The organism is Acetobacter zythi (genome assembly GCF_963921165.1).
In the GTDB taxonomy this organism is placed as follows: domain Bacteria; phylum Pseudomonadota; class Alphaproteobacteria; order Acetobacterales; family Acetobacteraceae; genus Acetobacter.
Genome location: NZ_CAWUEO010000001.1, coordinates 221288 through 278598, shown reverse-complemented (window position 1 = coordinate 278598; position 57311 = coordinate 221288). Strand labels below are relative to the sequence as shown.

Sequence of the window (57311 nt, the reverse complement as noted above, 5' to 3'; positions counted from 1 at the left end):
CCGCCACGGATGCAACGCACAGAGTTGCCGCAAGGGCAATTTTTTTCAAACACCTGTGCGAAGTGGGCACACTGCAGCAGACAGATATGTCAGCTCCCATTTCAGGATGTGACATCAGTGGGTTCCTTGTCCTTCTGACCGACCATCGAGGCCGCTTTAGCCAGATCAACAGAAAGAACGCGGCTTACTCCGCGCTCCTGCATGGTTACACCAAAGAGCTGGTCCATATGGGCCATGGTGAGCTGGTGGTGTGTCACAACCAGAAAACGCGTACCGGCCTCTACAACCATGTCGCCGAGCAGGGCGCTAAAGCGGCCTACATTGGCGTCATCCAGTGGAGCATCCACTTCATCCAATACGCATATCGGAGCAGGGTTACAGCGGAAAACCGCAAAAATCAAGGAAAGCGCGGTTAAAGCTTGTTCACCTCCGGAGAGGAGGGACAATGTGGCCAGTTTTTTGCCCGGTGGCTGGGCATAAATTTCCAACCCGGCTTCAAGCGGGTCATCGCTCCCCACAAGGCCCAGATGGGCGCGCCCACCACCAAACATGCGCGTAAACAGAGACTGGAAATGCTGGTCCACCTGCGTGAACACAGCCATAAGCCGCTCGCGCCCTTCCTTGTTGAGCGAACCGATGGAGCCGCGCAACCGGTTTATGGCTTCCTCCAGGTCGCTCATTTCCGCCCCTAGCGTCTGGGCCTGGGTGGAGGCTTCCTCCGCTTCAAGTTCAGCGCGCAGGTTGACCGGCCCCATATCGTCCCGCTCACGGGTCAGGCGGGCAATCTTGCGGCGCAGGGAGGTTTCGGCCCCTTCTGTCAGGTCGGAAACGGGTTGTCTGGGCGGGTTGGGTGTCTCGACCAGCAACTGGTCCAGAATGGCCTGAGCCTGTTCACTCTTGCCTTCCGCCTTAAGCAGATTTTCACGCGCTGTGGCCAGTTCGCCTTCGGTTTTACGGCGCTGCTCATGGGCGGCGCTCAGTGCGGCTTCGGCCTCGGCCCGCAAACGGTCGGTCTGGGTAAAATGGTCTTCCGCGTCTTCCAGAGCTGCCAGAGTGCTGGCTTTTTGTTGTTGCGCGGCAGTGGGGAGTTCGGCCACCCTGCTATGGTTGGCGCGCGCACTTTCCAGCCGTTGCAGGGCGTTGGTGTTGTCCGTACGGGCAAGGCTTTCGCGCGTTGCCCATTCCGCCTGTGCGGTCTCCAGTGCGGCCAGTCGGTCTGCCAGTGTGGAGGACTCGGCCTGTAACGCGGCCCGCAGTTCCCGCGCGCTGTCCAGTCTGGTCAGGAGGTCGGCCCGCTGGGTGTTGAGCTGCTCCAGTCTGGCTTCGGCATCTTCAGGTATGGCGGCTAGGGCTGCTTCCAGCGTGGCTTGTGCTGTGTGCAGGAGTTGTGCGGCATCCGTGTGTTCGGTTTGCAGTTCCGCCTGCCGTGGGGTCAGCCCCGCCAGACGGCTGCGCAGGGTCAGGGCCTGTTCTTGTAAGTGGCGGTTGGTCTGCGCGGTTGCGGCGGCCAGCTCATCGGCGCGCAAAGTGGCCTGTGTTGCCTCCTGTAGGGCGGCGTTGGCTGTATTCAGCTTGTCCTGTGCATCGCGCAGGGCCGCCTGTGCGTGCTGCACGGACTGGGCCGAGGCCAGTCTGGCTTCCAGTTCCGTTACGGTCGTGGCTTCTGTTGCCAGATTGTGGCGCAGGCGCTCAAGCTCGGGGGTGAGTGTTTCCAACCGGGTGGTGGCGGATGCGTGCTGCTGCTCGGTTTGTGCAAGTTTGTCCCGTGCGGCCTGCAAAGTCGCCTGTGCCTGCTTGAAAGCCGTATGGGCCTGCTGCTCGGCTGCCTGTGCTGCTGTGTTTGTGTTGCGCGTTGTGGCGAGCGCGGACTGAATATCCTGCAACGAGGGCAGGCTTTCATGGGTGCTCTGGGCTTGGGTCAGAGTGGTTTCCGCTTCCTCCAGTGCGGCCTGTGCGCGCTCATGCTGGGGGAGCATGGCGTCCAGCCGGGCGCGGTAGGAGGCGTGGCGGCGTTCTGTTTCGGTCTCATGCGCACGGGCTTTTTGCAGGGATTGCTCCTGCACGTGCCGCCTGTTCCTGAGGTCTTTAAGCGTGTCCTCGCTGGTTCGTACGGCTGTGGCGCAGGTGGCCACGCTGGCCTGTATGGCGGGCAGGTCAGCCTGTAATGTGGCAAGGCGCAGTTGCGTTTCGCGCAGAATGCGGCGTTGGGCCAACCTGCGGGCGGCGGTGCTGGTCCCGCCTGCACGGGCGTAAAACCCATCCCATCGCCACAAATCCCCGGTGGTGGACACAAGGCATTGCCCCGGCGCCAGAGCCTGCTGGAGTACATGCCCATCCGCGCCATGGGGGAGCAGACCGGTGGAGAGTAGAACGCGGTCCAGCTCAGGTGGGGCCGATATGCAGGCTTTGAGTGGCTGCGCGCCGCCGGGCAGGGCAGGCAGACTTTCGGGCGGGAGCTGCCGCCAGCCCTGTGGCGCATCGCCCGCTGTTGGTGCGTCCAGCCCTTCCGCCAGAGCGGCGGCCAGAGCGTTTTCGTATTCCTCAGGAACAGTGATCTGGGTGGAAACGGGGTTTTCCGCTACCGCGCTATCCTGCCCAAGCGCCTGATCCAACCCTTCGGCCTGTGCTTGCAGGCGGGTCAGTTCGGTTTGGAGAGAGGCCTGCTGTTCGCAAGCTGTGGTGTGTTGGGCCTTTTGCTCACTCAGGGTGTGCTCGGCCTGCTCCATATCCGCGCCGGTTTGGGCCAGAGCGTTTTCGTGTTGGGTGCGGGCCTGTCGGGCCTCGGCCAGAACTGTGTCGGCAATGGCTTCGGCCCGGATTTTGTCCAGCTCGCGCGCAAGGGTTTGTGCTTCATGCTGCGCGCGCTGCTGTGTGGTGCGGGCTGTACGCAGGGCCTCGGCCGCGCTGCGCTGGTGTGCCTCGGCCTCCTGCGCAGCGCGGCTGGCCTCGGTAAAGGCGGTGCTGGCCGCGCGGCGTTCGGCCTCGGCCTGTTCCTGCGCCTGAGTAGCAAGGTCGAGTGCTGTTGTGGCGTGCTGGCTGTTGGTTTGCAGGGTGTTCAGCACGTCGGGGCTGACCAGCGCCTCCAGTGCTTCGGCATGGCGCTTTTCTGCGGCATGGAGTTCGGTTTGCAGGGATGTCAGGCGCTGGCGGGCCTGTTGCAGGGCTTTTTGTTGTTCTGTTTGGGCTGCTTGTGCGGCCTGCGCGTTGTTTTTGGCAATGGAGAGGTCAACATTGCACTGGGCGCAAAGGCGCTCGGCCTCATCCTGCGCGGCTTTGGCCGCCAGTTGAGCAAGATTTGCCTGCTCTGCCCGTTCCTGCGCTGTGCTTAGAGCCTGCTCGGAAGGAAGCTGGCTCTCCAGTTCCGCCAGTTCGGCTTGAAGGGTGCTGAGTGCCAAACAGACCCGGTCATGCCGTGCGCGGGCACTGGTCAGGCCATCTTCGGCCCGTTCCTTACCTGCGCGGGCTGCGTTCAGGTCGGCGGTCAGGCTGACAAGGGCCTGTTCGGTTTCGCTTTGCTGCGCACTCAGGTGCTGGAGCTGCTGCTCGGCATCGGCTGTGCGGGTGGGGAGCGATGTTTGCGCAGCCTGCGCCTCGGCTTTTTCTGTCTGGAGCCGTTCCAGTGTGTCCAGAACATCCTGCAGGCGAGTCTGGGCGGCCTGGGCATCAGCCTCGTGCTGCAACAACAACTCGGCGGCGGCCTGTGCCTGTGCTGCGGCACGCTCTTCTTCCCGGACCACACCTTCGGCCAGCACACGGCACCGTTCGAGTGCGGTACGGGCGGCGTCTGCTTTTTCACGCAGGGCGGGCAGGGCCTTTGTGGCTTCAAATTCAGCCAGAACGGCTGTTTCGGCGGTTTCTTCGTGCGTGCTCAGGTTTTTGCGCGCCTGTGCGGCCATGGTGGCCGCGCGTTCCACGGCCAGTCTGGCCCGGGCGTGCAGGACTGCCAGCAGTTCGGTTTCCGCCTCGCGCAGGGCGGCGGAAATTTCGCGGTAGCGTGTGGCCTCGCGCGATTGTTCGGCAAGCCCGCTCAACCGCTCGGTCAGTTGTACGCGGCGGTCTTCCGCGCGGGTCAGGTTGCCCTCGGTCGCGCGGAGTTTAATCTCGGCTTCGTGCCTGCGGGCGTGCAGGCCGGTAATGCCTGCCGCTTCCTCCAGAATACTACGCCGCTCTTCTGGCCGTGCCCCAACCAGCATGGCCACCCGGCCCTGACTGACCATGGCGGAAGAGCGCGCACCAGACGCCAGATCGGCAAACAGGGTTTGCACATCTCGCGCACGGACGGTGCGGCCATTAATCCGGTATTCGCTGCCTGCTCCGCGTTCGGCCCTGCGGGTAATCTGGAGTTCGTCCAGATCGGCAAAGGCTGCGGGGCCAAAGCCCCTGGTCCCTTCCAGCGTTACGGTGACTTCCGCCAGAGAGCGGGCGGGGCGACCGGTTGTGCCTGCAAAAATAAGGTCGTCCATTTCGCCCCCACGCAGGGAGCGGGCGGAGGATTCGCCCATAACCCAACGTAGCGCTTCCACCACGTTGGATTTGCCGCAACCATTAGGGCCAACAACGCCGGTCAGTCCGGGGAGCAGCTCCACGGTTATGGGGTCGGCAAAGCTTTTGAACCCCACAATGCGGAGGCGAACAAAACGAACCGTCATGCAGATCTGTGTTTTTCTGGTCGGGAGGGCTGACTGTTAAAAAAACAGTCAGCTTGCCTTCGTCAGATATTTGACAAAGTCATCGTAGGAGAGGGCGCTGGACACCTGCTCCTTATTGTTGAAGCGGAATGTGGGCGTGGACTCAATGTTGTATTTGTCCTGTGCTTCGCTCTGTTCGGTCATGATGAACTGGAGCAGCTTCTGGTCCGTGACCGCTTTTTCAAATGTTTCGGCGGGCATGCCGGCAAAGGCGGCCATTTTTTGCAACTCGGCCTTGTGGTCGACTTCGTTGTTATAAGCCCAGCGGTCCAGACTGGACAGCACAGCCGAGCAGAAGGGTTCGTACCGTTCTACCGGCAGGGTGCGGGCAACCATGGCGGCAAGGGTTGCGAGCTGGTCGGTGGGGAAGTCATGAAAAACGTAACGGATTTTGCCCGTATCGATCAGGTTTTTCTTAACCTGCGGAAAGGTTTCTTCCGCAAAATGCGCGCAGTGGATGCACGTCAGGGAGAACCATTCCTCCACCACAACCTTGGCGTTGGGGTTGCCCAGCACGCGGGGGGTAAAGAGCGCATCGGCCGCAAAGGCCGCACTCTGGAATGAGCCAGCAGTGAGTGCGGCACCCGTGGCGACAAGAAAAGAACGACGTGTAAAGGACATGAGAACCAAGCCTTCCCGATCAATGGACCATAATTCTGGGAACAGGGATGGCGGCAGAAAGAACTGCCGTCAACCTGTTGTTGAGGGCTGACCAGCCACAGAGGGGGTGGTGGCGGCATTTTCCCCCTCGTTGAGCAACCTGCGAACCCTAACGCGGCGGATGTGCCGTGCATCGGCATCCAGCACGCGGAACAGATAGCCGTTTTCGTGCGTCAGCACCTCGCCGCGCGTGGGAACATGCCCGGCCATGCGGAAGACAAGACCACCAATGGTCTCGATTTCGGCTTCTTTTTCGCTCTCAGTCAGAATCGGGCCAATTTTTTGCTCGAACTCTTCCACCGGGCAGCGGGCGTCCACATCAAACGACCCATCGGGGCGCGGGGTAATCAGCACCGCCTCGGGTTCGTCATGTTCGTCGGAAATATCGCCCACAATGGTTTCGATCAGGTCTTCAATGGTCACCAGACCGTCAATGCCGCCATATTCGTCAATCACGAGCGCCAGATGCATATGGCGCTGGCGCATTTGCAAAAGCAGGTCCAGCACGGGAATTTGCGGGGCAATAAACAGCGGCTGGCGGAGCAGGGGTTCCAGATTAAACGCCTCGCTGGTGCCAACATAGGCGATCAGATCCTTAACGTGGATCATGCCCACAATATCATCCAGCTGATCGCGATAGACCGGCATGCGCGAGTGGTTTTCGCGCCGCATCATGGCCAGTGCTTCGTCCAGACTGATGGACACCGGCATGGCCACAATATCGGCCCGGGGCACCATCACATCGTCGGCTGAGATATTGCGCAGGCGCAAAATATTGGCGATGAGCGCGCGTTCCTGCCGGTCCAGCTCGGGTTTTTCACCGTCTGGGGCGGTTTCATCCCCTGCTTCGGCGGCCTGTTGCACAAGGGCTGCAATGGAACTGCGCAACCCGCCCGTGGGCTTTTTGCGCTGAAAAAACGAAAACAGGCCACGCCCGGAAGGGTCCGCCCGTTCGGTTGAAGTCTCGTGTTCGCTCATGACCGGGTCTTCCACGGGTTAGGCACTTTCATGCGGGAAAGCAGGCGGGATTCCAGCATTTCCATTTCCCGTGCTTCGCCTGGGTGGTGGTGGTCGTAGCCTGCCAGATGCAGACTGCCATGCACAACCAGATGCGCCAGATGGTGGCTGACCGGGCGACCAGCCTTGCGGGCTTCGCGCACGACTGTTTCCAGCGCCAGAATAATATCCCCTCCGCCATAGCCCGGTGGGGGTTCAAAGGTCAGCACGTTGGTTGGCTTGTGCTTGCCCCGGTGTCTGCCATTGAGCAGTCGCACCTCCCGGTCTGTCGCCAGCACAACAGTGCCGGGTTCCAGACCGTATTGCGCGCATGCCGCCAGAGCACGGCGCACGGTTTTTTCGGGTGTGGGGGCGTAGGAGCGCCAGCGGGCGTCCCGGACCAGCACGTCCGGGCCGTCCTGTGTCAACTCATCATGAAACCCTGCCGGATACGGGTCCGTATCCACCGGGTCGGCCACGTCTTGGGTCAAGACAGGGCCAAGGCTACTTCGCGGTTCCATTGTTCTCCTGACGGCCCTTGTGGCGGGAGTGCCCTTTTTTATCAGCCGTCGTCGTTTTGGCATCATAGGCTTCAATAATGCGCGCGACCAGCTTGTGTCGCACAACATCGGCCGCTTCAAAACGGGAAATGGTAATTCCCTTGACGTTTTCAAGCGTATCCACCGCATCCTGCAAGCCCGAGGGTGTGTCGTGCGGCAGGTCGATCTGGGTCAGATCCCCAGTTACAACCATGCGTGAGCCTGGCCCCAGACGGGTCAGGAACATTTTCATCTGCGCTATGGTGGTATTCTGGGCTTCGTCCAGAATAACAAATGCGTGCGAGAGTGTGCGCCCACGCATGAAGGCAAGGGGGGCGACCTCAATTTCGCCAGCACTCATGCGGCGCATGACCTGATCGCCGGGGAGCATGTCGTGCAGGGCATCGTAGAGCGGGCGCAGGTAGGGGTCGATCTTGTCCTTCATATCACCGGGCAAAAAGCCAAGCCGCTCGCCAGCTTCCACCGCAGGGCGGGAGAGGATGATCCGGTCAATGGAGCCTGCAAGCAGGAGGGAGACCGCCTGCGCCACAGCAAGGTAGGTTTTGCCCGTACCTGCGGGGCCAATGCCAAAGACAAGCTCCTTGCTGGCAAGGGCGCGCATGTAGGTGGCCTGTCCGGGGGAGCGGGGTTCTATATTACCCTGCCGTAGCCGGATAATGGGCCATGTGGGGTCCTGGTTGGCAATGGGGGTTGCCGGAGCAACAGACAGGGGGAGGGAGGGTCTGCTTTCATGCACTCTGGACATGCGTATGGCCGCCTCTACTGCGCTGATGTCTATGGTCTCGCCCGCTGCCAGTTTTTGGTACAGCAGGCTAAGGGTCGTGCGGGCAAGGGACGTGGTCTCTGGCAGACCACGGATGGAAATGCGGTTGCCGCGTCGCGCAACGTCCACTTCCAGCCCTTCTTCCAGGCAGCGCAGATGCCGGTCGTGGTCTCCGACCAGTCGGGCAAGGAGCGCGTTGTTTTCAAACTGCAGTGTTACGGGCTGAGCCAGCTCCGCAACCGCGACGGAAGGAGGGGGGGACGTGCGCGTGGTATTCAAGCGTAAACATTCTCCTCTTCCAGAATGCCGCCCAGCGAATTTGTCAGGCGTTCTGTTATGCGGACTGGCAGGGTCTGACCGATCAGGTGGTCAGGGCCGATCACATGGACCGGCTGGAGCCAGGGTGAACGTCCTGTTATTTGCCCGGGCTTACGCCCTTTGCCAGTAAACAGGACGGGCACACTCTTGCCAACCATGGAGGCGTTGAACGCATCTTGCTGTTCGCGCAGGAGTTTTTGCAGGGCTTGCAGGCGGGCATCCTTGACGTCCTCCGGCACCTGTAGGGGCGCACCCGCAGCCGGTGTGCCGGGGCGGGGGGAGTATTTGAAGGAATAGGCCAGTGCAAAACCCACATCACGCACAAGCTGCATGGTGGCTTCAAAGTCCTCGTCCGTCTCTCCGGGGTGGCCGATAATAAAGTCGGAGGACAGGGCGAGGTCCGGCCTTGCCGCACGCAGGCGCAGGACAAGGTCGCGGTATTCGTCTGCCGTGTGCCCACGGTTCATGGCGCGCAGGATGCGGTCCGAGCCGGATTGAACGGGCAGATGCAGGAACGGCATAAGGGCGGGCAGGTCGCGGTGCGCTGCGATCAGCGCTTCATCCATATCCCGTGGGTGGGATGTGGTGTAGCGGATGCGCGACAGGCCGGGAATTTCGGCCAGCGCATAGGCAAGGCGGGTCAGGTCCCACACCGTGCCGTCCGGGCCAATCCCGTGATAGGCGTTGACGTTCTGGCCCAGCAGGCTGATCTCGCGCACGCCACTTTGGGCCATGCGGCGGGCTTCGGCCAGAACGGACTGCGCGCTACGGCTGCTTTCCGCGCCACGGGTGTAGGGCACCACGCAGAACGAGCAGAATTTGTCGCACCCTTCCTGAATGGTCAGGAAGGCTGTGTAATTGCCCGGCGTCTGCGGTGCTTCTGCTTCGGGCAGGAAGTCAAACTTCTGCTCCGCTGGGAAATCGGTTTCAATCACCGCTTTGCCTGCACGGGCTGCACGGGCCACCATTTCGGGCAGGCGGTGGTAGGTCTGGGGGCCAAGCACAAGATCCACATACGGGGCGCGGGCCAGAATTTCCTGCCCTTCGGCCTGTGCCACACAACCGGCTACGGCAATAATGGTCTGCTGGCCTTCCGCTTTACGGGCCTCCTTGATCAGACGGAGGCGGCCCAGTTCGGAAAAAACCTTTTCCGCTGCACGGTCACGGATATGGCAGGTGTTCAGGATGATCATGTCCGCCGTGTCGGGCGTATCCACCGGCTGGTAGCCCAGTGGGCGCAGCACATCCCCCATGCGTGCACTGTCGTACACGTTCATTTGGCAGCCCCATGTAATCACATGCAGGGCGCGTGATGGTGCTGTCTGGTCGGGGGTTCGGGTCATAATGGCTGCCACTCCGCTCTGCCGCTGGCCCATTCCATGCGGCGGAAAGAGGACATCAGGCGTGAGGCGGCGCAGGTCAAGCCTCTTTTCTCACGGCTTGCTGGTGAGCGGTGGGGATTGGCGTGTAATAAGGTCCATGCCGTGCCTGACAGAGTGGTCTCCTGCCCTGAACAATACGGAAGCGCAGGAATGCGACCCCGCTGGATTATGTCCTCTTTTTGAATGAAGCAAAAAATGAGGTGGTTCTGTCAAGCAGCAGTTTTGTTTTCTTGATATGCGCGGGCAAAAAATTGGCAGGCAGGGTCGCCGGGTTGAACCGGCCGGGCTGAATCCGTGGCTCGCGGTTTTGCCGCAGGTCAGCGCAGCCATCGGCTACCGCCTTCCATGCGGCCTGCGCCAGCGCCTTGCGGCTGGGGAACAGGTCCGGGTCCAGTGGTTCGTGCAGAACAACGGTCACGCGCGAGCGTTTCCATTGCAAAAGCTGCCAGACATGCGGCCCCAGATCCATATCCCCGTACCATGAAAAAACCGGGCGGCGGAAACGGCTGATCGGCAGGCCCTCCAGCCGGTCATAAACAAGGGAGACTGGCTGGATAAGGGGGGCCATGCCCGGCGCGTAGGTGACTGGCAGCAGGCTTTTGTCCATGCCGTCCTTGAGTTTGGGCAGTTTGGCGATGGCAAAAAAAGCGGACATAAACGGCAGAACGCGCGATCCGTCGGAGGATGTTCCTTCGGGGAAGAGAATCAGATTGTCTCCTTCCACCATGCGCTGGATCATCAGGTCCCGTTCGCGGCCGGTGGTGCTGCGCTGGCGGCTGACAAAAATGGTGCGCCCGATATGGGAGACCAACCCCATGACCGGCCATTTTTCAATATCCCCCTTGGCCACAAAAACAGAGGGTAGCAGTGTGCCCAGCACAGGCACGTCCAGCCAGGACATATGGTTGGAAATATAAATAACAGGCCGCTCACCCCGTTTGCGGGCTTTTATGCCCCCAACCGTGCCAGCCCGTTTGCCCTTTACGGTAATGCGCAGGCCAATAATACGGCACAGCACACCCCAGATAACCCGCGTCCAGCGGATTTTGGCCGTGCCGGGTACAGGCAGCAGGCAGGCTTCAAACCCAACGGAAAGTGGCACCCACACCAGCAATCCGGCCAGACGTATGGCCGAACGCGCTTCTCCCGCACGGCGGAACAGCACATCTACCCATGAGGGAAGGGGAGAGATCGGGGCGGTGGCGGCAGGCGTGCCCAAGGGCAGGGGCTGCGTAGGTTGGTCAGGCTTGGTGCGCATGGTCCTGCTTCTGCCAGAGACTGGCCGGGCAGGCCAAGGAGCGGGCAGCAATGTGGAAGAAACACATAAACATGCGTTCTCATACCGCGAAGATGGGTAAAGGGACAATCCACCGTGTATGAAGGTTTTTTTGGCGGACGTACCTAAATTTTGTCATGGTGTGGTTATAGGCAGGGTAGACGTGCAAAAATAAGGCCGCATAACAGGTCGTATGAACGTTATTGAGCAACAGGCAGACGGGGTAGAGTGGCCGTTTACAACCGCAATATATTTGGCAGGTATACAGGCACCGCGAATCGCCTTCTGGCTGGGGCGGCGCTGTGGGGCGCGTTATCGTGCGGCGCCCGCGCGGCAGACCCACAACCGTATGTAACAAGTCTGGCCCCCACAGGGCAGAGCGATCTGGACACCGCGCTCAAAACCTCTTCGGATCTGTTAAGCCTGCAATCCACGCGCGCTGTTGGTCCGTTTGCGTTGGCCGGGCGGGTTCGGAACGAATATGACCGCCTGCGCAGTGCGCTGGAAAGTTGCGGATATTACGATGGTACGGTGCATATCATGCTCCGTAGTGGCAAGCAGGGTCTTGCCATGGATGGCATGTCCACCGCTCTGGCCACATGGATTGGCGCCGTGCCAGCGAACGAAAAAGTGGATATTACCGTCAAGGTTGATAAAGGTCCGCTTTTCCATGTGGGGTCGGTCAAGCTGGTGGAAAGTGCAACCGGCGTGGCGCCACAACTCACCCCGGATCAGCAAAAGGCGTTTGGCCTGCACACAGGCCAACCCGCCATAGCGGCGGACGTACTGGCAGCCGGTGGCCGCCTGCTGGATGCACTGCGCGAAAGCGGGCATGCGCTGGCGCAGGTGGACAAACCCATGGCCTACCTGCGCCCTGCCACCAAAACATTGGATATTGTGTACCCCGTTGTGCCCGGCCCCGTACTGGATATTGGCAAGATCAATCTGGACGGGCTTAAACGGGTGCATGAATCGTTCGTGCGCAGGCGGTTGACTGTGCATGAAGGCCAGCTTTACCAGCCATCCCGCATAGAAGCCGCCCGGCAGGACCTGACCACGCTGGGTGTATTTTCCAATGTTACGGTCAAGGATGCCTCCAATAAGGCGGTTAACGGCACCATGCCGCTGGATTTTTTGTTCCAGGAGGGCAAGCGCCACTCCATTGGGGCGGAACTTGGGTATTCCACGGACCTTGGCGCACGTGTGGGGGCCATGTGGACCCACAACAACCTGCTGGGCAATGCCGAGCGCCTACGCCTGACCGCCCTGATTACCGGCCTTGGGGGGTCCGCCCAGCAGGGGCTTGGGTATGACGTGTATGCAGATTTTTTTAAGCCCGACTTTTTGGAATCCAGACAAAACCTGAATGCCCGCATAGAGGGGCTGCGCCAGTTGTTCTGGTCGTACCGGCAGACAGCCCTGCTGCTGCGTGGGGGCATAACCCGCCCGCTGGCCAAAAACTGGAATGGGAATTTTGGCCTTGCCGCCGAGCAGGAAAGCATTGAGCAGTTTGGCACAACCCGCAGTTACACCATTCTTTCGGCCCCGCTTTCGGGCATGTATGACAATACGGGGGTGGGTAACCCCATAGAGCCTGCAACACATGGTGTGCGCGCGAACATCAATGTCACCCCCTCGGTCTCTTTGGGGAATAAGGGGGCGGGCACATCGTTCTTTACCATTATGAACGCAACGGCCTCCACCTATGTGGACCTGCATAAGCTGGGTATCAGCCGTCCGGGGCGCAGTATTCTGGCTTTTCGTGGGACTATTGGCAGTATTCAGGGGGCTGGTACGTGGGATATTCCGCCTGATCAGCGCATGTATGCAGGGGGGAGCGCCACAGTGCGTGGCTACCGCTGGCAGGGGGTCGGGCCGCAATATGGCCACACCAAATACGCCATTGGCGGCACCTCGCTGGATGCGGGAACGGTAGAATACAGGCAGCGGCTGTTCAAAAGTTTTGGCATGGCCGCCTTTGCGGATGCGGGGCAGGTGGGGAGCAGCAGTATGCCCTTTACCGGCACCCTGCGTGTGGGTGCGGGGGGCGGTGTGCGGTATTACACCCCCATTGGTCCGGTCCGGCTGGATGTGGCCGTGCCACTGAACCGCGCACCACGAGGCGATACGTGGGACCTGTATATTGGGCTGGGGGAAACATTTTAATGCCAGATGCTACGTCCTCCCCCCCTCGCAGCCTGTGGCGGCGTGCAGGCCGTATTGCACTTATTGCTGTGGGTTCGCTGCTGGGCATTGGTGTGCTGGCAATAACGGTTCTGCTTGTGGGGGCCAATACGGGGCCGGGGCGGCGGATGCTGGTCCGCCAGACCGAATCCCTGACCGGGGGCATGGTCAGGCTTGCGGGGCTGTCCGGGCGTTTTCCAGATAATCTGCATGTTGCAACCCTTGCCATCCACGACCGGCAGGGGGCGTGGCTGACACTGCACGATGTGCGGCTGGACTGGTCGCCTCTGGCCATGGTGTGGCGGCAGGCAAAGATTTATGCCTTTACCGCAGGGGAACTGGATATTCCACGCCTGCCCGTGTCCGATGCCACACCGCAGCCGACTCCGGTGGCTCCTTCCGCTCCATCCGCATTGCGATTGGGGGTGGATATTCGCAGGCTGGAGGTCGGGCGGATTAACGTGGGCGCGCCCCTTGCCGGGCAGGCCGCCAGCTTTCGGGTGAGTGGCCACGGCAAGCTGGCCAATATTGACCCGGTGATTAACGGGTTGAGCCTGCCCAAACTCCCGCAGTCAGATATTGCCTTGCAGGTTACGCGGCTGGATCAGGCGGGGCAGATCGGCCTTGCCACGGCAACAGGGAAGGGCAGGCTGGCCCTGCACCTGAGTGCAAGCGAAGGTGCAGGCGGGTTTGCCGCAACCGGGCTGGGTATGCCGCAACTGGCCCCCGTGGCCCTCAAGCTGGACATGCAAGGCTCGCCTGCCGCCACCACTTTGGCGTTTGATGCCTCCGCCGGGGCTATCAGTGCGCGTGCCCGGGGCACGCTGGATCTGCTTGGGCAACAGATGAGCAGTCTGGAACTGTCCGCGCAATCTCCGCAGCTTAGCCTTACGCCGGATATGGGCTGGCAGGCTGTGCGCCTTGCTGCCCGCCTGAATGGCAAAATGGCCGCCCCCCACGGCACAGCACAACTGGATGTGGACCAACTGGCCGCATCGGGTGTGCAGGTTGGCACGCTGAGTGTTCGTTTTGCAGGGGAGGGCGGGAGTGCCAGCGCTCTGGCTGAGCAGCTCCACCTCACGCTCACAGCCGATGGAGTGCGCCTGCCCGGTAAAGCCCCCACCATGCTGGCGGCGGCCCCGCTTAAGCTGGACGCCCTGCTCAAACCCGCCGAGCCGGGCATGCCTGTTGTGTTTACACTCGATCACCCCGTTCTTGCCCTGTCGGGCAAAGTGCGGGCGCAGGCTCCGCAGAACGGCACACTCAGTTTGAATGTGCCAGACCTGCTACCTGTGGGTGAGGCGGCGGGGGTGCCCCTGCGCGGCCATGCGGACCTGAATGCACAGTTCGACCGCCCCCTTAACCCGCAGGACGCCACACATCTTGTGGCCAATGGCATACTGGCCATAACGGGTGGGCAGGCGCAGGCTGCGGGTCTGCTTGGACCAGATGGGCATTTTGCGCTGGCTGCGGCCATGCACCCGTTGCCCGCGCAGGGCAGCACGCCTGCGGGGCAACAGATTGACCTGTCATCCCTCACTCTTGCCGGGCAGGCGTTGGACGTTGCGGTACAGGGCCATGTGCAGACCGGACGCACTGTGGACATGACTGCCAATGTCAGCCTGCCGACGTTGGAAAAACTGGCCCCTACCCTGCGGGGGGATACAACACTCACGCTGGCTCTTAAGGGGCCATTGCAGGATTTTGTGGCAACGCTGGGGGCCAAGGCCAATCTGGGCACAGCCACCATGCCCAAGGGAGCACTGGCGCTGGATGCAACGGTTGCCCACCTGCCATCCGCCCCGCAAGGCACGCTAGCGCTTGAGGGCACGCTGGACCGGGCACCTGCACAACTGGATATGGCCTTTGGGCAGGCGGCTGACGGCACACGCCATCTCGACCTGCAAAAACTGGCATGGAACACCACAAAAGGGCAGGGCGCACTCACCCTTGCTCCCAAGGAAGTGGTGCCACAGGGCAGTCTGGACCTGACCATTGGCAGGCTGGCAGATTACAGCCCCCTTGTTGGCCAAAAAATCGCGGGTTCCATGGCGGCGTCTGTGACAACCACAACTGTAGCGGACAAGCCTGTTGTGGCCCTCAAGTTCAAAGGCAATGTGGTTACACCTGCCATTCGGGTTGGTTCTATTGCGCTGGCGGGGTCTGTTACGGACCCGGTTGCCCACCCCACGCCGGATATGACCCTGCGCCTTGGAGGTCTTTCGGTCGCCGGAGTAAGCGGGCAGGCCCTTGTGAGCGCCAAGGGGCCGGATACGGCCATGCTCCTTTCAGCACAGGTGGGGCCTGCAAGCTGGTCGGGTAGTCCGCTTGCGCTGAACACGCAGGCCCTGCTCGACCTGCCGGACAAGAATCTTAAACTCCAGAAGCTGACCGCCACCGCAAAGCAGGAAACCCTGCGCCTACAGGCCCCCGTGCTGGTATCCTTTGGAGAGACACTGGGCATAGACCGCCTGCGCGCGGTGCTGGGTACACCGGGCAGCCAGCCCGCCACACTGGATGTGGCAGGGCGGATAAAACCCACGCTGTCGGTTACGGCGGATATTCGCAACGTAACCCCGGCTCTTGCGCACCCGTTTATGCCCGACCTCCATGCCACGGGGGTTGTCTCGCTGAATGCCAGACTGTCTGGCGCGCTGGATAAGCCTGAAGGCAAGGTGCAGATCAGGGGCAGTAACCTGCGTATGGCCGATAGTTCGGCCGCGGCGTCCGTTCCTGCCATGGAGGTGGATGCTACGGCCAACCTTGCGCGCACACTGGCGCAGGTACAGGTCAATGCCTCGGCTGGCAGCAAGCTGGGTTTTCAGGTCCGGGGCAGCGCCCCCCTATCCAAAACAGGCCAGATGGATTTGCGCGCAGATGGACATCTGGATCTGAGCATTGCCAACGGCATACTGGGCGCGCAGGCGCGGCAGGCGCAGGGGCAGGTGCAAATGGCCCTGCAGGTCCGGGGTAGCCCTGCGGCCCCGGCTGTTACGGGGGCTATTGACCTGATCAATGCGGATTTTCAGGACTTTGCTCAGGGCTTTCACCTCAGTGCGATCAATGGCCGTGTGGTTGGGGCGCGTGACCGTATTGTTATCCAGAGCCTGAGCGCAAAAGCAGGAGACGGCACTCTGGGGGGGAGCGGGTTTGTAGGCGTTGCCATGCCGGGTATGCCCATAGACCTGCGCCTGTTCGCCAAAAAGGCCCGCCCGGTGAGCAGCGACCTGCTGACTGCCGTGCTTAATGCGGACATAACAATACGTGGGCAGGTCCGCACCCGCATGGATGTTGTGGGGGGGGTGGATTTGCAGCGTGTGGAAATCAACATCCCCAATTCGCTTCCTGCCTCCATTGCCCGGCTGGATGTTATTCGCCCCGGAGAGGAAAAACAGCGCGCGGAGGAAGCCAAAGTCGCCAGCACGCATCAATCCGTTATTGGGCTGGACCTCAAGCTGACATCTCCGGGCAAGTTTTTTGTGCGAGGGCATGGTCTGGATGCGGAAATGGCAGGCCGCCTGATGGTCACAGGCACCGCGCAGGCCCCTGTTGTAACCGGTGGGTTTGACCTCAAACGCGGGAACTTTGATCTGGCGGGTATTTCGCTCAACTTCACCAAAGGGCGGGTTGGCTTTAACGGGTCCGGCGTTGGGCACCAGCTTGATCCAACACTCGATTTTCAGGCCGACCGTGCCGTGGAAGGGCAGACAGCCATGCTCAAGGTCGGGGGATATGCCAGCGCGCCAAAAATCAGCTTTGATTCCATGCCCGCCCTCCCGCAGGATCAGGTACTGGCCATGCTGCTGTTTGGCACCGATGCCCGTTCCCTATCCTCTACCCAGATGATCGAGGTGGGTACGGCGCTGGCAACCCTGACCGGCCTGACAACCTTTGACCCCATGGGCACCTTACGCAAAACCCTGCATCTGGACAGGTTGACCGTGGGGGGCGGTTCGGGTGTTGGCAATGGTGGCACCAGCGTGGAAGCCGGCAAATACGTGATGAAAGGGGTTTACGTGGGGGCCAAGCAGGCCACATCGGGTTCGGGCACACAGGCACAGGTGCAGGTGGACCTGACAAACCACCTCAAGCTCAATACCACCGTGGGCACGGGTGGTTCCGTAACCGGATTTACCACACCTGAGAACGATCCGGGCAGCAGTGTGGGGCTGCTCTGGCAGTATCGCTACTAGGGATTATAAAAATCTTGCGGGTTTGAGCCTAAGGCTCCCCAAGCCGTTGCAGCCTTGGTGGATATGCCACCAGCAGCGGGGGTGCTCAGGGGGATGCGTGAATGTCCATAACCACGGGCACGTGGTCGGAGGGAGAGGGCCAGTCTCTGGCATCCTCCAGCACGCTCATGCTGGCAAGCTGGGGCACAAGGTCGGGGGTGACCCATATATGGTCCAGTCTGCGGCCCCGGTTGGACTTGCGCCAGTCCTTGTTACGGTAGGACCACCATGTGTAGAGCTTGTCCGTAGGGGGCACAAAATGGCGCATGGCATCCACAAAGCCGGTTTGCTGCCAATGGGTCAGGCGCTCCGTTTCTGGCGGAGTATGGCTGACAATTTTGAGCAGTTGCTTATGGCTCCACACATCATGCTCCAAAGGCGCGATGTTCAGGTCCCCAACAAGCACCGTCCGGGCGGGCTTGTGGTGGGCAAACCACTGGGTCACTTCCTCCACAAAGGCAAGTTTGTGGGCAAATTTGGGGTTGGTCCCGGGGTCTGGCTCATCCCCGCCTGCGGGGACGTAAAAATCATGCAGGGTTACGTCGCCCCCGGGGGCGTGGATGGTGGCCGCAACGTGGCGGCAATCTTCCTTGCCGTACCATGTTGGGGTGTCGGTTGCCGGGCTTAATGGCAGGCGGGAGAGAATGGCTACGCCGTTGTAGCCCTTCATCCCCTTGTAATGCAGGTGCTCAAACCCAAGGGCGCGCACTGCGTCGAGCGGGAAAAGCGCGTCCGGCACCTTGGTTTCTTGCAAACAGACAACGTCCGGCAGCAAGGAGGTGGCCAGCTTTTCCAGCAGCGGCATACGCAGGCGGAGGGAATTGATGTTCCATGTCACAAGTCGCATGGGCAGGGCATGGCGGATTGCATGCCGCAGAGCAAGTAAAAAGAGCAGGGCACACGGTGTTGGCGTGGGGGATGACTCTTGCATTTTTTTGCAGCCACCCCATGATATCAGAAGATGGATACAGTCATGACCCCGCCAGCCCCCCAGCAGGACGCCATAGCCCTGCACCGTGCCCTCCTCACGCTGGATAGCCACATAGACATCCCGTGGCCTGACAGGGCCGATGCGTTTGAGGATACTCCCGCCCGCAAGGTGGACCTGCCCAAAATGCACCGTGGCGGCATGTCGGCTGGCTGTTTTGTGGCCTATACCGCGCAGGGGCCAGTTACGGCGGAGGCGCATGCGCAGGTCCAGCGCGAATGCCTTGCCATGCTGGATGCCATTAACACCATGCAGGGCACACAAAATGGGGTTACAGCGCGGGTCTGCTCCCGCGTGGCCGATATTCGGGCCACCCATGCCAAAGGTGAGATTGCGGTTATTCCCGCAGTGGAAAATGGCTACGGTATGGGGGATAACCCGGCCCTGCTGGGCGCGTTTGCCCAGCGTGGAGCGCGGTATGTAACCCTGACCCATAACGGCCATAACGCTCTGGCGGATGCGGCCATCCACCGGCCAAGTCTGGGGGATACGCCACAAAAACACGGTGGTCTGTCCACCCTTGGGCGCGAGGCCGTGCGGGAGATGAACAGGCTTGGCCTGCTGGTGGATGTCTCCCACGCATCCAAACAGACCATGCTGCAGGCGGTTGAGGCATCTGTCACGCCAGTTGTGGCCAGCCATTCCTGCGTGCGTACATTATGCGACCATCCGCGCAATCTGGATGATGAACAGCTTGATGCGCTTGGAGCCAGCGGTGGGCTGATCCAGATAACCGCCATGCCCGCCTTCCTTAAACCCAAACCGGAGGAGGGCAGGCGTTCAGCCGGTGTTGCGGACCTTGTAGACCATATTGACTACGTGGTGCGCAGGCTTGGCCCCGCTTATGTGGGTATTTCCTCCGATTTTGATGGAGGGGGCGCACTGGCCGACTGGCAGGACGCAACGCAGGGGGCCAACATTACCGCCGAGTTAATGCGCCGTGGGTATGATAGAAGCGAGATTGCGGCCTTCTGGGGCGAAAACTTTTTGCGGCTGTTACAAAAGGCGGAACAGGTCGCAGAACAAAGCGAGATTGCAGCCCGTGGTGCACACTGAAAATTTTGTCCACTATTGCTCTTGACATGCCCTATTTTCAACAAAGAGTTCAAAAAAGCAAAGATGGCTTAAGAGCGCTAAAGACTAAAACCCTTTTGAATCAAGGGTGTGGATTGTTTGATTAAAAAATATGCAATCCGTTGGAAGGGCTGAAAATCTGCGGTTTGCACCCTTTCAGCCCCCCATCGTCCACAGACTTATCCACAAAAACGGTGGATGAAATTGATTGTCCGCCAAAGAGCGCCAGATGACTGCACAAAATTCGTCACAGGATAACACAGCGGCGCAAGCCAGCGCCCTGCCGCAGCCCCCGGCCAAAGGGGTGGAGGTCATTCGTCTTGCCTTGCGGACCATGCCGTTTTCGCCCGGTGTGTACCGTATGCTCGGGAGCAAAGGGGAGGTGCTGTACGTAGGCAAAGCACTCTCGCTCAAAAAGCGCGTTACGTCCTATACGCAGGTCGCCCGTTTGCCCGAACGCCTGCGGCGCATGGTGTCGGAAACGGCGTCCATGGAAATCGTGACAACCCATACCGAGGCCGAGGCCCTGCTGCTGGAGGCCAATTACATCAAGCGGATGAAGCCCCGCTTCAACATTCTGCTCCGTGATGACAAAAGCTACCCGTGGCTGATGCTAACCGACGGGCAGGCATTCCCCCAGATTGCCAAACATCGTGGCAAGGCGATCAAGGGGGCCAGCCTGTGGGGGCCGTTTGCCTCCGCATGGGCAGTGAACCAGACACTTAACCTGATCCAGCGGGTGTTTTTGCTCCGCTCCTGCGCGGATTCCGTTTTTAACAGCCGCAGCCGCCCTTGCCTTTTGTTCCAGATCAAGCGGTGTTCCGCCCCGTGCGTGGAGCGCATAGACCAGCAGGCCTACGGGCAACTGGTTGAGCAGGCGCGGGACTTTCTGTCCGGCAAGGATACAGCCCTGCGGGACACGCTGGGCGCGGACATGAACAAGGCCGCCGAGGAAATGGATTTTGAGCGTGCGGCCGTGCTGCGCGACCGTATTCGCGCGCTGGCGCAAATGCAGGACTCCAACGTGATCAACCCGGCCTCCTTGCAGGATGCGGACGTGTTTGGTCTGTGGCAGGAGGCCGGGCAGACCTGTATTCAGGTCTTTTTTGTCCGTGGTGGGCGCAATAATGGCAGTCGGTCGTTTTTCCCCGCTCATGCGCAGGACGAGGCTGCGGCAGACATTCTCTCCGCCTTCATCACCCAGTTTTATGATGACAAACCTTGCCCGGCACAGATTCTGGTCAACCACGCACTGGCCGAAAGCCCGCTTATGGTCGAGGCATTTACGCTCCGGCGGGGTAAAAAGGTGGAAATTCTCAACCCACAACGGGGCGAGAAAAAACAGGTGGTTGACCACGCCGTAACCAATGCGCGCGATGCGCTCAACCGCAGGCTGGCCGAAACAGCGGGGCAGGCCAAGCTGCTCAAGGGTGTGGCCGAAGTATTTGGGCTGGAGGCTCCGCCCGAACGTATAGAAGTGTACGATAACAGCCACATTCAGGGCGCACATGCCTATGGCGTTATGATTGTGGGCGGCCCGGAGGGCTTTAACCGCAAGGCGTATCGCAAGTTCCGCATCAAAGGTCCCATTACACCGGGGGATGATTTTGCCATGATGCGCGAGGTGCTCGAACGCCGCTTTGGCCGCGCATTGCGCGAGGTGGATGAAGGAGATACCTCCAACTGGCCCGATGTGCTGCTGATAGATGGCGGGGCAGGCCAGTACTCCGCCGTGCGGGCCGTACTGGATGAACTGGGTGTGAGCGGTGTTAAGCTGGTTGGTATTGCCAAAGGGCCGGACAGGGATGCGGGGCGGGAGTGGTTTTATACCGACCACAAGGAGCCGTTTCAGCTCCCTCTGCGCGATCCGGTTTTGTATTACCTGCAAAGGCTGCGTGACGAGGCACACCGTTTTGCCATAACCACCCATCGGTCAGGCCGCTCCAAGGCGTTGGTCACGTCCGAACTGGATGATATTCCCGGCATTGGGCCTGCGCGCAAAAAAATGCTGCTTAACACCTTTGGCTCGGCCCGTGCGGTCAAACAGGCCGGGCTGGAGGCGTTGGAGGCGGCTCCGGGTGTCAGCCGCGAACTGGCGCGGGCGGTGTATGGGCATTTCCACCCCGGTTGGTCACCTGACTGAAGGCGGGCGTCCGGCTTTTTTTGCATGTGGATGGCAGCCTTGCTCCAAATTGTGCATGAGTGACGACTTTGCGATAGGTCAAACCATTCCAGTCTGGTGGGAAATGCGCTAGCATACATCGCAATGTTGACAGACCTGCCCAACGTCCTGACCCTTTCGCGCATTGTGGCCATTCCAATTGTGGTTGGATTTGCCGCATGGGGAACGCCGCAAACAGATGCGCTTGCGTGTTTGCTGTTCATACTGGCAGGTATTACCGATTATTTTGATGGCAAGCTCGCGCGCTCGCGCCACCAGATTTCCGACTTTGGGCGTATGTTTGACTCCATTGCCGACAAGCTGCTGGTCGGGGCCTGCCTTATGGTGCTGGCGGGCTTTTTGCGGCTGCCATACCTTAGCCTGTGGCCTGCCATAGTCATTCTGTGCCGCGAAATTCTGGTGTCTGGCATGCGCGAATATCTGGCCGAGCGCCGCGCAAGCCTGCCCGCAACCCGGCTGGCAAAATGGAAAACCGGTTTTCAGATGACCGCCATAGGCTTTTTGCTGGCGGGAGATGGCACCAGTGCGCTGCTGGGTATTCCATGGCTGCCAGTGACCCTGATCGGCGCCATACTGCTCTGGATTGCCGGGGTGCTGACAATGATTACAGGGTGGGACTACCTGACCAAGGGCTTGCAGCACGTCGATCTGTAGCGGCTCGGCTCCTCCTTGGTGGGGAACTCGCCCGCGCGACTAGCCCACCACTCTGTGCTATAGGGGCGACCCGGTCGGTACAGGGGCCGGATTGTTGGTGCCCGTTGGGGTGAACAGCATTGGCCTCATGGCTGAAAATACTGGCGGAATGCGGAGTCTGGGTATGCGAAAAGCCGCTCTTCTTGGAGTGTGCGTCATGATGAGCGGATGTGCAGGCTTTGAAAAAGTCATGTCTGACACAATCTCTCTCCCCGGCGAAAACCCCAATGCGCCAGCAGGCTCGGACCTGAACATGCGGCGCGTGCAGGGGCAGGCCACCAAGGAAGTGCCCATTCTGCCCCAAGGTGGCAATGTATGGCCCGGCCCCCCCGATCCGCTACCAACGCTGGAAGATGTGGCCAGAGGCCGCGCAGGTCGCCCCGCTGGCGCGGACCTGCCCGCCACAGGCCCGCAACTGCCCGATGGGCAGGAAATCAGCATTGGGGAAAAGGAAAGCATCCACAAAGGTGTTGTGGCCAGCGGCCTGTATGGCGGGCCAGAACTCGGGCACACGGCAGCCCCCGCTACAGGTGGTGTCAAACCCGTTGCCGCACCCATTGAAATTCCTAATGGGGATGGCACAACAACCCTTGTTCATTCCGATGGGTCTATCAGCACCATTGGCACACCCAGCCGCAGGGGGCTGCCCACGCATTAAATATGCGACAGGCCATAGCCCGCATTCTATAATGCATATGGAATGCGGGGCATGTTGAGAGCAAAAGGTTGGTAAGGCGGATTATGGCAGACCGGGTAACAGTCTTGTTTTTTGCAGCACTGCGCGAGCAGATCGGTCAGGACAGTCTGAGCGTGGCCATACCCGCAGGTGGTGTGTCGGTGCAGGTTCTGCGTGAGCAGATTGAAAAAGCAGACCCCGCTATTGCGCAGGCCTTTGCCGAGCAGCCCAGATTGCGCGTGGCCGTTAACCAGACGCTGGTGACCTTTGAGCAAATGGTTAACCCGGGGGATGAAGTGGCTTTTTTCCCTCCCATGACCGGGGGCTGATCGGGGTATGTCTGTTCATGTCCGCGTACAGGCCGAGCCGTTTGATGTGGGGGTGGAAACCGCACGCCTGAGCGTTCTTTCATCCCACACGGGTGGGGTAGGGGTGTTTGTGGGGCAGGTGCGGGGTGGGCATGGGCTTTTGGCCATGACGCTTGAACATTATCCCGGCATGACCGAAGCCGCGCTGAACACTCTGGCGCAGGAAGCTATTGCACGGTTTGAGCTAACGGGCTGTACGCTTATCCACCGCATAGGGCGGTTGCAGGTCGGGGCGGGCATTGTGTTTGTTGGCGCGGCAGCCCCCCACCGAGGCGCTGCGCTCACGGCCACCTCTTTTTTGATCGACCGGCTTAAAACGGGTGCTCCGTTCTGGAAGCGTGAAGAGTATGCAAATGGTCGCACCCAATGGGTGGATGCGCGGGAAACGGATGAAGACGCCGCCCGCGCATGGCTGCTCAAAAACCCGTAAAACCGGCTAGCCAGTCCGAGAGGCCTTGTTGGCGGGGCTTATGCTGAGAGTACGGCATGGATTGTGTGGCACAAAAACCTGAGGTCCTGCTCCGCTATGGTAAAGGCGGGGGTGAGGTAAACAATATTACGGAATGGGCGTATCCACGCGCCATGAGCCACCAGTTGCTGGCGTAGGGCATCGGGGTTGGCAATGGCGTGCAGTTCCACAACGCCAATAGCTCCCAGTGTACGAACATCGCGCACACCGGGGAGTGTGCGGCAGGGTTCAAGTGCTTCGGTCATGAGTGCATTGATTGCGACAACCTGTTCCAGCCGAGGTTCCGTTTCAAACAGATCGAGCGATGCATTGGCGCAGGCACAGGCCAGCGGGTTGGCCATGAATGTTGGTCCATGCATAAGCGCATGCTCGGGGTTGTCGGACAAAAAGACTTCAAAAACATGCCGCCGCGCAATTGTGGCTGCAAGGGCCATGGTGCCCCCCGTCAGTGCTTTGGACAGGGTTATGATGTCTGGCGTAATGCCTGCCTGCTCACAGGCAAACAGGGTGCCGGTGCGGCCAAAGCCTGTAAAAATTTCATCCAGAATCAGGAGCACATCGTAGCGGTCTGCCGCCGCGCGGACAGTCCGCAGGACCTCTGGCGCATGGAAAAGCATGCCGCCCGCACCCTGTACCAGTGGTTCCATAATAATACCGGCCAGTTCGTGCGCATGGCGTGCCAGCAGCGCCATAAAGGTCTGTGTGCTTGCTTCGTCCACAGGCAGGGGGGCAATAACGTGTTCCGCCAGAGCTGAACCATACAGGTGGTGCATGCCTTCCTCGGGGTCACACACCGCCATGGTGGCCAGAGTGTCCCCATGGTAACCGCCCCGGAAGGCAAGCATTTTAGTACGTTGGCGCTCCCCTTTGTTCAGCCGGTACTGGATGGCCATTTTCATGGCGACTTCCACCGCGACCGAGCCGGAATCCGTAAAAAATACCCGCTCAAGGTCACCGGGCAGGAGCGCGCATAGCCTGCTGGCAAGGCGCAGGGCGGGTTCGTGCACCATGCCGCCAAACATAACATGCGGCATAGTGCCCAACTGCTTGGTTACGGCCTGTTGAATATGGGGGTGGTTGTAGCCGTGGCAGGCGGTCCACCATGCGGCAACACCATCCACCAGCACACGCCCATCGGTCAGGGTAATGTGGCTCCCCTGTGTGCTCCGTGCCGCCAGTGGGGTGGGGGCGGTTTTCATCTGACTATAAGGGAGCCAGATATGGGGCAGGCCCTGCTGGTACCAGTCGGGCATGGGGTTGGGTGCGGACATGCGGTAGTGTTCCTGTAGATGATTGACCCGGAGGGCTGGCTCCGGCACCACAGATGTCATGACGCGGTTTGACAATCTTTTCCAGCAGGGGCTGGCCGGTTTTGTAACGCAGGGGCGCATGCGCTCGTGCAAGCAATGGCATGCGGCTGGCCCCGGACTTTTGCGCCAACCAGATACAGGCGCTGTTCTGGTGGACTTTTCGTCCAACGATTATCTGGGGTTACGCACCAACCCTTTGCTGCTTGAGCGGGCCAGCATTTGGGCGCGGGCAGAAGGCAGCGGGAGTGGCGCCTCCCGCCTTGTTACGGGCACACCACCGCAGACCGTGGTTCTGGAGCGGCGGCTGGCTGCCCTTAAAGGCATGGAGGCGGCCAGAATTTTTTCGTCCGGTTGGCAGGCCAATGCGTCTGTGGTGCCAGCTCTTGCCCGTTTTTCCGCGCAAGTTCTGGGGGCGCCGGCTGTTATTCTTGCGGACCGGTTTATGCATGCCAGCCTCTACCATGGTTGTGCGGCAGCCGGGGTAAGGCCCAGGCGGTTCAGACATAACGACATGGCGCATCTGGATGCGCTCTTGGCGCAGGAGGGCGGTGCCGGGTTGAAAATCGTGCTGACCGAGAGTGTGTTCAGCATGGATGGAGACCGGGCGGACATGGCGCAACTGCGGGCTATAACCCAACGCCACAATGCTTTTTTGTGTGTGGACGAAGCCCACGCCACGGGCATTCTGGGCGAACAGGGCAAGGGGCTGGCTAACGGGCAGGCAGACCTTGTTGTGGGGACCTTCAGCAAGGCATTGGGGGGAATGGGCGCTTTTGTGGCCGCATCCGATGCCGTTTGCCGCTGGCTGGATAATACGGCATCGGGCTTTATTTATTCCACAGCACCTTCGGCCATGGTGCTCGGGGCGGTGGATGCAGCACTGGACCTGTTGCCCGGCATGGTCGGGCCGCGCGCGCATGTGGCAGAGCTTGCTAGCGGGTTCCGGCAACGGATGGAGCAGGCCGGGCTGGATGTGGGCCTGTCGGCCACCCAGATTGTGCCCGTGGTTGTGGGGGCGGAACAGAGCGCTCTGGCGTTGGCACAGGCGGTGGAACAGGCCGGTTTTCTGGCCGTTGCCATTCGCCCGCCAACCGTGCCGCCGGGTGGGTGCCGCCTGCGGGTGGTTTTTCATGCCCACCACACGCATGAACAAATGGAGGCTTTGGCTCAGGCCATTGTCAGCGCGACCACACAGGGGGTTGGGGCATTGGAAGCATGATGCCGGTTCAGCCCGTATTTGTGCATGGTTGGGGGTTTGGTCCACGCTTTTGGGCACCTGTGGTGGACGCGCTGGGCTGGACGGACGGGTGCATGCTGGATCTGGGTTTTCTGGAACAGGGCACCGCGGCATCGGCCGCATTGGCGGTTCAGCGTTTGCAGGCTGTGCAGGTGCCGGGCAGGGCGGTGCTCGGTATTGGGCATTCCCTGGGCTTTTTGTGGCTGGCGCAGCACATGGCTCTGTCTGCTCAGGACCGGCTTGTGGGCATTAACGCGTTTGCGGTGTTTGCTGCCTGTGGGAGTTTTCCCTCTGGTGTTCCAGTCAGGGTTTTGCAGCGTATGCTGAGGGGACTCTCTGGTAATCCGGAAAAAGTTCTGGCGGATTTTTGCAGCCAGTGCGGCATGCAGGGTGTGCCGGGGGTTCCCAATGCCTCCAATCTGGGCATGGGGCTTGATCTGCTTATAAACGGAGATGTTCGGCCCGTACTGGCTGCCAAAGCCAGTCAATATGGTATTCTGGCTGCACGGCAGGACCCGGTTGTGTCAGATGCCATGACTACAGACAGTTTTGTGGAGGCTGCCGCCGTGCAGTGGGTGGATGGTGGGCACCTTCTGCCACAAACCAATGTGCAGGCCTGTGTGGCGTTCCTGCGGGCTGCGCGAAGGACGATGGAACAGAACGTAAAATGACAGCACCGCACCACAAGGAGCAGATACGCAGCAGCTTTGACCGGGCCGCAGGGTATGACAGTGCTGCTACGGTGCAGCGCCTTGCCGCCAGAGAACTGGCCACCCGATTAGCCCGTAGTCTGGACGGCAGAAAGCCCGCCCGGATTTTGGAAATAGGGTGTGGCACCGGCCTGCTGACCGAACAGTTGGTCCACCTCTGGCCCGATGCACAGATTGTGGCGACCGATTTTGCACCACAAATGCTTGAGCGCGCCCGACGCCACGGCTCCCCCTCCACCGTGTTCAAACTGATGGATGCCGCCAACCCCACGGAGGAAGGGCCGTTCGATGTGGTCTGTGGCAATCTGGTCATGCAGTGGGTCGCGCAGCCAGAGCAGGCGTTGGCTCGTCTTGGCAAGCTTCTGACCCCCGGTGGTGTGCTGGCAGTATCCACCTTGCTGGATGGTACATTTGCGGAGTGGAAAGCCGCCTGTGCGCGTGAAGATGTGCCCCCCTCCACCCCCCGTTATCCCGATGAGGCGCACATACAGAACTGGGCGCCGTGGCTGTATTCCGGTCTGTGGGAGCACAAAAGCTGTGTGCAGGCTTTTGCCTCCGGGCTGGATTTTGTCAGGCACCTCAGGGCTACGGGGGCATCTGTTGCTCCTGTGGGGAATAAGCCAATGGGGGCGGGTTCGCTCCGGCGGGTTGCCCATCGGCTGGATCAGTCCGGGGCTGCGGTTACGTGGGAGCTGGCTTACGGTTGTTTCCGTAAGCCCCCGGTGGCGGGTGTGTTTGTAACGGGCACGGATACAGGGGTGGGCAAAACCCTTGTTTCGGCCTGTCTGGTCAAACGGTGGCAGGCTGCCTACTGGAAGCCCCTGCAAAGTGGGCTGGCGGACGAGGCAGGGGATACCAGTACAGTTGCGTCCTTAGCGGGTGGGCCTGTGTGTTTTCCACCAGCCGGGGCGTTTCAGGCATCCCTTTCCCCTCAGGCGGCGGCCGAGGCGGAGGGGGTTTGTATAGACCCCACACATCTGGCATTGCCCGAAGTGGAGGCAGGCAGAGTGCTGGTGGTGGAAGGGGCCGGTGGTTTGATGGTCCCCGCAACGGATGGCGTGATGATGCTGGATCTGGCCGTGTTATGGGGGCTGCCTGTGGTTCTGGTAGCCCGCAGTGGGCTGGGTACACTCAACCACACATTGCTCAGCTTGCAGGCTATGCGCAGCCGTGGCGTGGCTGTTGCCGGTGTTGTGCTGAATGGGCCGCATAATCCGGCCAATAGCCGCACCATCGCCCGGTTGGGTAAGGTGCGTATTCTGGCGGAAGTGGGGCATCTGGCCCAGATTACCCCAGATGTTGTGGCCCATCAGGCGGCCACGTTCCCCACATGGGAGGAGGTATGTTCAGGCCCCTGAACATACCGTGGAGCGGGCAGAAGCCTGCGCGCATGCGTAAAACGGGTTAGCCGGGTTTAGTAATGCCGGATTAACCCCGCCAGATGGCCCTGAATATGCAGGCGCTCGGCGGGAACAATGCGGGTTTCGTATCGGGCATTGGCGGGTTCCAGCGCAATCATGTTGCCTTTGCGGCGCAGGCGTTTGAGCGTGACTTCCTGCCCGTCAATCAGAGCGACAACAATCTGCCCGTTTTCCGCCTGATCCGATTTTTTGATAATGACCTGATCGCCGTCCAGAATACCGGCTTCGATCATGGAATCTCCGGCCACTTCAAGCGCGTAATAGTCCCCACTGCCCAGCATGTCTGCGGGGATGGAAAGCGTGTTGGACGTATCCGCCATGGCTTCGATCGGTAAGCCCGCGGCTATACGACCATAAAGTGGAATTTTAATGGGGTCCGGCTTTTGCCGTGAGAAGCTGCCACGAATAACGTTGGTGGGCAGTTCCTCCTCCATTTCGGGGAGTTGAATGACCTCCAGCGCACGGGCGCGGTGGTGGTGGCGGCGCAGAAACCCCCGTTCCTCCAGCCCGGAGATCAGGCGGTGGATACCGGACTTGGAACGCAGGCCCATGGCCTCACGCATTTCGTCAAAGGAAGGGGAAAAGCCGGTCTGTTTGAGGTGCGAATCAATAAAAAGAAGAAGCTTGTGCTGTTTTCGGGTCAGCATGTCGCACCTCGGCCTGTCTGTTCAAAATGGAATATCAATCTCATGATTTGTTCTATGTAAGTTCTTGTTTTTGTCAATATCTAATTCAGGGCAGGCGCATAATCAGGCAGGGGGTTCCTGCTTTTTGGGCGTTGGCATGGGGGGGGCGTATGATCAACGCCTGACTTTGGGACAGAATGTTCAGTTGCGCAGACCCCTGTTGCCCAAAAGGCGTGGCCACAAGCTGGCCATCGGGGCCGGTGTGCAGTGTTGCACGCAAAAAATCCTGCCTCTGGTCATTTTCTCCCACATCCGCGCCAAGCAGGGCGGGTTGCGTATCCAGTGTGTCCGCCACGGTGCGGCCCATGAGCTTGTGCAGGGCAGGGAGCACAAACACCATGCTACAGACCAGTGCTGCAACCGGGTTGCCGGGCAGCCCAAGCACAGGCATGCCATTGAGTGTGCCGAACATGAGCGGCTTGCCCGGACGCATGGCTATTTTCCAGAAATTCTGGACAAGCCCCGCTTTTTCCAGCGTAGGGCGGACCAGATCATAGGTTCCAACACTGGCGCCCCCAATGGTGACCAGCATGTCCAGATCATGGGTGTTGGCAAATGCGTTGGAGAGCGATGTTGCGTTATCACGCGCAACGGGTAGCACAATGGCATCTGCCCCTTCCTGCCCCAGCAGGGCTGCGAGCATGAAGGACGCGGAATTAAAAATACCATCGGGGGGGGCTGTGTCTCCGGGGAGCAGAATTTCATCCCCCGTGGCCAGAATGCCCACACGGGGGCGGCGGAAGACCGGCAGCCAGACCAGCCCGCCTGCGGCCGCCAGCCCGATATCCCGCGGTCCGAGTCTGGTGCCTGCACGCAGCAGCACGGCTCCTTGGGCAAAGTCCTGCCCCTGTGTGCGAATATTCTGCCCTTTGGTGGCCGCGCGGGTCAGTGTGACTTGCTGGCCCGCAAGTTGGGTGTTTTCCTGAATAACAATGCTGTCCGCCCCGGCAGGGACCTGACTGCCCGTAAAAAGGCGGATACATTCCCCTTCCGCCACGGTGTGGGCAGAGGGCCTGCCTGCGGGGGCCTCGTCTATAATGCGCAATACAGCGCCCTGTAGGGCGTCTGCCGCCCTTACGGCGTAGCCATCCATGGCGGAAACACTAACGGGAGGGTTGGCCCTGCGTGCATGCACGTCCTGTGCCAGAATGCGGCCACATGCGGCGCTCAGGGCAATGGTTTCCTGCCCGCAGGGTGGCAGGTTTTCCAGAATTCTGGCCCGCGCGGTTGCCACATCCAGCATGAATTCGTCTCCTTTTGGCGTTGGTGGCGCCATATTGATGTAAGAAAGCTTGACCTTTTGCCTTTGTATGCGCATTTTGCCGCAACTTGAACACCGCCGGAGCCGTATGGACCGGCTCTGTAAATATGTTCTGCTGAGGAAGTCATGGCCAAGACCAACGTCATCAAGATCCGTCTCGTCTCGACGGCTGACACCGGTTACTTCTATGTGACCAAGAAAAATGCCCGCGCTCATACGGGCAAAATGGAACTGAAGAAGTACGACCCGGTTGCACGCAAGCACGTCGTATTCCGTGAAGCCAAAATTAAGTAATTCTGGCCAGATCGGTTTGTTATAAAAAAACGGCGCTTTCGAGCGCCGTTTTTTTTATGCCGTTCCACTGAAAAATAATTCCAGCGTTGCAGAGATTGCAGGTGTGTAGGGGTTAAAAAAGAGGATCGCGCCGGTCGTAAGGAATAACCAGATCATTCCGGTTGGCCATGTTCAGCATGGCGCGGGCGCGTTCGTCCAGAATATCCGTATCCAGTGTATTTTCACGCAGGCCGTTAACGCGGCGTTTCCATGCGTCCTGCTCGGCCTGTGCGTCTGATCTGGCCTGTTTGGCCTGTTCCAGCAGACCAAGCTGCTGCTGGTAGGCCTGCATGCCGTGGTCGCCCTGTGTGGCGTTCCAGCCAAAATAACCGGCAATACTCAAAAATGCCAAAGGTGGCACCACAGCCCGCACAACACGGCGAAAGAAACGGCCAATCTGCACTTTTGGTCAGCTCCCTGCCAGAGTCGTAGGTACCAAGAGACATGAATACAGGGTAATGTCTAACCCATATTGCGCAGGGTGGGGAAGGGCGTTGCATACAAAAAAAGCCGGCCCCAGAAGGGACCGGCCTGTATGGGCGTGCAAAAAGGCGTAAGCTGCCGCCAGCTTTGTGGCCTTTAGCTGTTTTTCAGAATAGTGCGGCCTGCATACTGGGCGGCGGTCACCAGTTCCTGCTCAATACGGATCAGCTGATTGTATTTGGCTGTCCGGTCGGAGCGGGAGAGCGAGCCGGTTTTGATCTGCCCGCAGTTGGTGGCCACGGCCAGATCGGCAATGGTGGAATCTTCCGTCTCGCCCGAGCGGTGGCTCATAACGGCGGTGTAACCCGCGCGATGGGCCATTTCCACGGCCTGAAGTGTTTCGGTCAGTGTGCCAATCTGGTTGACCTTGACCAAAAGGGAGTTGGCAATGCCAGCTTTGATCCCACGGTTCAGGCGTTCGGGGTTGGTGACAAACAGGTCATCCCCCACAAGCTGTACTTTTTTGCCCAGTGTCTGGGTCAGCAGCGCCCAGCCTTCCCAGTCATCTTCGGCCATGCCGTCTTCAATGGAGACAATCGGGTAACGGCTGACCAGATCTTCCAGGTAAGCGGCCATCCCTGCGGAATCGAGGCTCTTGCCTTCGCCTTCCATGACGTACTGACCGTTTTTGAAGAACTCCGTGCTGGCGCAATCAAGCGCAAAGGTAACGTCCTGCCCCGGACGGTAACCGGCGGCTTCTACCGCGCGGGTAATAAAGCCCAGTGCTTCATCTGCGGATTTAAGGGCGGGGGCAAAGCCGCCTTCATCCCCCACATTGGTGTTCAGGCCCGCAGCACTCAGGGCTTTTTTGAGCTGGGCAAAAATTTCCGAACCCCAGCGAATGGCGTCCGCCACAGTGGGAGCACCCACGGGCTGGATCATGAATTCCTGAATGTCGATCGGGTTGTCCGCGTGCTGCCCACCGTTGACAATGTTCATCATTGGCACGGGCAGAATATGGGCGAATGCGCCGCCAATATAGCGGTAAAGCGGCACTTCCAGTTCTGCCGCCGTGGCCTTGGCCACCGCGAGTGATACGCCCAGAATGGCGTTGGCCCCCATGCGGCTTTTGTTGGGCGTGCCATCCAGATCGATCATGGCGTTGTCAATATCGATCTGGTCGGACGATTCCGCACCCTGCAATGTGGGCAGGATTTCGCTCTCAATGTTTTCAACAGCCCGAAGCACACCTTTGCCACCATAGCGCCGTGCATCGCCATCGCGCAGTTCAACAGCTTCGTGCGCGCCGGTTGAGGCGCCAGAGGGCACAGCTGCGCGGCCTTTGGCGCCAGAGGCCAGTTCCACATCCACTTCCACGGTGGGGTTGCCACGGCTATCCAGAATTTCGCGGGCGATAATGTCAACAATGGCGCTCATGGTGTGTCTGTTCCTGCTTGTCTGTGGGCACAGGCTGGGGCCGGTGCCGTCGTTTCTTATTTTTGCTCTAGGACGAAACCTGCATGGAGCTTTTCTTCCACGCGGTTGCTAGTGGCAGCGTCTTGGGCTTTTCTGTCAACACTGAGAACAAGAAAATACAGAGAAAAGGGTGTCTGTTCCCCTATGAAGAAGCTTCCATTTCTGGGTGTGGTTCTGATGCTGGCGGGTGTTCTGCCCTATGTCTTATGCACCTGCGCCATTGTGTTTTACGATTCCCGCATTCCCGTGCCCAACCTGCTGATGGCCGAACTGTTTTATGGGGCCATCTCCCTGTCCTTTATAGGTGCTGTGCACTGGGGGCAGGCGCTGGAGGTGGAGCGCACCATTCTTGTGGCGTCTGCCGCGCGCACGGACCATGTGCGTCTGCTGCTTGGGGTGGTGCCCGCATTTGTGGGCTGGATTGCGGCTTGCACGGGGTTTATGTGGCAGCCATTGGGTGGGTTGGCCGTACTGGCTGTGGCGTTCCCGCTTGCGGCGTTGACCGAACGTGCCGCGTGGCGGCGCGGCTGGGTGCCACCGGGTTACATGGGGGTGCGCTGGATTGTAACGGCCGTTACGGAATGTTGCCTGCTTATGGTGTTGTTGGTTCGCTTTTTGTGAATGGCAGAGAATGGACCGGTGCGGTAAAACCCATGTCGGATATGTTATAACACGCATGTATCGCATAAGGCGCGCATATCAGTCAGGAAGTGGAAAGCAGGGCTTATGAACGGCAAACCGCACATTCTGGTTAAAGGTGCTGGTGTGGCGGGGCTGACCGCCGCCGTAACGCTTGCAGAGCGTGGTGGGGTTGTAACCCTGTATGACTGCGCGGACCGGGTTGGAGCCGGTGCATCGTGGATGGCAGGCGGCATGCTGGCCCCATGGTGCGAGGCGGAATCGGCCCCGGCGGAAGTGACCGCCCAATCGGTCGATTCGGTGGACTGGTGGACCAGGCATGTGCCCGGCGTTGTGCGCGAGGGCAGTCTGGTGCTGGCTCCTGCGCGGGATGTGGGCGAACTTGCGCGTTTTGGGCGGCGTACCTCGCACTTTGAAAACGTGGGCGAGGCGGATATTGCCCGGCTGGAGCCAGACCTTGCCGGGCGCTTTCAAAAAGGCCTGTTTTTTGCCGATGAAGGGCATGTGGACCCGCGCAAAGCCCTGCCAGCGCTGGCGCACGCACTGGAACAGATGGGCGGGCAGGTGCTTGTGGCTCCGGCCCCTGCGCCAGATGAGGCCGGGTTTGACTGGGTCGTGGACTGCACCGGCCTGCATGTGCGTGATCAGCTTGACCACCTGCGCGGTGTGCGGGGCGAAATGCTGCTGCTGCGCTGCGAGGATGTGATTCTGCACCGGCCTGTGCGCATGTTGCACCCGCGTATTCCGGTTTACATTGTGCCGCGCGATAACCATGTGTTCATGGTCGGCGCCACCATGGTGGAGAGTGAGAACGCAGGCGGCATGACCGTGCGCTCCATGATGGAACTGCTCAATTCCGCATGGACCCTGCACCCCGGCTTTGCCGAAGCGGAAATTCTGGAAATGGGTACCGGCCTGCGCCCGTCCTACCCGGACAACATGCCCCGTGTGGTGCAAAAGGGGCGGCATGTTTATGTTAACGGCATGTACCGTCATGGTTTTCTGCTCTCTCCCGCTCGGGCACGGGAGGCTGCGGATCTGGTTTTCGGGCCATAAAGCCCAAGGAGTGATGCCCGATGAAAATAACCGTCAATGATGAAGCGCAGGATGTGTCCGCCACGACCCTTGCAGGGCTGATTGATGAACTGGGATACGCCGGTGCGCGGATTGCCACCGCGCTAAACGGGCATTTTGTACCAAAAACCGAGCGAGAGCAGGCCAGACTGGACATGGGGGCACGAGTGGAAATTGTTGCGCCCATGCAGGGGGGCTAAGGGCATGGCCGCATTGTTTTACGGGCAGGAACTGTCCTCCGCTCTTATGCTGGGTACGGCGCAATACCCATCGCCCGAAATTCTGCGGGACGCTGTTCTGGCGGCGCGTCCGGGTGTGCTGACAGTCTCCTTACGCCGCGAATCCGCAGGTGAGCGGGCAGGGCAGGCTTTTTGGTCCATTGTGCAGGAACTTGGGGTGCCGGTTCTGCCCAACACAGCAGGCTGCCACACGGTCAAGGAGGCGGTAACAACCGCGCACATGGCGCGTGAAGTGTTTGGCACGGACTGGATCAAACTCGAAGTTATTGGCGAGCTGGATACCCTCCAGCCCGATGTGTTCGGGCTGGTTGAGGCCGCACGGATTTTGACCGGGGAAGGGTTTAAGGTTTTCCCCTACACCACGGAAGATCTGGTGGTGGCCGAGCGCCTGCTGGCGGTCGGGTGCGAGGTGCTTATGCCGTGGGGCGCTCCCATTGGCTCTGGCAAGGGTTTGAACAACCTGTTCGGGCTGCGGGCCATGCGTGCGCATTTTCCCTCCGTGCCGCTGGTGGTTGATGCAGGCATTGGTGTGCCCTCCCACGCGGCGCAGGCGCTGGAGTTGGGGTATGACGCGGTGTTGATCAACACTGCAGTGGCCAAGGCGGGGGACCCGGTGCGTATGGCGCAGGCGTTTGGGCTTGCGGTGCAGGCCGGTCTGCTTGCGCGTATGGCAGACCCAATGGAGGAGCGGGATATGGCCGTTCCCTCCACCCCCGTTGCAGGAAAGGCATTTTTGGGATGAACGCGCTGGCGCAAAAATTTTACCCGGTTGTGGATGACGCCCGGTGGGTTAACCGCTTGGGGGCCGCAGGGGCGCGTTTTATTCAGCTCAGGGTCAAAGACCTGCCAGAGCCGGAACTGCGCGCACAGGTACGGGCCGCGCGTGATTATGCCGCAAAGCATGATGTGTGTCTGGTGCTCAATGACTTCTGGCAGATCGCGCTGGAGGAGGGTGTTTCCTACATCCATCTGGGGCAGGAAGATTTAGACACAGCAGATATGTCCGCCATCCGTAAAGGTGGCCTGCGCGTTGGCATTAGCACCCATTGCCACGAAGAGCTTGAACGCGCCCTGACCTTTGCCCCCGATTACGTAGCTTTGGGTCCAGTATGGGAAACCAAGCTGAAAAAAATGGCGTTCGGCCCGCAAGGTGTTGAAAAACTGAGCGAATGGAAACGCCTTATTGGCTCCATGCCGCTGGTTGCTATTGGGGGCATAACGCTGCAACGCGCCCCATTATGCCTTGCCGCAGGTGCGGATTGTGTTTCTGCCGTATCCGCCTTTACACAGCATGCGGACCCGGAAGGGCAGGTCAGGGCATGGCTGGCGGCCACGGCGGATGAACCGGGCGTGATTAACCGCCGCTAAAGATACGGGCGGCATCCGCTTTGCCAAAGAGTGTGAGCAGCACACGGGCGGAACCGGGGAGGCGATAGCTGGCTGTGGGTTTTGTACCCATGTCGGGCAGAATACGCTGGGCCTCGGCGTGGGCTGTATCCAGTAGCAGATCGACCAGAATTTCTGGCGCCATGCGGTATTCGGGCAGCCCGGACTGCCTGCGGCCCGTAGCTTCCCCCCCGCCACGCAGGCGAAAATCTTCATCTGCGATCAAAAAGCCATCTTCGGTCTCGCGCAGGCAGGTCAGGCGGCGGCGGGCTGTCTGGCCTAATCCCGCGTCATGGAGCATCAGGCAGTACGATGCCTTGGAGCCACGGCCCACGCGCCCGCGCAACTGGTGGAGCTGGGCCAGCCCAAACCGTTCGGCATGTTCGATAACCATGATTGTTGCTGTTGGTACATCCACCCCGACTTCGATCACGGTTGTGGCGACCAGTATGCGGGTCAGACCGCGAGCAAAGTCCTGCAAAGCCTGTTCGCGCGTGTTTGTATCCTGCTGCCCGTGGGCAATGCCCACCAGATTGCCAAACCTGTCTGCCAGAATGGCCTGCCGTGCCTCGGCTGCGGCAATGTCGAGCGCTTCGCTCTCGGACACAAGCGGGCAGACCCAGAAGATCTGCGCCCCCGCGGTAAGGGCGCGGGCAATACCTTCGAGCACATCGTCCATGGTGTTCAGGCTGTGCAGGGAGGTGCGGATGGGTTTGCGGCCCGATGGCTTGCCCTCCAGACGGCTGACCTGCATGTCTCCAAACTGGGTGAGCAGCAGGGTGCGGGGTATGGGGGTTGCGGTCATGACCAGCATGTCCGCCTTGTGGCCTTTTTCCACCAGCGTCAGGCGTTGGTCCACGCCAAAACGGTGCTGTTCATCCACCACTGCCAGCCCAAGGTCTGCGAACTTTACACTCTCCTGCACCAGAGCATGCGTGCCAACCACCAGCCTGGCTGTGCCATCGGCCATGTCCGCCAGTGCCTGTTTGCGGGCCTTCCCTTTGACCGAACTGCACAAAAACGCCACCGGCACGGGGGAAAGGCGCGCAAAGGTTGCGGCATGCTGGCGGGCCAGAATTTCGGTCGGAGCCATAATGGCCGCCTGTGCACCAGCCTCGACCGCGCGCAGCATGGCCAGCAGGGCGACCAGTGTTTTGCCCGCGCCCACGTCCCCCTGAAGCAGTCTGTTCATACGGTGGGGGGCGGCCATGTCTGCCTCTATCTGGCGCAGCACATGGGCCTGTCCGTGGGTAAGGGGGTGGCCAAAGGTGGTCAGGGCCTGCTGTTGCAGGTGTCCATCGCCTTGCAACATGCGGCCGGGGCGGCAGCGGGTGGCCTGCTGGGCAATGCGCATGGCAAGCTGGTCGGCCAGCAGTTCGTCACACGCTAGGCGGGCCTGTGCGCGGGCGCGTTCGGCCTGCCAGTCCGTGCCGGTGTGGCTGTTGGGAATACTGTCCGGCTTTTGCATCCATGTGAGTGCGGTTGCAAAATCGGGCCAGTTTTTTTGGGCGATCAGGGCCGGGTCGTGCCATTCGGGCAGGTCTGGTGGCAGCAGGGCAAGGGCTGCGGCCATGGCCTGACGCACCTGCCCGCCAAACAGGCCCGCAGTCAGTGGCCAGACCGGGTCGAGCAAAGGAATGCGTTCGATCTGGCGGGCAGGGAGCAGGTAGTCGGGCGAGGTCATGCACAGCCGGTCGCCAAACCGTTCAACTTTGCCCGATACGGCAATGTGTGCCCCACTGAACGCCTGTTTGGCCTGCCAAGGGGAAAAAAAAGCAATTTCCAGCAACCCTGTCTCGTCCGACAAGGTGGCCCGCCATGGCTGGCGGGTGCGTGGGGCGGGTGGGCGCAGGTCCAGCACCGTGCCGCAAACTGTTGCAATCGTGTCAGCCCTGAGTTGTGCAAGCGTGGGGCGCAGCCGCCTGTCCGTTACACTTTCGGGTAGGCAGAACAGCAGGTCCATAACGCGTGACCCACCGGCAATTTTGGCCAAAAGCCGGGAGCGGGCTACGTTAACGTGGCTCAGGCTGTCCAGTGGAGCAGCAAGGGCGCTCAGGGCCGGTGCATTTGCCCATTGCGGAACCGAAGCGGATGTGAAGGATGGGGGGCTGGACACGGACGGTATACAGGCCTCTGTTTGCAGGCTGACAGACAGGAACAGCCCCGGTATAGGACAGCAACGCCATGCAACACAATTTTACAACGCCTTCCAGCACGCTTTCTTCCAATGCTTCCGATGGGTCGGAAGATTCTCTTGCGGCCCGCCGCCGCCGGCTCAAGTTCCGCGCCAACCACCGTGGCACGTTTGAGACCGATATTCTGATCGGCGGTTTTGTAGAAGAAACGGCAGATAGCCTGAATGCCGAAGAACTGACGGACATGGAAACCATACTGGAAATGCCCGACCCCGACCTGACGGACTGGCTGTTTGGCCGTCTGCCCTTGCCGGAGGAAAAAGCAACACCCATGTTGCGGCGTATGGTGGAATCATGCCGCGCAAGGTGCGGAAAATAAACTATTCTTCCCATACGGTGAAGACAGGCAGGACAGAGAAACAGGGCATATGACAGCAGACACAGGTGCGGCATCGGAGCGTCGGGTTGCCACGATTTGGGGCGTGCCAGAGGGGTACGATGCCCTTTTGCTTGCGCGGCGCGCGCGTGAGCACAAAGGACCCTTGCTGCATATAGCCCGCAACGATGCCTCCATGGCCCGGCTGGCGGAAACGCTGGCCTTTGTTGCGACCGATGTGGAAGTGCTGCGTTTTCCCGCATGGGACTGCCTGCCATACGACCGGGTCTCCCCCAACCCCACAATCGTTGCCGAACGTGTGGCAACCCTGACCCGCCTGCTTGAACCCTCTGGCGGTAAGCCACGCCTTGTGCTGACTACGGTTAACGGCGCCATCCAGCGCGTGGCCCCGCGCAAGACGTTTGCCGGGCAGTCCCTGAGTATCCGCACGGGGGAAAGTCTGGACCAGACTTTCCTGATCGACCTGCTGATCGCCAATGGCTACACCCGCACCGATACGGTGATGGAGGCCGGGGAGTTTGCAACCCGTGGTGGTATTTTTGACCTGTACCCTGCCGGTGCGCCAGAACCCGTGCGTCTGGACCTGTTTGGGGACGAGGTGGAGAATATTCGCGCGTTTGACCCCGGTACCCAGCGCTCGACTGACAAGCGCGATGGGCTGGTGCTGTGCCCCGTGTCCGAATTTTCGCTCGATGCCGCCAGTATAAGCCTGTTCCGCACTGGCTGGCGCGATATGTTCGGCCCCGCTGCCGCGTCCGACCCCTTGTATGAACATATTTCTGACGGGCGCAGATACCCCGGTATCGAACACTGGCTTCCTTTGTTCCATGACCAGTTGGAAACAGTGTTTGATTACCTGCCCGGTGCAGCACTCTCGCTCGACTATCAGGTGGAGGAGGTCCTGAGCGCACGGCTGGATATGATTGCCGACCATTATCAGGCCCGCAAGATGCCGGTGCGCGAGGGGGAAACTCCCTACCGCCCGCTTCCCCCACACCTGTTGTACATGGACCTCAAAGGGTGGGAGGCCGCCGTGGCGCGCCTGCCCGCCGTGGCCTTTAGCCCCTATGCCCAGCCAGATGGTGCGGGTGGGGTGGATGTGGGGGGGCGTCCGGGCAAGATGTTCTCCAAAATTGTGCCCGGCGCCCAGCGCGAGCAGGTGTTTACCCTGCTAGGCGAACAGGTGCGCGAATGGGCGCAGGTCAGGCGGCGCACCTATGTGGCGGCATGGAGCAAAGGCTCGCGCGAGCGTATTGGTGTGCTGCTGCGCGAACACGGGGTGGCGACGGACACGTTCGAGACATGGGAGCAGGCCAGCAAGGCCAAGGCTGGGCCGGTCGGGCTGCTGACCCTTGGGCTGGAGCGTGGCTTTGTGGCCGAGGATGTGGCGTTTGTGTCCGAGCAGGACCTGCTGGGCGAACGTATAGGCCGCCCACCGCGCCGCCGCCGCCGTGCGGATGAACTGATTGCCGAAGCCAGTGAACTGTCCGCCGGGGACCTGATCGTCCATCAGGATTACGGTATTGGGCGTTATGACGGGCTGGAGACAGTGAGTGTTGGCGTGGCCCCGCATGATTGCCTGCGACTGTTGTACGATGGCGGGGAAAAACTCTACCTGCCGGTGGAAAATATTGAACTGCTCAGCCGGTTTGGCTCGGATCAGGCAGGGGTATCGCTCGACCGTCTGGGCGGGGTTGCCTGGCAGAACCGTAAATCACAAATGAAAAGCCGCATCCGCGATATGGCGGGTGAGCTTATTCGCACAGCGGCGGCCCGCGCGCTCAAGGAAGCGCCGGAACTGCTCCCGCCCGAAGGAATGTGGGACGAGTTCTGTGCCCGCTTCCCCTTTGTGGAAACGGACGACCAGTCGCGCGCCATATCCGATGTGCTGGAGGATATGTCCTCCGGTCGTCCCATGGACCGCCTGGTGTGTGGCGATGTGGGGTTTGGTAAAACGGAAGTTGCACTGCGCGCGGCTTTTGTGGCGGCCATGTCCGGCGGGCAGGTTGCCGTTGTTGTGCCCACCACCCTGCTGGCCCGCCAGCATTACCGGACCTTTACCGCGCGCTTTGAGGGCTTTCCCATAAAAGTGGCCCAACTCTCGCGCATGGTTACGGGTAAGGAGGCTACGGAGGTACGCAAGGGGCTGGCCGATGGCAGCGTCAATGTTGTGATTGGCACCCATGCCCTGCTGGCCAAAACGATCAAGTTTTCCGCCCTTGAACTGTTGATCATTGATGAAGAACAGCACTTTGGCGTGTCGCATAAGGAAAAGCTGAAAGCCCTGCGTGAGGATGTGCATGTGCTCACCCTGTCTGCCACGCCCCTGCCACGCACACTCCAGCTCTCGCTTTCTGGTGTGCGGGAGATGAGCCTGATTGCAACGCCGCCAACGGACCGTCTGGCCGTGCGGACGTTTATTATGCCCTTTGATAGTGTTGTCATCCGCGAGGCCATACAGCGTGAGCGCTTCCGGGGTGGGCAGATTTTTTGCGTTGCCCCCCGTGTGGAAGATCTGGACCGGCTGGCCGAACGCCTGACCAGCATTGTGCCCGATGCCCGGCTGGTGCAGGCCCATGGCCGCCTGTCTCCCACAGAACTGGAACGGGTGATGACCGAGTTTTCCGATGGTCAGTACGACATCCTGCTCTCCACCAATATTGTGGAAAGCGGGCTGGACATGCCTGCCGTTAATACGCTGATCATCCACCGGGCGGATATGTTTGGTCTGGGCCAGCTTTACCAGCTTCGTGGCCGCGTGGGCCGTGGCAAACAGCGGGGGTACGCGTACCTTACGTGGCCGCAAACACATGCCCTGTCTCCCTCTGCGGAAAAACGGCTGGAGGTCATGCAGACGCTCGACACGCTGGGTGCAGGCTTTACGCTGGCATCGCACGACCTTGACCTGCGCGGTGCGGGCAACCTGCTGGGCGACCAGCAGTCCGGCCATGTGCGCGAAGTGGGGATTGAGCTGTACCAGCAGATGTTGGAAGACGCCGTGGCAGATTTACGCAGCGACAAAGGGCGCAATGCGGAAAATGACCGGGGCTGGACACCAAATATTGTCATGGGCCTGCCAGTACTCATTCCCGATGATTACGTGCCTGATCTGCCGGTTCGGCTTGGACTTTACCGCAGAATCAGTGCTTTGGCGTCCGATGCTGAGCTGGAGGCTATGGAGGCGGAACTGGTGGACCGTTTTGGCTCAGTTCCCGATGAGGTTAAAAACCTGCTCAATATTGTTGATCTTAAAAGACTTTGCCGTCAGGCGGGGGTGGAGCGGGTAGAGGCTGGCCCCAAAGGCATGGTGCTCCAGTTCCGCAACAACAGCTTTGCCAACCCCGGTGGTCTGGTGCAGTGGATGGGGCGCTGGAAGGATGGCGTGGTGCGCCTACGCCCCGACCACAAAATGGCTGTTGTGCGGGAGTTGACCAACGTGCAGCGCATTGACCTTGCCCGTAAGGTGCTCAAGGATCTTGCTCATATGTGTGCGCGCGAAATGGCCTGAACAGCGGGCTGTTCTGCCTTGTTCTTAAAAAATAAAGTCCCTGCACATGCCTTGGTGCATGTGCAGGGACAGTGCTTATTTGATGGGGAGCGGAAAGCCGTTAACGGTTAGAACGCCACCTTCCCATGTGGTGTCCCATGCGTTCTGCTCGCCCGAGCGATGGCTGACCAATCTGCCCAGCACAAGGCCCGCAGCCAGTTTCATCTGATGTGCGGCACGGGCTTTTTCTATCAGTGCTTCCAGATTGGTAATTTCGAGATGCCCCGAAGCAGATGTGGCCGCTACATCGCCCGTAAGCGTTGCCTGACCATGCCCCTGTAGTTTGACCGTGCCTTCGGATGCTTCAAAGTTGCTAATGGTGGCATGCACAGCCGGAGCCGCGGTGCTACGCCCACCTATGGCGCCCATGAGTGCGGAAAGCTCCGAAGTGGGGAGCGAAAACGCGGCACGGGCGGCGGAGGGCAGGAGTTGCTGGTTGGCTACGTTATGGAAAGCCAGACCGCTCATGCTCAGGGTGGCCGCACTGGTGCGTGGGGTGGCGGCCCCCTGCATCTGGTAGTGCGCGGTTGTGGCGGTCACATGGGCTGCACCGTGTTCAACCGTTGCGTTGTTCCATGTCAGGTCATAGCTGCCGCCAGACTGAAGGCTGGCGGTGACCTGTTTGCCCTCATCCATCAGCCATTGTGTACAGGCCGCGTTGTGCTGCCCGGTCATGGCGGACACCAGCAGGAGCGATGCAGCCTGCGCCAGATCCTGCAAGGCCTGCGGGCTGGAAGCCTGCCCGGTAAAAACCAGTTTTTTTACATGCAGGCTGGTGGTCCCGCTTGGGGCGCGTACAGTCAGGTCATGGTAAATCAGGCCTTTGGGTGTGTCTTCCTCCGCACTGGCGCTAACGCTTGCACAGGTGGAGGGAGGGGCGGCTAGGGCGGTTTCTGCGGTGGCGATGGTGCAAAGACTCACGACCCCGAGAAGATGGAGGGAAAAAGGAGAGTTCTGCTTCATTTCGCAAGGAAGGTGCCGTAAGTAAAAATTACAGGCAACACAAGATTATCATGGAAGAGCCAGAACTGTGCGGTTTTTGAAGATTGACCCCTTTTTGCTGGGGCTGCTGGCCTCTGTTCTGCTGGCAACACTTGTGCCGTGCCATGGCGCGGCGGTGCCTGTTTTTCACTGGCTGTCGGTGGCGCTGATCGCGTTCATGTTTTTTTTGCAAGGGGCGCGCCTGTCACGCAAGGCTGTGTTGGACGGGGTGGTGGCATGGAAGTTGCACCTGCTTATTCTGAGCTGCACCTTTGTCCTGTTCCCTCTGCTTGGCCTTGCCGCACACGCCCTGTTCCCCGGCCTGTTGCAGCCGGATATCTGGATGGGTGTGCTGTTCCTGTGCTGCTTGCCCTCCACGGTACAGTCTTCCATTGCGTTTACATCCATTGGCGGGGGTAACGTGCCTGCTGCGGTGTGTGCTGCTACGGCCTCCAACGTGTTTGGTATTTTTATTACGCCGGTGCTGGTGGGGCTGGTGCTCAGCCAGCATGGGCAGGCTACAGGTAACCCGCTGGATATTGTGTACCAGCTTTTGTTGCCGTTCATTCTGGGGCAGGTGTTGCAGCCATGGCTTGGCGCATGGGCGCACCGGAACAAAAAGATGCTCTCTTTTTCCGACCGTGGCTCGGTGCTGGTAGTTGTTTACACAGCCTTTAGCGATGCGGTCATGCAGGGGCTATGGCACCGCCTGCCTTTGGCCGAACTGGGGATGATTGCCGTGGCCGATACAGCGCTGCTGTTTAGCGTACTGGGCCTGACCATTTTTGGCGGTCGCCTGATTGGTCTCCCCCTGAAGGATGAAATTGCCGTGGTGTTCTGCGGCTCCAAAAAAACACTGGCATCGGGTGTGCCCATGGCCAATGTTTTGTTCCCGCCTGCATCCGTGGGGGTTATTGTTCTGCCGCTCATGCTGTATCACCAGATCCAGCTTTTTGTCTGTGCTGTGCTGGCGCGCAGGTTCGCACGGCTCCGACAGGAGCAGGATGATGCGTCCACAACGCCAGCGCAGCAGTCTGGCTAGGGCGCATCTGTTTGGGAAATTTAAGCAAAGGGGAGCGGGGTTGTGGCGGGTCTGGATCCTGAAGACTGGGAAGAACTGAAGGCTCAGGGCCACCAGATGCTGGATGATATGCTGGAGAGCATTCGCCATGTATCCCAAGGTCCCGTCTGGCAACCAATGCCTGCGTCCGTGCGAGAAGGGTTCAGGGCGGCCCCATTGCCAGATGTGGGGGTGGAACTGGGGGATTTGTACCAGCAGTTTACCAGCATGGTGCAACCTTATGCCGTGGGTAACCGGCACCCGCGCTTTATGGGCTGGGTCCATGGGGGGGGCACGGCGCAGGGTATGCTGGCCGAAATGCTGGCAGCCGGGCTAAACGCCAATCTGGGTGGGCGTGACCATGCACCCGTTGAGGTTGAGCGTATGGTGATCCGCTGGGCAGCGGATATGTTCGGTTTCCCCTCCGATGCGACCGGGGTGCTGGTGACCGGTTCCTCCATGGCCAATTTTATTGCCATTCTGACCGCTACCCGCAACGTGCAGGGGGGGGCGGACCTGCGCCAGCAGGGCGTTGGTGGACGCAGGCTGGTCGGTTATGCGGGGGAGAGCGCACATGGCTGCGTGGCCCGTGCGTTTGATATGGCAGGGCTGGGCGAGCAGGCATTACGGCGCGTACCACTGGATGGTGCGTTCCGTATGGACATGAAAGCCCTTGAAGCCATGATTGCGCAGGACAGGGCTGCGGGGTTTGAACCATTTCTGGTTGTGGGTACGGCAGGGACCGTGGACACAGGCAGCATTGACCCGCTGAATGCTCTGGCTGATCTGGCCGGGCGGGAAGGGCTTTGGTTCCATGTTGATGGCGCCTTTGGCGCACTGGCAAAGCTGGCCCCCGATCTGGCGCCGCTGCTCAATGGCCTTGAGCGGGCGGACAGTCTGGCTTTTGACTTCCATAAATGGGCGCAGGTTCCGTACGATGCAGGTTGCGTCCTCGTGCGCGAACCGGGCAGGCAGGCAGCGGCCTTTGCGCAGTCCCTTGCATATCTCTCGCGTGAGGAGAGGGGGCTTGCCGCCGGTGCTCCGTGGTTTTGTGATCTGGGGCCAGACCTCTCACGCGGGTTTCGAGCACTCAAGGTCTGGTTTGCGCTGGCCGGGTTTGGAACCCGCAAGCTGGGGCAGGTTGTTACCAGTTCATGTGCTTTGGCGCAGGGGTTGGCGCAGCAGGTGCAGGCTATTGCGCAACTGCAACTGCTCGCACCCGTTACGCTGAATGTTGTGTGTTTTCGGGTTGTAACGCCCGATGTGGACGATCTGGACTGGCTGAATGGCGAGTTGGTCAAGGATTTGCAGGTCAGTGGCGTTGTGGCGCCATCCACAACCCGGATTGGCGGCGTGCTGGCCATTCGTGTGGCGCTGGTCAACCACCGCACCACCGAGGCGGATGTAACAATCCTGCTAGACGCCCTGCATTCCTTTTTGGAGGTGCGACTGGCGCATGTGAAGATGATGAAAGAAATGGCAAGCTTGGCGGGGGCTTAACCCCGCCTGCGTGTCCGCTTTTCATCAAACAGGGCGGAAAGGGACTGGAGCATGGTCCCGCCCAGTTCCTCCGCATCGGTAATGGTGACGGCGCGCTGGTAGTAGCGTGTTACGTCATGGCCAATGCCAATGGCGGTCAGTTCCACCGGGCTGCGGTTTTCGATCATGTGAATGACCTCGCGCAGGTGGTCCTCAAGGTAGGAGGCCGGGTTGACCGAGAGTGTGCTGTCATCCACCGGCGCACCATCGGAAATAACCATCAGGATCTTGCGGGCTTCCGGGCGGCTTTTTACGCGCCGCCATGCCCAGAGCAGGGCTTCGCCGTCTATGTTTTCCTTTAACAGACCTTCACGCAGCATAAGGCCCAGATTGGTGCGCGCGCGCCGCCATGGCGTGTCCGCTCCCTTGTAAACAATGTGGCGCAGGTCGTTCAGGCGGCCGGGGTTTTCGGGCTTGTTGTTCTGTACCCAAAGCTCGCGGCTCTGCCCACCTTTCCATGCGCGGGTGGTAAAGCCCAGAATTTCCACTTTTACGCCGCAACGCTCCAGCGTGCGGGCCAGAATATCCCCACAGGATGCGGCAACAGAAATGGGGCGGCCGCGCATGGAGCCTGAATTGTCGATAAGGAGGGTTACAACCGTATCGCGGAATTCGGTGTCTTTTTCCTGCTTGTAGGAAAGGGACAGGCGCGGGTTGACCACAATGCGCGACAGCCTGCCTGCATCCAGCATGCCTTCCTCCAGATCAAACGACCAGGAGCGGGTCTGCTGGGCCATAAGGCGGCGCTGAAGCCGGTTGGCAAGGCGGGAGACAACACCGTGCAGGGTTGCAAGCTGGAGGTCCAGCTGGTGCCGCAGGCGGGAGAGTTCTTCGGGGTCGCACAGGTTTTCGGCCAGAATTTCTTCATCAAAACCGGTTGTGTAAGCGTGGTACCCCTTGGCGGTCTGGCCTGCCTCTATTTCCTTGCGGTTGCCCGGTCCTGCGGCATCGCCCGTGCCTTCGGCCGAACCAGAGTCCTGCTCAACTTCTGGCGTGTTGTCGGCTGCATCCGCGCTGCCTGCCATAAGCTGGGGTTCGGAGACCGCATCCGACAGGTCGGGGGCGGCACCGGATGTGTCATCCTCCTGCTCGGGCGGGGGCTGGTCGGTGTCATCCTCGTTCGAGTCTGGAGCACTGCCGGAACTGTCTTCCTCATCCTCCTGATCAGAGAGGGACTCGTCATCCGTGAGCGCGCAGGCCGCCAGCAGTTTGCGGGTGGCGCGGGAGTACGCCTTCTGGCTGTCTTGGTCAGTGGCCAGTGTGTCCAGCGCGTCCAGTGCTGTTTGCGGCAGGGTCTGCTTCCACTGTTCCATAATGGCCCGGGCGGATTCGGGCAGGGGGGTGCCTGTCAGCTTTTCGCGCGCAAGCAGTTCCAGCCCGACAACGGGGGAAAGCTGGGCGGCATCGGTCATATGGTCCAGCCCGGCGGCGCGGATTTCCTGCTCCAGTCTGTGGCGCAGGTTGGCGGCAACCCCTTTCATGTGGCGAGCGCCTATGGCTTCCACACGGGCCTGCTCCAGTGCGTCATAGACCTCGCGGGCAATGGTGTCGGCTGGGCGGCGGGCGGCATGCAGGTCAAAATTATGGTGCTTGAGCCGCAGCGCCTGCGCATCGGCCGCGCCACGCAGGCGCTGGGTTTCTTCCTCGTTCAGGTTGAGGGAGGGGGAGGACAGGCGGATTTTCTCACCCAGACTGATCGGGGCCATGGGCATGTTGCCGCTATGGAAGGAGACATCCGCCTCCTTCCGCCCGCCAAGGGCGCGCAGTGTTGCCTCCGTTGCCTGCTTGAAGGCATCGGCCCGCTTTTCCGCCTCCTCGCGCGAGAGGCGGACGGGCGGAGTGCCCGTATCCTTTGCCTGATCAGCCATAACGCCCCCTGTCTGTTGGTCTTGTTTTGTCAGGTAGAGCGTTTGGGCAGGGGGCTGCTGTTAAAGCAGCGCTGGTAGTACTCCGCCACCATGCCACGCTCGGCCTCGTCACATTTGTTGAGGAATGTTACGCGGAAGGCAAAGGCCAGATCCTTGAAAATACGTTCGTTTTCCGCCCATGCAATAACCGAGCGGGGCGACATGACGGTGGAGAGATCCCCCGCCATGAACCCGGCGCGCGTAAGCCCGGCAAGTGCGACCATATTGTCAATTTTTTCGCGCCCGGCCCTGTCATCCTCAGCAATACCCAAACGGGAGCAGACAATACCCACTTCCTGCTTGTGGGGCAGGTAGTTGAGCGAGGTCACAATGTTCCAGCGGTCCATCTGCCCCTGATTGATCTGCTGCGTGCCGTGGTACAGGCCTGTTGTATCCCCCAGACCGACCGTGTTGGCGGTGGAAAAGAGGCGGAACCACGGGTTGGGGGTGATCACGCGGTTCTGGTCGAGCAGGGTCAGCTTGCCCTCGACCTCCAGAATACGCTGGATCACAAACATCACATCCGGGCGGCCTGCATCGTATTCATCAAACACCAGTGCGCAGGGGCGTTGCAGGCACCACGGCAGCAATCCTTCCTGAAACTCGGTGACCTGCTGGCCGTCCTTGACCACAATGGCGTCCTTGCCCACCAGATCTATGCGGGAGACGTGGCTGTCCAGATTAATGCGGATACACGGCCAGTTCAGGCGGGCGGCAACCTGTTCCACATGGGACGATTTGCCCGTGCCGTGGAAGCCTTGCACCATAACGCGGCGGTTAAAGGCAAAACCTGCCAGAATGGCCAGAGTTGTGTCGTGGTCGAACAGATAGGCCGTATCAATCGGGGGGACATGCTCGGTCCGGAGCGAAAAAGCGGGAACCGTCATGTCGGAATCGATCCCGAACACATCACGGACGCAGACTTCCACATCCGGCACGGAAACCGCCGAAATGGGCGGAAGATCAAGGGCTGCTGTCTGGGGGCTGGTATCCGTCATGATTATCCGTCTGATCGTAAGGGGTTCAACATAAAAACCGGCAGGGTCTACCGGAGCAGGATACAGGATCAGCCTGCTTTTTCGAGTTCTTCCGTCTGCAGATGTGCCTTCACAACAGTGAAGGCAACGTTGATCTTTTTCAGACGTTCCTCAGCCGCAAGATCGCCCTGATTGGTGTCGGGGTGATGTTTGCGGGCAAGGGCGCGGTAATGCGTCTTGGCGTCTGCCAGTGTCACTGGCCAGTCCAACCCCAGAATGGCCAGCGGTTCACGCAGATGGGCAGGAATACGGGGTTCGGCCTGCGCGCGTGCGCGGTCGGCACGGGCGCGGCGGTTCTGGCCCAGTATGTCCAGCGGGTCCAGAATATCCTCTTCATTGGGCATGGTGCGTTTGCCCGGCCCCGAGCCTTGCCCGAACGTCCATGTGGGCCGGTCCCAGCTGATATCAGCCCGCAGATGCGCCTCAATCTGGCCGGGGGACATACCTTTGTAGTAGTCCCACCGCGCATTATATTCGCGCACATGCTCAAGGCAGAACCAATAATACTGGTTCAGGCTATCGCGGGAGCGAGGCGCGCGGTATCCTGCTGGACTTGTGCAGTCCGGCATGTCGCAGCAGCGCTGCGGCGCGTTGGGATCAGGATCAAACGCGCGGGGACGGGTGTTCCTTCGCTTCATCATCCATCGTTATTTGCGTTGCAAATGCTTTGGTCGCAAGAGGTGAGTTGCCATATGACCAGTCTTTCAGACACCGCCGCCTGTTCCACATCGGGGGCAACGCGTGCCCAGCGGGTACGCAAAGTGCTGGAAACAGCCCTTTTTCCCACCAGACTGGACCTTCAGGACGAAAGCCACCGCCATGCCCACCACGTGGAGCAGACACGCGGCCCCAATGCCGGAGCAACGGAAACCCATTTCCGCCTTTACATTGTTTCTCCCGTTTTTGAGGGCATGAGTCGCGTGGCGCGTTCGCGCAAAGTGCATGACCTGCTGGCCCCCGAACTGGCTGATGGCCTGCACGCTCTGGCCCTGACCCTGCGGACCCCGGCGGAAGAAGAGGCTCTTCCATGAAGGGCGGGGCGTTCAGCCGCCGCAGCCTGTTTGCTCTGGCGCCACTGGTCCTTGCCGCCTGTGCCAGCACGCAACAGGTGGGGGGCGGGCCGCAGAATGCTACGATCAGCCGGGTAGAAGCCTATTTTCGCACGGTTAATCTGCAGGATGCGCCGTTTACGCAGATATGGCCCAACGGAGCGAGTGGCGGTGGGCTGATTACCTACCGACCGGGGTATCTGGACATGCGCTTTACCGCGCCGCACGAGATGGAGCTTAAGGCATCCGGTCGTTCAGCCGTGTTTACAGATGCGCAGAATGGTTCGGAAACCCATATAGGGCTGGGGCATAGCCCGCTGGGGCTGCTGCTGGGCAACCCTGTGCGCCTGTCTGGCCCGGTTATGGTAACGGATGTGCAGCAACCGCCGGGTCTGGTCCAGATTTCCCTGACCAGAGCAGACAACCCCTCCCAAGGGCTGATCACGCTCCGCTTCAGGGATGAGCGGGGGGTGTTGAGTCTATATGACGTGCGCATTCTGGATGCGGAGCGCAAGCTTACGCAAATTCGACTGGACCTTGCGTAAGTTCCACAGGGCTAAGGGCGGATGGCGTGCTGCCAAATACGGTGCGCCATGCGGATTCTAAAGCAAGGTCCAGATCCTGCATGCTGGCCTTGATTCCCAGTTTTTCAAAGCTGGTCACGCCATAGTCACGGATGCCGCACGGAACAATGCCCTCAAAATCCGGCAGGGCAGGAGCCAGATTGATCGCAACGCCGTGCCAGCTCACCCAGCGCGAAACACGCACGCCAATCGCTGCAATTTTTTCCTCCCCCCCGGTCTGTGGGTTGATAACCCATACCCCAACCCGGCCCTCACGCACCTCGCCACGGAGGCCAAAGCTGGCGAGTGCCGTAATAATCCACGATTCCAGAGCCTGCACATACGCCCGCAGGTCACGCGCGGGGGTGTTGCCGTGGGGGCGTTGCAGGTCCAGCATAACATAAGCCGTGCGTTGCCCCGGCCCGTGGTAGGTCCACTGTCCACCCCGACCCGCGTGGTATGTGGGGTAGCCTGATGGGTTGAACAGGTCCTCCGCTCTGGCCGATGTGCCCGAGGTGTACAGGGGGGGGTGTTCAAGCAGCCAGACACGCTCCGTGGCCTCGCCCGCCCGTATGGCCTTGGCAATCTGCTCCATTCTGCTGAGCGCGGCTGGGTAGGGCACCAGTTTTTTGCTTATTTCCCATAAAATTTGTTCTTTGGTCATTGCCGCCTGCTTATGGTTCGGTTATAGGGCTTCGTATCACACGGTATCGCCTTTTTTGATACCGTTTGTCACGTGCGGTCGTGGCGGAATGGTAGACGCGCAAGCTTGAGGTGCTTGTGGGGGTAAACCTCGTGGAAGTTCGAGTCTTCTCGACCGCACCATTTTCTTTCATGACAGAATTTGGTGTTATGAACGGCTAAAGGCTAACGCCTTGAGCCGTTTTTTTTCGTTTATGCGCATTTTTCTGCAAATTGGGTGGCGTTTGTCATATTCGCGCCGTTCTTTTGCTGTCTGTTGCGGTGTAGAAGCATGGTTGCCGTTATGTAAAAAAGACCATGCCAGTCGGCCAGAGATGCAAGGCGCACTGTTGGGTTACACTGTTGGCGGTCTTGATCTTTTTCCGGCACGGGTTGGACACTGGGGCCGATAACCTCGTGTTTTGGACAAGCCGGTTCGGATGGTCTTAGGTTTAACTTGATTTGAAGGTGTTATATTCGTGTCCAATCCCAAGCCTTTACGTAAAGCAGTCCTGCCAGTTGCGGGGCTGGGAACGCGCTTTCTGCCTGCCACCAAGGCTATGCCAAAAGAAATGCTGCCGGTCGTGGACAAACCCCTTATTCAATACGCCATAGATGAAGCACGCGCCGCAGGTATTGAGGAATTCTGCCTGATTACCGGCCGTGGCAAAGATTCCCTGATCGACTATTTCGACATCGCCTATGAGCTGGAAAGCACACTCAAGGAACGCAATAAGGTGGATTGTCTGGAGGCGCTGGAACCCAGCAGCATTCAGGCTGGCTCACTTATTGCCGTGCGTCAGCAGGAACCGCTTGGGCTGGGGCATGCCATCTGGTGTGCACGTTCCTTTATTGGGGATGACCCGTTTGCCATTCTGCTGCCTGATGACATGGTGATGTCCAAAAAAGGCTGCCTGAAGCAACTGGCCGATGCGTATTACGAAACGGGCGGCAATGTGGTGGCCGTGTCCGAAGTGCCGCGTGAACACACCAACCGCTACGGTATTCTGGACACCGGCAAGGACGATGGCCGTCTTGTGGAAGTAAAAGGGCTGGTTGAAAAACCCAAGCCTGAAGATGCACCGTCCAACCTGTCCATTATCGGGCGTTATATTCTCACACCCGATGTTATGCCGCATCTTGCCAAGCTGGAAAAAGGTGCCGGGGGCGAAGTGCAGTTGACCGACGCCATGGCCAAAACCATTGGCCACGTCCCGTTCTATGGCCTGCGGTATGAAGGCGTTCGCTACGATTGCGGCAACAAGCTGGGCTTCCTTGAAGCACAGATTGCTTTTGCGCTGGAACGGCCCGAACTGGCTGATGGCGTGCGCGAATTCCTTAAAAAATACGAAGGGCAGAACTAATGTCGTTCGTTCATGATTTTGACGCCACAAGCCTGCGCGAATACGATATTCGCGGGATTGTTGGTAAAACGCTGAGTGCGGAAGACGCGTTTGCCATTGGTCGCACATTTGGCAGCCTTGTGCGCCGCAACGGCGGCAAAACGCTGGTCGTGGGGTATGATGGCCGTCTGTCTTCCCCCATGCTGGAAGAAGCCCTTGTAAAAGGTGCTCTGGAATGCGGGCTGGATGTTACGCGCGTTGGCCGCGGGCCGACCCCCATGCTGTATTACGCATCCGCCACGCTCAATGCGGATGGGGCCATTATGGTAACGGGTAGCCACAACCCGCCCAACTACAATGGTTTCAAAATGATGCTGGCTGGCAAGCCGTTCTTTGGCGCCCAGATCCGCGAGTTGGGCGACCTGTCCGCCAAAGGCAATGTGGTTGCGGCAGAGCAGGGCAGCGTGCGTACAATTGATGTGCGCGATGAATACGTCAAACGCCTTGTAAAGGATTATGACGGCGGAACGCGTAAGCTCAAGATCGTTTGGGATAACGGCAACAGCTCCGCAGGCGAAGTGCTGGAAAAAATGGTGGCGGCCCTGCCGGGTGAGCACATTGTGCTCAATGCCGAGATCGATGGCACGTTCCCAGCCCACCACCCTGACCCAACGGTTGCCAAAAACCTTGAGCAGCTTATTGCCGCAGTCAAGGACAACCATGCCGATCTGGGCATTGCCTTTGATGGGGACGCAGACCGGATTGGTCTGGTGGACAATAAGGGCGAAATCCTGTGGGGCGATCAGATTCTGGTCCTGCTGGCGCGCGATGTGCTTAAAAGCCATTCCGGGGCGACCATTATTGCCGATGTCAAAGCCAGTCAGGTCCTGTTTGACGAGGTAGCCCGTGCTGGTGGCAAGCCGCTTATGTGGCGGACGGGGCATTCGCTCATCAAATCCAAAATGGCGGAAACCGGCTCCCCGCTGGCGGGGGAAATGTCGGGCCATATCTTCTTTGCCGATAAGTGGTACGGGTTTGATGATGCCCTTTACGCAGGTGTGCGTGTGCTTGGCATTGTTGCGCGCTCCGATGAGTCGCTCGCCACGTTCCGCGAAGGCCTGCCTGCAACGCTTTCCACCCCCGAAGTACGCTTTGACTGCGACGACCATCGTAAGTTCAAGGTTATTGAGGAAGTGGCTGAACGCCTGCGCAAGGCTGGTGCAGATGTGTCCGAAATTGACGGTGTGCGTGTGAACACAACCGATGGCTGGTGGCTTTTGCGTGCATCCAACACGCAAGCCGTGCTGGTTGCGCGGGCCGAAGGGCGGGATAATGCCGGTCTGGAACGGCTGAAGGCGGCTCTGGTGGAGCAGCTTGAACACTCCGGTCTGGCCAGGCCAGATTTTTCCGGCAACAACGCCGGACACTAATATCCAGCTTTTTCAGCTTGTCTGCTGCATACGGCCCGCTTAAAGCGGGCCGTATGTTTTTTACACGGCTGGGTGTTGTTTCCTCAGTGCCGGGGTGCTCTTTTGCATTTAATGCCGCAGAGGTTTCTGATATAAAGTGTACCTATGTTGTCCTCTTTAACGGACCCCGCCGGAAGGCGGATTTCCTACCTCCGTCTTTCCGTAACTGACCGGTGTGACATGCGGTGTGTGTACTGCATGTCCGAACAGATGTCGTTTTTACCACGGGCGGATGTTCTGGATTTTGAGGAACTTCTGCGCCTGAGTCGGGTCTTTGTGCAGCATGGTGTGCGCAGGCTGCGCATTACGGGTGGTGAGCCACTTGTACGGCGCGATATTGGTTTTTTCTTCAAGGAACTGGGGTCATGGCTGCGTCAGCCCGAGCAGTCTGGCAGGCTGGACGAGCTAACACTGACCACCAATGGCAGCCAGTTGGCGCATTATGCGCCTATTTTGGCGCAGGCCGGAGTCCGGCGTGTGAATGTCAGTCTGGATTCCTTGGATGAGCAGCGTTTTGCCCGACTGACACGCAGGGGCAGGCTTGCCGCAACGCTGGAAGGCATACGGGCCGCCCGCGCGGAAGGGCTTGCCGTGCGCATAAACACCGTGGCCATGGCTGGCGTGAATGATGATGAGTTTGATGCGCTGCTGGCATGGTGCGGAGAAATTGGCGCGGACCTTTGCCTGATCGAAACCATGCCTATGGGCGAAACGGGCGAAGACCGGACTGCGCAGTACCTTTCGCTGGATGCGGTGCGGCGGAGTTTATCCCAACGCTGGACGTTTGAGCCGCTGACCTACCAGACCGGCGGCCCCGCGCGCTACGTGCGCGTGGCGCAAACGGGGCGGCGGCTGGGGTTTATTACCCCCATGAGCCACAATTTCTGCGCGAGTTGCAACCGTGTCCGCCTTTCCTGCACCGGGCAGCTTTATACCTGCCTTGGTCAGGAGGAAGGCGTGGACCTGCGCCACCTTATGCGCGAAGGGGCCACGGATGCGGCTCTGGAAGTAGCCATACAGCAGGCGATAGCCCGCAAACCCACAGGCCATGATTTTTTGCTTGATGCGCAGACCGGCGCTGTATCCGGCCCGCAAAGACATATGAGCGTCACTGGCGGTTGAGTGCGCTCCTATGCGGGCATCAGAGTGAACTGGGCGGAGCCTGCTGGTTCAACGCATCATGCAGGGAGTGTTCGAACTGTCCGGGCTGTAAGGGCACGGGCTGGGTTGGGGCAGGTGCCCAGCCAGATAACACGGCCATGTGCAGGGGCATGGCAAAACTGTCTGCCCCCGGTTGTTCCAGTTCTGCCGCTGCCGCAGGGAACAGCATGCATGGGGGCGGGGTACGTGCGCGCTGGATCAGGGCATTTGTTTCCCCTGCGGCTCGCAGATCGGCCAGCAGAGCACTCAGCGAACGGTAGCGCAGGTCCAGTTGTTCAGTATCAATAACCGGCAGCGCAAACCCGGCACGCTGCATAAGCTGTGCGCAGCTTTGCTGTGTGGGAAAAGGCGAGACACGAGGGGACACCCCATCGCACAATGCCAGTTCAGCCGCTTCCAGTGCCGTACGTAGGGGGCGGAGTGTTGGTAGAATGGGCATGCTGGCCAAAAATAACCCATCTGGCCGGAGCACATGCCTGATCTGGCTGAACACGCCGGGTAGGTCGTTCACCCAGTGCAGGGAGAGGTTGGCAATGACCAGATCAAAACTCTGCGGTGCAAAAGGCAGCCATTCTTCATCCGCACAAATGCGCAGCCCATCAGAACGGGCCACCATTTTGGGGGACAGGTCCATGCTGATTGTGTGTATGCCGCGTGCGGCAAGCCGCTGGCTGGTCAGGCCCCGGCCACCTATATCCAGTGCTGTGGCAAAAGGCCGCACCATGTCATCCAGCCGGTCGAGCAGCAGATCGGTTGTAATATCCAGCACGGGCATAATGCCGTCCAGCCTGTGTGCGGCACGGTCGCGGTGCCGCCTGACGGCTTTGCGGTCAAAAATAACAGGTGTATCCATAAAAGCAGATGTGCGCGTATCCATGCTTTTTGCCAAGTTATCAGCCATGACAAACCTGTGTTTGCTCTAGGGGGGAGTGTTACGGCGCGGTTGCGCTCCTTGGGGCAGAGGGCGCTTGGGGTGCTGTATCCACCAGCCTGCCTGCATTGCGGGGCGGATGTTGCACGGCATGCTCTGTTGTGCCCGGCCTGTTTTACGCGCCTGCACGGTGTTGTGGCGCCATTTTGCAAAGCCTGTGCGGTTCCGCAGGTCAGTGCTGGCATGTTGGGACCAGATGGCCTGTGCCCGGCCTGCGAACGGCACCATCCTGCATGGGGGCAGGCACGGGCCGCCTTTGTTTATGAAAGTGTCGCAAGGGAGCTGATTTTAAAGCTCAAATATGTCGACCAAACAGATAACGCCGCTTTTCTGGGTCAGCAGATGGTGCGGGTCGGGTCGGACATTCTGGTGGATGGCGCACTTGTTGTGCCCGTGCCGGTGCATAGGTGGCGCTTGTTCAGGCGGCGTTATAATCAGGCCGCTTTGCTGGCCTATGCTGTGGCAAAGCCGCGTGGCCTACGCTGCCAACCGGATGCCTTGGTGCGTGTTCGCCCTACCGTGCCCTTGGCAGCGTTCTCGCGTCAGGCGCGGTGGGATGAGGTGGCGCAGGCCATCATGTTGCGCACAACTTGCGCGCAAAAGGTGCGTGGGCGCGATATTGTGTTGGTGGATGACCTGCTGACAACAGGCGCTACGGCCGCAGCCTGCACCAAGGCCCTGCTCCAAGGTGGGGCACGCAGCGTGAGCCTGCTGGTTGCCGGGGTGGTGCCGCCCCGCCCGGATGTGGACATGGACCAGCCGGACTATGGACATACCGGGTGAAGGCCATAACATGGCCCCCTCAAAAGCTGATTGTATCCATAACCCAGAACCAGTAAGGACAGTTTATGCCACAAATCAAGATTTATACCCAGCCCGGTTGCCCCTACTGCATGCGCGCTGTTGCTTTGCTGGAAAGCAAAAAAGTCCCGTTTACCGAGGTCAACGCCCCCCGTGGCACGGCTGAGCGGGAGGAGGCCATTGCGTTGTCTGGCGGGCAGACAACGGTGCCCCAGACATTTGTGGACGGCAAAGCACTTGGTGGATGCGATGACCTGATGCGGCTTGAACGCACCGGCCAGTTGAACGGCCTGCTGGGCCTGAACTGAGCTTGCCCACCACGACCGGGAAGGTATGCTCGCCAAGGTAAATTAACATGATCTGCTATCGTCTACGCTGCGCCAATGACCATGTGTTTGAAGGCTGGTACAAAGACAGCGGCACCTTTACCATGCTCAGGCAGAAACACCTTCTCAACTGCCCCGACTGCGGTACGCCCAACGTGGATCAGGCGCCTATGGCCCCAGCCATTGTTGGGCGCGCCCCCAAGCGTGCGCCACAGCCGGACGTGGCGCCGGATGCAGCACCTCCACCCGCAACCGCTGCGGGGCAGGCTCCACCGGTTCTGCCAGATGCGGTATTGAGCACCCTGCGCGAAGTACGGCGCACAATTGAAGAAAATTGTGAAAACGTGGGCAACCGGTTTGCAGATGAAGCCTTGCGCATTCATTATGGCGAAGCCCCCGAACGCGGGATTTATGGTGAGATGTCTCAGACCCAGCAAGAAGAACTGAAAGAAGAAGGCGTTGCGTTCCAGAATGTTCCCTGGGTGCGCGATACGGACAGTTGAATGTCTGGGCTGACCATATACAAATGGGGGTGGTGCGTTAGAGGGTGGTCCCCCACATCCTAGAGGGCTGGTTGGGGTAGGCCATACCACCAGCCCGGTTGAGGGAGAGGCAGAGATGAAAAAAGACGGAAAGTCCGGCGGGGTGCGTAAAGCCAAGGCGGGGCTTGCTGCCTTGCT

General features: G+C 60.0%; 51 protein-coding genes and 1 tRNA gene (2 of these 52 running past the window's edge). 31 read left to right on the top strand and 21 right to left on the bottom strand.

Features of this window, described 5'->3' with window-relative positions:
- From AABE20_RS01420 to AABE20_RS01385, 8 genes are all read right to left on the bottom strand, one after another.
- On the bottom strand, nucleotides 1-49 hold the start of the coding sequence (locus AABE20_RS01420; protein WP_338331492.1) for a hypothetical protein. 662 nt of this gene lie to the left of the window's left edge; 49 of the gene's 711 nt are visible here — the first part of the coding sequence; the start codon lies at nucleotides 47-49; its stop codon lies off the left edge, out of view.
- Between the two features lie 52 nt (nucleotides 50-101).
- On the bottom strand, nucleotides 102-4649 hold the full coding sequence (locus AABE20_RS01415) for an AAA family ATPase (RefSeq protein WP_338331491.1): 4548 nt from the start codon (nucleotides 4647-4649) through the stop codon (nucleotides 102-104).
- Between the two features lie 48 nt (nucleotides 4650-4697).
- Nucleotides 4698-5309, bottom strand: coding sequence for a DsbA family protein (locus AABE20_RS01410; protein ID WP_338331490.1), 612 nt, complete (start codon nucleotides 5307-5309; stop codon nucleotides 4698-4700).
- Nucleotides 5310-5378: 69 nt separating this feature from the next.
- Nucleotides 5379-6326 (bottom strand): hemolysin family protein, encoded by a 948-nt coding sequence (locus AABE20_RS01405; RefSeq protein WP_338331489.1) that lies wholly within the window; start codon nucleotides 6324-6326, stop codon nucleotides 5379-5381.
- Complete coding sequence (ybeY, locus tag AABE20_RS01400) at nucleotides 6323-6865, bottom strand: rRNA maturation RNase YbeY (RefSeq protein WP_338331488.1); 543 nt, start codon at nucleotides 6863-6865, stop codon at nucleotides 6323-6325. Before ybeY ends, AABE20_RS01405 begins: the two co-directional genes overlap by 4 nt.
- Complete coding sequence (locus AABE20_RS01395; RefSeq protein ID WP_408740543.1) at nucleotides 6849-7946, bottom strand: PhoH family protein; 1098 nt, start codon at nucleotides 7944-7946, stop codon at nucleotides 6849-6851. Before AABE20_RS01395 ends, ybeY begins: the two co-directional genes overlap by 17 nt.
- Nucleotides 7943-9361, bottom strand: coding sequence for a tRNA (N6-isopentenyl adenosine(37)-C2)-methylthiotransferase MiaB (miaB, locus tag AABE20_RS01390; RefSeq protein WP_338331487.1), 1419 nt, complete (start codon nucleotides 9359-9361; stop codon nucleotides 7943-7945). Before miaB ends, AABE20_RS01395 begins: the two co-directional genes overlap by 4 nt.
- A 172-nt stretch (nucleotides 9362-9533) precedes the next feature.
- Nucleotides 9534-10625 carry a lysophospholipid acyltransferase family protein gene (locus tag AABE20_RS01385; protein WP_338331486.1) on the bottom strand — a complete coding sequence of 364 codons (1092 nt, stop codon included), beginning with the start codon at nucleotides 10623-10625 and terminating at the stop codon, nucleotides 9534-9536.
- Nucleotides 10626-10871: 246 nt separating this feature from the next.
- Between AABE20_RS01385 and AABE20_RS01380 the strand changes: the two genes are divergently transcribed.
- Nucleotides 10872-12809: an autotransporter assembly complex protein TamA gene (locus AABE20_RS01380; RefSeq protein ID WP_338331485.1), complete on the top strand. Its 1938-nt coding sequence runs from the start codon at nucleotides 10872-10874 to the stop codon at nucleotides 12807-12809.
- A complete protein-coding gene (locus AABE20_RS01375) occupies nucleotides 12809-17020 on the top strand; it encodes a translocation/assembly module TamB domain-containing protein (RefSeq protein ID WP_338331484.1) in 4212 nt (1403 codons plus the stop codon). Before AABE20_RS01380 ends, AABE20_RS01375 begins: the two co-directional genes overlap by 1 nt.
- Nucleotides 17021-17105: 85 nt before the next feature.
- Here the strand turns inward: AABE20_RS01375 and AABE20_RS01370 are convergent, their stop codons facing one another.
- Entirely contained in the window at nucleotides 17106-17906 is an 801-nt protein-coding gene (locus AABE20_RS01370; protein WP_338331851.1) for an exodeoxyribonuclease III, read from the bottom strand.
- A gap of 126 nt (nucleotides 17907-18032) precedes the next feature.
- Here AABE20_RS01370 and AABE20_RS01365 point away from each other — a divergent pair, with 126 nt between their 5' ends.
- The 6 genes from AABE20_RS01365 to AABE20_RS01340 all read left to right on the top strand — a co-directional run bounded on the left by AABE20_RS01365 (nucleotide 18033) and on the right by AABE20_RS01340 (nucleotide 23470).
- Nucleotides 18033-19103 (top strand): dipeptidase, encoded by a 1071-nt coding sequence (locus AABE20_RS01365; protein WP_338331483.1) that lies wholly within the window; start codon nucleotides 18033-18035, stop codon nucleotides 19101-19103.
- Nucleotides 19104-19350: 247 nt separating this feature from the next.
- Nucleotides 19351-21264 carry an excinuclease ABC subunit UvrC gene (uvrC, locus tag AABE20_RS01360; RefSeq protein WP_338331482.1) on the top strand — a complete coding sequence of 638 codons (1914 nt, stop codon included), beginning with the start codon at nucleotides 19351-19353 and terminating at the stop codon, nucleotides 21262-21264.
- A 123-nt stretch (nucleotides 21265-21387) separates the two neighbouring features.
- Nucleotides 21388-21957: a CDP-diacylglycerol--glycerol-3-phosphate 3-phosphatidyltransferase gene (gene pgsA / locus AABE20_RS01355; protein ID WP_338331481.1), complete on the top strand. Its 570-nt coding sequence runs from the start codon at nucleotides 21388-21390 to the stop codon at nucleotides 21955-21957.
- A gap of 229 nt (nucleotides 21958-22186) precedes the next feature.
- A complete protein-coding gene (locus tag AABE20_RS01350) occupies nucleotides 22187-22654 on the top strand; it encodes a hypothetical protein (RefSeq protein WP_338331480.1) in 468 nt (155 codons plus the stop codon).
- Between the two features lie 83 nt (nucleotides 22655-22737).
- Nucleotides 22738-23001: a molybdopterin converting factor subunit 1 gene (moaD, locus tag AABE20_RS01345; protein ID WP_338331479.1), complete on the top strand. Its 264-nt coding sequence runs from the start codon at nucleotides 22738-22740 to the stop codon at nucleotides 22999-23001.
- A 7-nt stretch (nucleotides 23002-23008) separates the two neighbouring features.
- Entirely contained in the window at nucleotides 23009-23470 is a 462-nt protein-coding gene (locus AABE20_RS01340; protein ID WP_338331478.1) for a molybdenum cofactor biosynthesis protein MoaE, read from the top strand.
- A gap of 38 nt (nucleotides 23471-23508) precedes the next feature.
- On the opposite strand, the gene AABE20_RS01335 is transcribed toward AABE20_RS01340, so the two are convergent.
- Nucleotides 23509-24780: an adenosylmethionine--8-amino-7-oxononanoate transaminase gene (locus tag AABE20_RS01335; RefSeq protein ID WP_338331850.1), complete on the bottom strand. Its 1272-nt coding sequence runs from the start codon at nucleotides 24778-24780 to the stop codon at nucleotides 23509-23511.
- 58 nt (nucleotides 24781-24838) lie between these two features.
- Here AABE20_RS01335 and AABE20_RS01330 point away from each other — a divergent pair, with 58 nt between their 5' ends.
- From AABE20_RS01330 to bioD, 3 genes are read left to right on the top strand one after another with little or no spacing between them, the layout of a single operon-like run.
- Complete coding sequence (locus tag AABE20_RS01330; protein ID WP_338331477.1) at nucleotides 24839-26038, top strand: aminotransferase class I/II-fold pyridoxal phosphate-dependent enzyme; 1200 nt, start codon at nucleotides 24839-24841, stop codon at nucleotides 26036-26038.
- The gene (locus tag AABE20_RS01325; protein ID WP_338331476.1) at nucleotides 26035-26727 is read left to right on the top strand and encodes an alpha/beta fold hydrolase; all 693 of its coding nucleotides are present in this window, start codon (nucleotides 26035-26037) and stop codon (nucleotides 26725-26727) included. Before AABE20_RS01330 ends, AABE20_RS01325 begins: the two co-directional genes overlap by 4 nt.
- Nucleotides 26724-28124 carry a dethiobiotin synthase gene (gene bioD, locus AABE20_RS01320; RefSeq protein ID WP_338331475.1) on the top strand — a complete coding sequence of 467 codons (1401 nt, stop codon included), beginning with the start codon at nucleotides 26724-26726 and terminating at the stop codon, nucleotides 28122-28124. Before AABE20_RS01325 ends, bioD begins: the two co-directional genes overlap by 4 nt.
- A gap of 56 nt (nucleotides 28125-28180) precedes the next feature.
- Here the strand turns inward: bioD and lexA are convergent, their stop codons facing one another.
- Both lexA and AABE20_RS01310 read right to left on the bottom strand, forming a co-directional pair.
- Nucleotides 28181-28834, bottom strand: coding sequence for a transcriptional repressor LexA (lexA, locus tag AABE20_RS01315; RefSeq protein WP_338331474.1), 654 nt, complete (start codon nucleotides 28832-28834; stop codon nucleotides 28181-28183).
- Nucleotides 28835-28919: 85 nt separating this feature from the next.
- The gene (locus AABE20_RS01310) at nucleotides 28920-30191 is read right to left on the bottom strand and encodes a molybdopterin molybdotransferase MoeA (RefSeq protein WP_338331473.1); all 1272 of its coding nucleotides are present in this window, start codon (nucleotides 30189-30191) and stop codon (nucleotides 28920-28922) included.
- A 69-nt stretch (nucleotides 30192-30260) separates the two neighbouring features.
- Here AABE20_RS01310 and rpmG point away from each other — a divergent pair, with 69 nt between their 5' ends.
- A complete protein-coding gene (rpmG, locus tag AABE20_RS01305; RefSeq protein ID WP_003623017.1) occupies nucleotides 30261-30428 on the top strand; it encodes a 50S ribosomal protein L33 in 168 nt (55 codons plus the stop codon).
- A 112-nt stretch (nucleotides 30429-30540) separates the two neighbouring features.
- Here the strand turns inward: rpmG and AABE20_RS01300 are convergent, their stop codons facing one another.
- Nucleotides 30541-30870 carry an FtsB family cell division protein gene (locus AABE20_RS01300; RefSeq protein WP_338331472.1) on the bottom strand — a complete coding sequence of 110 codons (330 nt, stop codon included), beginning with the start codon at nucleotides 30868-30870 and terminating at the stop codon, nucleotides 30541-30543.
- A gap of 176 nt (nucleotides 30871-31046) precedes the next feature.
- Nucleotides 31047-32327, bottom strand: coding sequence for a phosphopyruvate hydratase (gene eno, locus AABE20_RS01295; RefSeq protein ID WP_338331471.1), 1281 nt, complete (start codon nucleotides 32325-32327; stop codon nucleotides 31047-31049).
- Nucleotides 32328-32510: 183 nt separating this feature from the next.
- Between eno and AABE20_RS01290 the strand changes: the two genes are divergently transcribed.
- From AABE20_RS01290 to AABE20_RS01270, 5 genes are all read left to right on the top strand, one after another.
- Nucleotides 32511-32987, top strand: a complete 477-nt coding sequence (locus AABE20_RS01290; protein ID WP_338331470.1) for a DUF3429 domain-containing protein — start codon at nucleotides 32511-32513, stop codon at nucleotides 32985-32987.
- A gap of 105 nt (nucleotides 32988-33092) precedes the next feature.
- Nucleotides 33093-34061, top strand: coding sequence for an FAD-dependent oxidoreductase (locus AABE20_RS01285; protein ID WP_338331469.1), 969 nt, complete (start codon nucleotides 33093-33095; stop codon nucleotides 34059-34061).
- A gap of 20 nt (nucleotides 34062-34081) precedes the next feature.
- Nucleotides 34082-34279, top strand: a complete 198-nt coding sequence (thiS, locus tag AABE20_RS01280) for a sulfur carrier protein ThiS (RefSeq protein ID WP_338331468.1) — start codon at nucleotides 34082-34084, stop codon at nucleotides 34277-34279.
- A gap of 4 nt (nucleotides 34280-34283) precedes the next feature.
- Nucleotides 34284-35060, top strand: coding sequence for a thiazole synthase (locus AABE20_RS01275; RefSeq protein WP_338331467.1), 777 nt, complete (start codon nucleotides 34284-34286; stop codon nucleotides 35058-35060).
- Complete coding sequence (locus AABE20_RS01270) at nucleotides 35057-35686, top strand: thiamine phosphate synthase (RefSeq protein ID WP_338331466.1); 630 nt, start codon at nucleotides 35057-35059, stop codon at nucleotides 35684-35686. The genes AABE20_RS01275 and AABE20_RS01270 overlap by 4 nt, the downstream gene beginning before the upstream one ends.
- Here AABE20_RS01270 and recG read toward each other — a convergent pair.
- On the bottom strand, nucleotides 35673-37820 hold the full coding sequence (gene recG / locus AABE20_RS01265; RefSeq protein WP_338331465.1) for an ATP-dependent DNA helicase RecG: 2148 nt from the start codon (nucleotides 37818-37820) through the stop codon (nucleotides 35673-35675). The genes AABE20_RS01270 and recG overlap by 14 nt on opposite strands.
- Nucleotides 37821-37888: 68 nt before the next feature.
- Here recG and AABE20_RS01260 point away from each other — a divergent pair, with 68 nt between their 5' ends.
- On the top strand, nucleotides 37889-38218 hold the full coding sequence (locus tag AABE20_RS01260) for an FAD assembly factor SdhE (RefSeq protein ID WP_338331464.1): 330 nt from the start codon (nucleotides 37889-37891) through the stop codon (nucleotides 38216-38218).
- Between the two features lie 49 nt (nucleotides 38219-38267).
- The gene (mfd, locus tag AABE20_RS01255; protein WP_338331463.1) at nucleotides 38268-41744 is read left to right on the top strand and encodes a transcription-repair coupling factor; all 3477 of its coding nucleotides are present in this window, start codon (nucleotides 38268-38270) and stop codon (nucleotides 41742-41744) included.
- Nucleotides 41745-41819: 75 nt separating this feature from the next.
- Here mfd and AABE20_RS01250 read toward each other — a convergent pair whose 3' ends face one another.
- The gene (locus AABE20_RS01250) at nucleotides 41820-42704 is read right to left on the bottom strand and encodes a hypothetical protein (protein WP_338331462.1); all 885 of its coding nucleotides are present in this window, start codon (nucleotides 42702-42704) and stop codon (nucleotides 41820-41822) included.
- Nucleotides 42705-42813: 109 nt separating this feature from the next.
- Between AABE20_RS01250 and AABE20_RS01245 the strand changes: the two genes are divergently transcribed.
- Nucleotides 42814-43806 (top strand): bile acid:sodium symporter family protein, encoded by a 993-nt coding sequence (locus tag AABE20_RS01245; protein ID WP_338331461.1) that lies wholly within the window; start codon nucleotides 42814-42816, stop codon nucleotides 43804-43806.
- 42 nt (nucleotides 43807-43848) lie between these two features.
- Nucleotides 43849-45324, top strand: a complete 1476-nt coding sequence (locus AABE20_RS01240) for a pyridoxal phosphate-dependent decarboxylase family protein (protein WP_338331460.1) — start codon at nucleotides 43849-43851, stop codon at nucleotides 45322-45324.
- On the opposite strand, the gene cobT is transcribed toward AABE20_RS01240, so the two are convergent.
- The 3 genes from cobT to AABE20_RS01225 all read right to left on the bottom strand — a co-directional run bounded on the left by cobT (nucleotide 45321) and on the right by AABE20_RS01225 (nucleotide 48948).
- Entirely contained in the window at nucleotides 45321-47231 is a 1911-nt protein-coding gene (cobT, locus tag AABE20_RS01235) for a cobaltochelatase subunit CobT (RefSeq protein ID WP_338331459.1), read from the bottom strand. The genes AABE20_RS01240 and cobT overlap by 4 nt on opposite strands.
- Before the next feature lie 29 nt (nucleotides 47232-47260).
- Complete coding sequence (locus AABE20_RS01230) at nucleotides 47261-48268, bottom strand: AAA family ATPase (protein WP_338331458.1); 1008 nt, start codon at nucleotides 48266-48268, stop codon at nucleotides 47261-47263.
- A gap of 68 nt (nucleotides 48269-48336) precedes the next feature.
- Nucleotides 48337-48948, bottom strand: a complete 612-nt coding sequence (locus AABE20_RS01225; protein WP_338331457.1) for a J domain-containing protein — start codon at nucleotides 48946-48948, stop codon at nucleotides 48337-48339.
- Between the two features lie 51 nt (nucleotides 48949-48999).
- Here AABE20_RS01225 and AABE20_RS01220 point away from each other — a divergent pair, with 51 nt between their 5' ends.
- Both AABE20_RS01220 and AABE20_RS01215 read left to right on the top strand, forming a co-directional pair.
- Nucleotides 49000-49338 (top strand): BolA family protein, encoded by a 339-nt coding sequence (locus AABE20_RS01220; RefSeq protein WP_338331456.1) that lies wholly within the window; start codon nucleotides 49000-49002, stop codon nucleotides 49336-49338.
- Nucleotides 49335-49901, top strand: coding sequence for a LolA family protein (locus AABE20_RS01215; RefSeq protein ID WP_338331455.1), 567 nt, complete (start codon nucleotides 49335-49337; stop codon nucleotides 49899-49901). Before AABE20_RS01220 ends, AABE20_RS01215 begins: the two co-directional genes overlap by 4 nt.
- Here AABE20_RS01215 and lipB read toward each other — a convergent pair.
- Nucleotides 49873-50583 carry a lipoyl(octanoyl) transferase LipB gene (lipB, locus tag AABE20_RS01210; RefSeq protein ID WP_338331454.1) on the bottom strand — a complete coding sequence of 237 codons (711 nt, stop codon included), beginning with the start codon at nucleotides 50581-50583 and terminating at the stop codon, nucleotides 49873-49875. The two genes, AABE20_RS01215 and lipB, sit on opposite strands and share 29 nt — an antisense overlap.
- Before the next feature lie 74 nt (nucleotides 50584-50657).
- Between lipB and AABE20_RS01205 the strand changes: the two genes are divergently transcribed.
- From AABE20_RS01205 to moaA, 4 genes are all read left to right on the top strand, one after another.
- Nucleotides 50658-50744 (top strand) — tRNA-Leu (locus tag AABE20_RS01205).
- A 335-nt stretch (nucleotides 50745-51079) separates the two neighbouring features.
- Complete coding sequence (gene galU, locus AABE20_RS01200) at nucleotides 51080-51964, top strand: UTP--glucose-1-phosphate uridylyltransferase GalU (protein WP_338331453.1); 885 nt, start codon at nucleotides 51080-51082, stop codon at nucleotides 51962-51964.
- Nucleotides 51964-53373 (top strand): phosphoglucomutase/phosphomannomutase PgmG, encoded by a 1410-nt coding sequence (gene pgmG / locus AABE20_RS01195; RefSeq protein WP_338331452.1) that lies wholly within the window; start codon nucleotides 51964-51966, stop codon nucleotides 53371-53373. Before galU ends, pgmG begins: the two co-directional genes overlap by 1 nt.
- A 144-nt stretch (nucleotides 53374-53517) precedes the next feature.
- Complete coding sequence (gene moaA, locus AABE20_RS01190) at nucleotides 53518-54534, top strand: GTP 3',8-cyclase MoaA (protein WP_338331451.1); 1017 nt, start codon at nucleotides 53518-53520, stop codon at nucleotides 54532-54534.
- 19 nt (nucleotides 54535-54553) lie between these two features.
- Here moaA and AABE20_RS01185 read toward each other — a convergent pair whose 3' ends face one another.
- On the bottom strand, nucleotides 54554-55426 hold the full coding sequence (locus tag AABE20_RS01185; RefSeq protein ID WP_338331849.1) for a class I SAM-dependent methyltransferase: 873 nt from the start codon (nucleotides 55424-55426) through the stop codon (nucleotides 54554-54556).
- A 57-nt stretch (nucleotides 55427-55483) separates the two neighbouring features.
- Between AABE20_RS01185 and AABE20_RS01180 the strand changes: the two genes are divergently transcribed.
- The 4 genes from AABE20_RS01180 to AABE20_RS01165 all read left to right on the top strand — a co-directional run.
- Nucleotides 55484-56287 carry a double zinc ribbon domain-containing protein gene (locus AABE20_RS01180; RefSeq protein WP_338331450.1) on the top strand — a complete coding sequence of 268 codons (804 nt, stop codon included), beginning with the start codon at nucleotides 55484-55486 and terminating at the stop codon, nucleotides 56285-56287.
- 65 nt (nucleotides 56288-56352) lie between these two features.
- Complete coding sequence (gene grxC / locus AABE20_RS01175; protein WP_338331449.1) at nucleotides 56353-56613, top strand: glutaredoxin 3; 261 nt, start codon at nucleotides 56353-56355, stop codon at nucleotides 56611-56613.
- Between the two features lie 47 nt (nucleotides 56614-56660).
- Nucleotides 56661-57134 carry a DUF1178 family protein gene (locus tag AABE20_RS01170; RefSeq protein ID WP_338331448.1) on the top strand — a complete coding sequence of 158 codons (474 nt, stop codon included), beginning with the start codon at nucleotides 56661-56663 and terminating at the stop codon, nucleotides 57132-57134.
- Between the two features lie 115 nt (nucleotides 57135-57249).
- Nucleotides 57250-57311, top strand: partial view of a DUF2147 domain-containing protein gene (locus AABE20_RS01165; RefSeq protein ID WP_338331447.1) — the start only. 451 nt of this gene lie beyond the right edge of the window; the window shows 62 of its 513 coding nt (coding positions 1-62); the start codon lies at nucleotides 57250-57252; the stop codon falls past the right edge of the window.

Coding starts and splice junctions, on each gene's coding strand:
- AABE20_RS01415 (WP_338331491.1), bottom strand. CDS start 4,649: ATGACGGTTCGTTTTGTTCGCCTCCGCATTGTGGGGTTCAAAAGCTTT.
- AABE20_RS01410 (WP_338331490.1), bottom strand. CDS start 5,309: ATGTCCTTTACACGTCGTTCTTTTCTTGTCGCCACGGGTGCCGCACTC.
- AABE20_RS01405 (WP_338331489.1), bottom strand. CDS start 6,326: ATGAGCGAACACGAGACTTCAACCGAACGGGCGGACCCTTCCGGGCGT.
- ybeY (WP_338331488.1), bottom strand. CDS start 6,865: ATGGAACCGCGAAGTAGCCTTGGCCCTGTCTTGACCCAAGACGTGGCC.
- miaB (WP_338331487.1), bottom strand. CDS start 9,361: ATGGGCCAGCGGCAGAGCGGAGTGGCAGCCATTATGACCCGAACCCCC.
- AABE20_RS01385 (WP_338331486.1), bottom strand. CDS start 10,625: ATGCGCACCAAGCCTGACCAACCTACGCAGCCCCTGCCCTTGGGCACG.
- AABE20_RS01375 (WP_338331484.1), top strand. CDS start 12,809: ATGCCAGATGCTACGTCCTCCCCCCCTCGCAGCCTGTGGCGGCGTGCA.
- AABE20_RS01370 (WP_338331851.1), bottom strand. CDS start 17,906: ATGCGACTTGTGACATGGAACATCAATTCCCTCCGCCTGCGTATGCCG.
- AABE20_RS01365 (WP_338331483.1), top strand. CDS start 18,033: ATGACCCCGCCAGCCCCCCAGCAGGACGCCATAGCCCTGCACCGTGCC.
- uvrC (WP_338331482.1), top strand. CDS start 19,351: ATGACTGCACAAAATTCGTCACAGGATAACACAGCGGCGCAAGCCAGC.
- pgsA (WP_338331481.1), top strand. CDS start 21,388: ATGTTGACAGACCTGCCCAACGTCCTGACCCTTTCGCGCATTGTGGCC.
- AABE20_RS01350 (WP_338331480.1), top strand. CDS start 22,187: ATGTCTGACACAATCTCTCTCCCCGGCGAAAACCCCAATGCGCCAGCA.
- moaD (WP_338331479.1), top strand. CDS start 22,738: ATGGCAGACCGGGTAACAGTCTTGTTTTTTGCAGCACTGCGCGAGCAG.
- AABE20_RS01340 (WP_338331478.1), top strand. CDS start 23,009: ATGTCTGTTCATGTCCGCGTACAGGCCGAGCCGTTTGATGTGGGGGTG.
- AABE20_RS01335 (WP_338331850.1), bottom strand. CDS start 24,780: ATGTCCGCACCCAACCCCATGCCCGACTGGTACCAGCAGGGCCTGCCC.
- AABE20_RS01330 (WP_338331477.1), top strand. CDS start 24,839: ATGACGCGGTTTGACAATCTTTTCCAGCAGGGGCTGGCCGGTTTTGTA.
- AABE20_RS01325 (WP_338331476.1), top strand. CDS start 26,035: ATGATGCCGGTTCAGCCCGTATTTGTGCATGGTTGGGGGTTTGGTCCA.
- bioD (WP_338331475.1), top strand. CDS start 26,724: ATGACAGCACCGCACCACAAGGAGCAGATACGCAGCAGCTTTGACCGG.
- lexA (WP_338331474.1), bottom strand. CDS start 28,834: ATGCTGACCCGAAAACAGCACAAGCTTCTTCTTTTTATTGATTCGCAC.
- AABE20_RS01310 (WP_338331473.1), bottom strand. CDS start 30,191: ATGCGCATACAAAGGCAAAAGGTCAAGCTTTCTTACATCAATATGGCG.
- rpmG (WP_003623017.1), top strand. CDS start 30,261: ATGGCCAAGACCAACGTCATCAAGATCCGTCTCGTCTCGACGGCTGAC.
- eno (WP_338331471.1), bottom strand. CDS start 32,327: ATGAGCGCCATTGTTGACATTATCGCCCGCGAAATTCTGGATAGCCGT.
- AABE20_RS01290 (WP_338331470.1), top strand. CDS start 32,511: ATGAAGAAGCTTCCATTTCTGGGTGTGGTTCTGATGCTGGCGGGTGTT.
- AABE20_RS01285 (WP_338331469.1), top strand. CDS start 33,093: ATGAACGGCAAACCGCACATTCTGGTTAAAGGTGCTGGTGTGGCGGGG.
- thiS (WP_338331468.1), top strand. CDS start 34,082: ATGAAAATAACCGTCAATGATGAAGCGCAGGATGTGTCCGCCACGACC.
- AABE20_RS01275 (WP_338331467.1), top strand. CDS start 34,284: ATGGCCGCATTGTTTTACGGGCAGGAACTGTCCTCCGCTCTTATGCTG.
- AABE20_RS01270 (WP_338331466.1), top strand. CDS start 35,057: ATGAACGCGCTGGCGCAAAAATTTTACCCGGTTGTGGATGACGCCCGG.
- AABE20_RS01260 (WP_338331464.1), top strand. CDS start 37,889: ATGCAACACAATTTTACAACGCCTTCCAGCACGCTTTCTTCCAATGCT.
- mfd (WP_338331463.1), top strand. CDS start 38,268: ATGACAGCAGACACAGGTGCGGCATCGGAGCGTCGGGTTGCCACGATT.
- cobT (WP_338331459.1), bottom strand. CDS start 47,231: ATGGCTGATCAGGCAAAGGATACGGGCACTCCGCCCGTCCGCCTCTCG.
- AABE20_RS01230 (WP_338331458.1), bottom strand. CDS start 48,268: ATGACGGATACCAGCCCCCAGACAGCAGCCCTTGATCTTCCGCCCATT.
- AABE20_RS01225 (WP_338331457.1), bottom strand. CDS start 48,948: ATGATGAAGCGAAGGAACACCCGTCCCCGCGCGTTTGATCCTGATCCC.
- AABE20_RS01220 (WP_338331456.1), top strand. CDS start 49,000: ATGACCAGTCTTTCAGACACCGCCGCCTGTTCCACATCGGGGGCAACG.
- AABE20_RS01215 (WP_338331455.1), top strand. CDS start 49,335: ATGAAGGGCGGGGCGTTCAGCCGCCGCAGCCTGTTTGCTCTGGCGCCA.
- lipB (WP_338331454.1), bottom strand. CDS start 50,583: ATGACCAAAGAACAAATTTTATGGGAAATAAGCAAAAAACTGGTGCCC.
- pgmG (WP_338331452.1), top strand. CDS start 51,964: ATGTCGTTCGTTCATGATTTTGACGCCACAAGCCTGCGCGAATACGAT.
- moaA (WP_338331451.1), top strand. CDS start 53,518: ATGTTGTCCTCTTTAACGGACCCCGCCGGAAGGCGGATTTCCTACCTC.
- AABE20_RS01185 (WP_338331849.1), bottom strand. CDS start 55,426: ATGGATACACCTGTTATTTTTGACCGCAAAGCCGTCAGGCGGCACCGC.
- grxC (WP_338331449.1), top strand. CDS start 56,353: ATGCCACAAATCAAGATTTATACCCAGCCCGGTTGCCCCTACTGCATG.
- AABE20_RS01170 (WP_338331448.1), top strand. CDS start 56,661: ATGATCTGCTATCGTCTACGCTGCGCCAATGACCATGTGTTTGAAGGC.